We start from the raw sequence: 57296 nt of genomic DNA on the forward strand, positions 1-57296 counted from the left end.
CGGCGTACGGCACACCGCCGCCCAGCCTCCGCCCCCCGCGCCCGCCGCCCGCCTCTTCCCGGCGACGGCCGTCGTCGAAGGCAAGGACCCGCGGCACACCTTTGGACTCGTCCACGACCTCGCCGACTGGTTCGACGACCGCTGCGTACCCGCCTCCCACCCGGCAAACGCCCGACCCCTACGAGAAGAGACCCCATGACCGACGTCCCGCTCACCCACATCTCCCGGCCCGACGGGGTCGTACCGAGCAGCGGCTACACGCACCTGGTGACCGGGCCCGGCCAACTCGCCGCGCTGGCCGGTCAGATGCCCTTCGCTCCGGACGGCTCCCTGGTCGGCGAGGGCGACCCCGAGGCCCAGGCACGCCAGGTGTTCACCAACATGCGCGGTGTGCTCGCCGCGGCGGACGCCGGTTTCGACAACGTCATCAAGCTCACCTACTACGTCACCGACGCCGCGCACATCCCGGCGATCCTCGCGGTACGCGACGAGTTCATCGACACCGAGCGCCCGCCGGCCAGCACGGTCGTCCAGGTCGCCGCGCTCTACCGGCCCGAACTCCTGCTGGAGGTCGATGCGTTCGCCCTTGTTCCGCCGACCGCCCCCGCCATGACCCGGGAGACCCGATGACCCTCACCGAACCCGCGGCGTCCCGCGCCGTGCCGCACCCGCCCTTCGACCGCCAGCTCGACGGCCCGCTGCGGGAGATCCTGCGCACCCTGCCGACCCCGCTCACCCCCGACCTCATCCCGGCCCGCCGCGAGGTCGCCCGGCTCAACCGCCTCAGCGACGACGACATCCGGCGCGGCGGCGCGTTCACCGTGACCGAACGCGTCGTACCGGGCCCGGCCGGCGCCCCTGACATCTCACTGCTCGTCTGCCGCCCCACCGCCACTCCCGGCCCGCACCCGGTGATCTACAACACCCACGGCGGCGGCATGGTCGGCGGTCACAACCGGACCACCGAGCTGGCGGGCGAGCTGTCGCGCGCCGAGGCGCTCGGCATGGCCGTCGTCGCCGTGGAGTACCGGCTGGCCCCCGAACACCCCGACCCGGCACCGGTGGAGGACTGTTACGCCGGACTGCTGTGGACCGCCCGGCACGCGGCGGAACTGGGCCTGGACCCGGAGCGCATCGTGGTCAGCGGGAACAGCGCGGGCGGCGGACTGGCCGCCGCCATGGCCCTGCTCGCCCGCGACCGGGGCGGCCCCCGGCTGCTCGGCCAGATGCTCCAGTGCCCGATGCTCGACGACACCTGCGACACCCCGTCGGCGTACCAGATGGAGCGCGTCGGGCTGTGGGACCGGGTCTCCAACCTGACCGGCTGGGACGCCCTGCTCGGCGAGAGGCGCGGCACCGACGCCGTCTCCCGCTACGCCGCCCCCGCCCGTGCGGCGGACCTGCGGGGCCTCGCCCCGGCCTTCATCGACGTCGGCTCGGTGGAGTCGCTGCGCGACGAGGCCGTCACCTACGCGACCCGCATCTGGCAGCAGGGCGGCGAGGCCGAACTGCACGTGTGGTCGGGCGCCTTCCACAGCTTCGACGAATGGGTGCCGGACGCGATCGTCTCCCGGTCCGCCCAGGCGGCCCGCGTCGACTGGCTGCGGCGCCTGCTGCTCCCCTGAGCCCGAGGAGAACCACGATGAGCCCCCGTCCCGCCGCTCCCCGCCTGCTGCTCGTCGGCGGCGCCACCCCCCTGCCCTCCAGCGTGGACATCGTCGGGACGGCCCTGGCCCAGGCCCGCTCCCGCGGCATCCGCGTCGACCTCACCGGACGGCCCGACCACCTCGCGCGCACGGCGGAAGTGACGGCCCTGGCCGGCGAGGTCTTCGCCGTCGACCCCGACGACCCGGCCGCCACCCGCGCCTGGGCCCGCGACCGCGTGGCCCGGGGCGAGGGCTACGACCTCGTACTGGGCCTGCGCGACCCGGTCCAGGACGCGGTGGCCGCCTGCGCCGAGGTGTTCGGCACGCCCGGCAACTCCCCCGAGGCGGTGCGCCGCACCCGCGACAAGGACGTCTGCCGGGCCGCACTGGCCGCGGCCGGACTGCGTCAGCCGGGCGTCCGGCTCTGCGCCGACCGCGCGGACGCCCTCGCCTTCCTCGGCACCACACCGGGACCCTGGGTGGTCAAACCCCGCGCCGGGATGGGCAGTACGGGCGTCCGCAAGGTCACGGGACCGGCGGACCTGGACCTCGCCCTGGCCGAGCTGCCCACAGCCGACCCCTTCCTGCTGGAGGAGTACGTCACGGGCGAGGAGTACAGCGTCGAGGGCGTCCTGCTCGGCGACGGCCCGATGACGCTGGCCGTCACCGCCAAGGAGAAGCTCCCGCCGCCCCACTTCGTCGAGATCGGCCACGTCGTCCCGGCCGAACTGCCCGACGGGGCGTACGAGGAGATCAGCCGGGAGGTCGGCCGGGCGCTGCGCGCGCTCGGTCTGCGGGTGGGCGTCTTCCACGTCGAACTGTGGCGCACCGCCGCGGGAATCGTCCTCGGCGAGGTCCACGCCCGCCCCGGCGGCGACTGGCTGCATCAGCTCATGGCGTACGCCAGGCCCGGACTGGAGCTGTTCGGCCTGATCTACGACGACGCCTTCGGTCTGCCGGCCGCCCCGGTGCCCCCGGCCACCCGGGCCGCGGCCGTCCGTTTCCTCGCCCCGCCCGAGGGGCGCCTGGAGCGGATCGACGGCTGGGACCGGGTGACCGCGCACCCCGCGGTGCTCAGCGCCGCCCTGACCGTCGCCCCCGGCGACCTCGTCGGCCCGGTCCGCGACTCCGGCTCCCGCGCCGGCCATCTCGCGGTCGGCGCGGACACCCCGGCCGCCGCTCGCGCCCTCGCCCGCGAACTGGCCGAAACGGTCACCTTCGAGGTGACCTCCGCCACCACCCCCCTGTACCGGTAGAACCCTGCACCGGCAGAACCCTGCACCACCGACACCGGCCCGACACGAAGAGGACCACCGCATCCACATGAGCACGAGCAGGAAGATGCACGCGGGCGAGGCCCACACCGATCCCGGCCTCGTCCGGCGGCTGCTGCGCGGTCAGTTCCCCCAGTGGGCCGGCCTGCCCGTCTCCCGCCTTGAGTCCGGCGGCACGGTGAACGCCATCTACCGCCTGGGCACCGGCCTGACGGTCCGGCTGCCGCTCCTTCAGGGCGGTGCCGGGACGCTGGACCACGAGGCCCGCTGGCTGCCCCGGCTGGCGCCGCTGCTGCCGGTGCCGGTCCCCGAGGTCGTCGCGCTGGGGGAGCCCGCCGAGGGCTACCCGTGGCGGTGGGCCGTCCACCGGTGGCTGGAGGGCGAAGTCCTGGTCGAGGGCGCGGAGTACGGCACCGAGGCCGTGGCCCGCGACCTGGCGGCCTTCGTCACCGCCCTGCGCAAGGCCGGCCTGGAGGGTGGCCCTCCGGCCTACCGGGGCGGCCCGCTGAGCACGGCCGACACCGAGACCCGCTCCGCGATCGAGGCGCTGCGCCGTACCGACGAGCCCTTCGACGCCGACGCGATCACGGCCGCCTGGGAGAGGGCGCTTAAGGCACCCCACTGGACGGGAGCGCCGTGCTGGACCCACTCCGACCTGATGCCGAGCAACCTGCTGGGCGCCGACGGCCGGCTGGCGGCCGTCATCGACTTCGGCACCGCGGGCGTGGGCGACCCGGCGATCGACCTCATCCCCGCCTGGAACCTGCTGACCCCCGTCTCCCGCCCGGTCTTCCGGGCCGGGGCCGACGTGGACGACGCCACCTGGGAGCGCGGGCGCGGCTGGGCCCTGTCCATGGCGGTGATTCAACTTCCGTACTACCGGCACACCAACCCGGTCATCTCCGCGAACGCCCGCCATGTGATCGGCCAGATCCTGGCCGGCGGGTGAACACCGGGACCTGAGACCTTACTCACACGGCCGTGTCCGCCCGCCCCGGAGGGACACGGCCCTGGAAACGCCGAAGTGGGCGACATCGAAACGATGCCGCCCACTTGGGACTTGTGCGCGAGGGGGGAGTTGAACCCCCACGCCCTTTCGGGCACTGGAACCTGAATCCAGCGCGTCTGCCTATTCCGCCACCCGCGCATTGGGTGTGTCTTCCGGTTCGGCCCTTGCGGGCTGGCGCCTTCCGACATGCAGAACATTAGCACGGCCCACGGGGTGGAATCACATCCCTTCCGCACGCCCCCCACCTGGCCATCTGTCCCGCCGCGCCCGGAAACCCGCACCGCGCGGCGGCCCCCCGGGCGATCCCGCGACCGCCGCCGCTGTGGACAAAGCTGTTCACGTATCAACCTCGTACCGGTCCCGGCCATCTCATCCACAGGGGGACCGGACCGGCCGCCGGGTGCGGGACACTGGACCGGGGCCACCTCTACGATCCTCCTCCGAAGGAGTTCGAAGGGGGTCCGCTGGGGGAACCGGCTGATTGCCGGGCGCGTAGATACGATCAGTGAGCAGAACCGGCGAGGCTGCCGCGCCGAGCACGGCACGGCAGAACGGCAGCGACGGAGGAGGTGCCCCATGGGAGTCCTGAAGAAATTCGAGCAGCGTCTCGAAGGTCTGGTCAACGGCACCTTCGCCAAGGTGTTCAAGTCCGAGGTCCAGCCGGTGGAGATCGCCGGCGCGCTCCAGCGGGAGTGCGACAACAACGCGACGATCTGGAACCGCGACCGGACCGTCGTGCCCAACGACTTCATCGTGGAGCTGAGCACGCCCGACCACGAGCGGCTCAGCCCCTACTCCGGACAGCTCGGCGACGAACTGGCCGGAATGGTGCGCGACTACGCCAAGCAGCAGCGCTACACCTTCATGGGGCCGATCAAGGTCACCCTGGAGAAGGCCCCCGACCTGGACACCGGTCTGTACCGGGTGCGCAGCCGCACCCTCGCCTCCTCCAGCAGCCAGGAACCCCAGGCCCCGCACTCCGGCGGCCCGGGCCCCGCGGCCCCCCAGGCCCCCCAGGGCGGGTACGGCTACCCGCCCGCCGGAGCCCCCCCGATGCCGTCCGCGCCGCCCCCCGGCGCCCGGCCCGGCGGCTACGGCTACCCCCAGCCCGCCACCCAGCGCCCCGCGGCCGCCCCGATGGGCGGCGCCGCGACCCGGTACTGGATCGAGGTCAACGGCACCCGCCACCAGATCTCCCGCCCGACCCTGGTCATGGGCCGCAGCACCGAGGCGGACGTACGGATCGACGACCCCGGCGTCTCCCGCAGGCACTGCGAGATCCGCACCGGGACCCCCTCGACGATCCAGGACCTCGGGTCCACCAACGGCATCGTGGTGGACGGGCAGCACACCACCCGCGCTACGCTCCGCGACGGCTCGCGGATCGTCGTGGGCAGCACCACCGTTATCTATAGGCAAGCCGAAGGGTGAAGCGGGGGCAATGTCAGAGCTGACCCTCACGGTCATGCGGCTGGGTTTCCTGGCCGTACTGTGGCTGTTCGTGATCGTGGCCGTGCAGGTCATCCGCAGCGATCTGTTCGGTACGCGTGTCACACAGCGCGGAGCGCGCCGCGAGGCCCAGCGTCCGCAGGCCGCCGGCCGGCAGCAGTCCGCGCCCCCGTCCCAGCGCGGCCAGCGCGGACAGCGGGCCCAGCAGAGCGGCGGCGGCCGCCAGCGGCGCAACGCGCCCAGCAAGCTCGTCGTCACCGAGGGCACCCTCGCCGGGACCACCGTGGCGCTCCAGGGCCAGACCATCACCCTGGGCCGCGCGCACGACTCCACGATCGTGCTGGACGACGACTACGCCTCCAGCCGGCATGCCAGGATCTACCCCGACCGCGACGGCCAGTGGATCGTGGAGGACCTCGGCTCCACCAACGGCACCTACCTGGACCGGTCCCGGCTGACGACCCCGACACCGGTCCCGCTGGGCGGCGCGATCCGCATCGGCAAGACCGTCATCGAGCTGCGGAAGTAGTGCTACACCAATGAATGAGCGCGAGCGGAGCGAGCACGCGGCGGCGGACCGCAATCCGGTCCCCGGCGCGCTCCCGACCGGAGGGTGGGCAGTGTGGCTCGACACGACCGGCTGTACCCGGAGCCGACTGGCGAGGTGCGCATGAGCCTGTCACTGCGCTTCGCCGCCGGATCGCACAAGGGCATGATCCGGGAGGGCAACGAGGACTCCGGTTACGCCGGTCCGCGCCTGCTCGCCATCGCCGACGGCATGGGCGGCCAGGCCGCCGGTGAGGTCGCCTCCTCCGAGGTCATCTCCACCCTGGTCACGCTCGACGACGACGTGCCCGGCTCCGACATCCTCACCTCGCTCGGCACCGCCGTGCGCCGCGCCAACGAACAACTGCGCTCCATGGTCGAGGAAGACCCCCAGCTCGAAGGCATGGGGACCACCCTGACCGCGCTGCTGTGGACCGGCCAGCGGCTCGGCCTCGTGCACGTCGGCGACTCGCGCGCCTACCTGCTCCGCGACGGCATGCTCAGCCAGATCACCCAGGACCACACCTGGGTGCAGCGCCTGGTCGACGAGGGCCGGATCACCGAGGAGGAGGCCGGCGCCCACCCGCAGCGCGCCCTGCTGATGCGCGCCCTCGGCAGCGGCGACCACGTCGAGCCCGACCTCTCCATCCGCGAGGTCCGCGCCGGCGACCGCTACCTGATCTGCTCCGACGGACTCTCCGGCGTCGTCTCCCACCAGACGATGGAGGAGGCGCTCGCCAGCTACCAGGGCCCGCAGGAGACCGTGCAGGAGCTGATCCAGCTCGCGCTGCGCGGTGGCGGCCCCGACAACATCACGGTGATCGTCGCCGACGTGCTCGACCTGGAGACCGGCGACACCCTCGCCGGGCAGCTCTCCGACACCCCGGTCGTGGTCGGTGCCGTCGCCGAGAACCAGCACCACCTGAACCACGACAACGGCATCATGCAGACCCCGGCCGGCCGCGCCTCGCACCTCGGCCGCCAGGGCCGCAGGCAGTCCGGCGGCGGACGGCACGGCGGGCCCGCCGGTGACACCGAGGAATACGCGCCCGAGGGCAGCTTCGGCGAGTACTCCAAGGAGGACTTCACCAAGCCCCGCAAGGGCCGCCGCTGGCTGAAGCGTTCCCTCTGGAGCGCGCTGGCCCTCGCGGTGATCGGCGGAGCCGTCTACGGCGGCTGGCGCTGGACCCAGACCCAGTACTACGTCGGGGTCAACGGCGAGCACGTCGCGCTCTACCAGGGCATCAGCCAGGACCTCGCCTGGGTCTCGCTGTCCAAGGTGGAGCAGGACCACCCCGAGATCGAACTCAAGTACCTGCCCGCGTACCAGCAGAAGCAGGTCAAGAACACGATCGTGGTGGCGGGCGGCCTGTCCCAGGCCCGTTCCAAGGTGCAGGCCCTCTCCGTGCAGGCGTCCGCCTGCCGCAAGGAGGCCGAGCGCACCGCCGCCGAGCGGGAGCAGCAGAACTCCAAGACGGGCCAGGGCGCGACCGGCGGCACCACCGGTGCCACCAAGACCGCCTTCACCAAGGCCAGCCCCTCGCCGGACCCCTCGGCCTCCGGGTCGAAGTCGCAGGCGTCGCCCTCGAAGTCCCCGACCGCATCCGCCACTCCCCGGCCCGGCCCCAGCCTCTCCGAGGATGAGCAGAAGGTCGCCGATCAGTGCGGCAAGCAGTAGGCAAGCCGTGAGAGGCCCCGTCACACGATGAGCAGTACTACCAACACGCCGACGCACCACACGTCCACGATCGGCTCGATCGGTGCGCCGAGCCGCCGCAACACCGAGCTGGCCCTGCTGATCTTCGCCGTGGCCATCCCGGTGTTCGCCTACGCCAACGTGGGCCTGGCCCTCAACGACCAGGTCCCCGCGGGCCTGCTCGGCTACGGCCTGGGCCTCGGCCTGCTGGCGGGCGTCGCCCACCTCGCGGTGCGCAAGTTCGCCCCGTACGCCGATCCGCTGATGCTGCCGCTGGCCACCCTGCTCAACGGGCTCGGCCTGGTGTGCATCTGGCGCCTGGACCAGTCGAAGCTGCTGCAGTCCATCGGCCAGGCGGGCGGCAAGGCCACCAACCAGCTCGTCTACACCGCGCTGGGCATCATCCTGTTCGCCGTCGTGCTGATCTTCCTCAAGGAACACCGCACGCTGCAGCGGTACACATACATCTCCATGGTGGCCGCGCTCGTCCTGCTGCTGCTCCCGCTGGTGCCCGGCCTCGGTGCCGACCTGACCTACGGTGCCAAGATCTGGATCAAGATCGGCAGCTTCACCATCCAGCCCGGTGAGTTCGCCAAGATCGTGCTCGCGGTCTTCTTCGCCGGCTATCTGATGGTCAAGCGGGACGCGCTCGCGCTCGCCAGCCGCCGCTTCATGGGCCTCTACCTGCCGCGCGGCCGCGACCTGGGGCCGATCCTGGTGGTGTGGTTCACCTCGATCATCATCCTGGTGTTCGAGACGGACCTCGGCACCTCGCTGCTCTTCTTCGGCATGTTCGTGATCATGCTGTACGTGGCCACCGAGCGGACGAGCTGGATCGTCTTCGGTCTGCTGATGAGCGCTGTGGGCGCGGTCGGCGTCGCGAGCTTCGAGCCCCACGTGCAGCAGCGTGTCCAGGCTTGGCTCGACCCGATGAAGGAGTACACGCTCTCCCGGCAGGGCCAGGTCGGTCACTCCGACCAGCTCCAGCAGGCCCTGTGGGCGTTCGGCTCCGGCGGCACCCTCGGCACCGGATGGGGCCAGGGCCACTCCGAGCTGATCCGCTTCGCCGCCAACTCCGACTTCATCCTCGCCACCTTCGGTGAGGAGCTGGGCCTGGCCGGCATCATGGCGATCCTGCTGGTCTACGGCCTGATCGTCGAGCGCGGTGTGCGCACCGCCCTCGCCGCCCGCGACCCCTTCGGCAAGATGCTCGCGGTGGGCCTGTCCGGCGCCTTCGCCCTCCAGGTGTTCGTCGTCGCCGGCGGTGTGATGGGGCTCATCCCGCTGACCGGTATGACGATGCCCTTCCTCGCGTACGGCGGTTCGTCCGTCATCGCCAACTGGGCGCTCATCGGCATCCTGATCCGCATCAGCGACACCGCCCGGCGCCCGGCACCCAGCCCGGCCGGCAACCCCGACGCCGAGATGACGCAGATCGTGCGGCCCGGCACCACCGGGCCCGACCCGCAGTGAGCGCGGCGGGCGGCGGGACCGTACCTCTGGGCGGGTCCCGTCGCCGGGCCTCAGGAGCCTCCGCGCCCACAGGCACTGCCCCTAGACTGTGGGCGGCCAAGGACGGGGGCCAGCCCCAGCGACACCGAGAGACCGAAGCGACAGGCGTCCCTGTCAGCTCGTGGAAAGGCCGGACGTGAACAAGCCCCTGCGCCGCATCGCGCTCTTCTGCGGACTGCTCGTCCTGGCCCTGCTGATCCGCGACAACTGGCTCCAGTACGTCAAGGCCGACGAGCTCCGCACCGCGACCGACAACCGCCGCGTCGCCATCGAGCGCTACGCCTCCCCGCGCGGCGACATCGTCGTGGACGGCGAGCCGATAACCGGTTCCGTCGAGACCAAGGCCGGCGACTTCAAGTACAAGCGCACGTACAAGAACGGCCCCATGTGGGCGCCGGTCACCGGGTACTCCTCCCAGGCGTTCGACAGCACGCAGCTCGAGAAGATCAACGACGGCATCCTCACCGGCAACGACGACCGGCTGTTCTTCCGCAACACCCTGGACATGCTGACCGGCAAGCCAAAGCAGGGCGGCAACGTCGTCACCACGCTCAACTCGGCGGCGCAGAAGGCCGCGTACTCCGGGCTGAAGAACCAGGGCGGCAAGGGCGCGGTCGTCGCGCTGGAGCCCTCCACCGGCAAGATCCTCGCGCTGGCCTCGTACCCCTCGTACGACCCGTCGTCCTTCGCGGGTTCCCGTGACGCCGACGCCGCGGCCTGGGCGAAGCTCCAGAAGAAGAGCGACTCCTCCGACCCGATGCTCAACCGGGCGCTGCGCGAGACCTACCCGCCCGGCTCGACCTTCAAGGTGGTCACCGCCGCTGCGGCGCTGGAGAACGGCAAGTACTCCTCGGCCGACCAGCAGACCGACAGCCCGCTGCCCTGGGTGATGCCCGGCACGCAGACCGAGCTGAAGAACGAGGGCAACATCCCCTGCAAGGACGCGACGATGCGGGTCGCGCTCCAGTACTCCTGCAACACCGTCTTCGGCAAGATCGGCGCCGACCTCGGCAACGAGAAGATGCTGGAGGAGGCCAAGAAGTTCGGCTTCGACTCCGAGCAGTTCACGCCGATCCGCGCCAACGCCTCCGTGTTCTCGAAGGACATGAACGACTCGCAGACGGCGCTGTCCTCCATCGGCCAGTTCAACACCGCCGCCACCCCGCTGCAGATGGCCATGGTCGCCTCCGCGGTCGCCAACGACGGCAAGCTGATGAAGCCGTACATGGTCGACTCCCTCCAGTCCTCCAACCTGGACCCGGTGGAGAAGAACGAGCCGCAGGAGATGAGCCAGCCGCTCTCGCCGGGCAACGCGCAGATCCTGCAGTCGATGATGGAGACGGTCGTCAAGGACGGCACCGGTAAGAACGCGCAGATCAACGGCGTGACGGTGGGCGGCAAGACGGGTACCGCGCAGCACGGTGTGAAGAACAGCGAGAACCCCTACGCGTGGTTCCTCTCCTACGCCAAGCTGCCCGACCACAGCTCGCCGGTGGCCGTGGCCGTGGTCATCGAGGACGACAACGCCGTCCGCGACGACATCTCCGGTGGCGGCCTGGCCGCCCCGATCGCGAAGCAGGTCATGGAGGCGGTCATCAACTCCAAGAAGTGAACCCGCTCACGTGCCCTTCACATCGCCGCACGTTGCGATACCGGTCCGGTATCGGGTTACCGGCTTGGCCAGGTCACACAGAGCGAGCCGGGTACGGTAGGCCCGGACGGAAGCTCCGGCCGCGCACACCCGTGCCGGGCGGGACCGACGGAGAGGGCTGGTAAGTAGCTATGGAAGAGCCGCGTCGCCTAGGCGGCCGGTACGAGCTGGGCCACGTACTCGGCCGTGGTGGCATGGCAGAGGTCTACCTCGCGCATGACACCCGCCTCGGCCGCACCGTGGCGGTGAAGACGCTGCGCGCGGACCTCGCGCGTGATCCGTCCTTCCAGGCCCGGTTCCGCCGGGAGGCCCAGTCTGCCGCCTCGCTCAACCATCCCGCGATCGTCGCGGTCTACGACACGGGCGAGGACTACATCGACGGGGTCTCGATCCCGTACATCGTGATGGAGTACGTCGACGGCTCCACGCTCCGTGAGCTGCTGCACTCCGGGCGCAAGCTGCTGCCCGAGCGGTCGATGGAGATGACCATCGGCATCCTCCAGGGTCTGGAGTACGCCCACCGCAGCGGCATCGTCCACCGGGACATCAAGCCGGCCAACGTCATGCTGACCCGCAACGGCCAGGTCAAGGTGATGGACTTCGGCATCGCCCGCGCCATGGGCGACTCCGGGATGACGATGACGCAGACCGCGGCCGTGATCGGCACCGCCCAGTACCTCTCGCCGGAGCAGGCCAAGGGCGAGCAGGTCGACGCCCGGTCCGACCTGTACTCCACGGGCTGCCTGCTCTACGAGCTGCTGACCGTCCGTCCGCCGTTCGTGGGCGACTCCCCGGTGGCCGTGGCCTACCAGCACGTGCGCGAGGAGCCGCAGCCGCCGAGCGTGTTCGACCCCGAGATCACGCCGGAGATGGACGCGATCGTCCTCAAGGCGCTGACCAAGGACCCGAACTACCGCTACCAGTCGGCCGACGAGATGCGCGCCGACATCGAGGCGTGCCTCGACGGCCAGCCCGTCGGCGCGACCGCGGCCATGAGCACGGTCGGCTACGGCTACGCGGACGACCAGGCGACCACCGCGCTGCGGCAGGAGCCGGCCGGGGCGACGACGATGCTCCCGCCGATGAACCCGGACGACGGCGGCTACGGCTACGACGACCGGCCCGACCGGCGGCGCCAGCAGAAGAAGAACAGCAACAACACCTCGACGATCCTGCTCGCGGTCGCGGGTGCGCTCGTGCTGGTCGGCGCGATCCTCATCGGCATGTGGATGTTCCCCGGCAAGAGCGACAAGCCGTTCGCGGCGCCGAACTTCGTGGGCAACACCGTCGAGGACGCCCGGAAGATGGCGGAGGCGTCGGATCTGAAGCTGGGTGACATCACGCGCAAGCCGTGTGAGAACCAGCCCAAGAACAAGATCTGTTCGCAGACCCCCACGGAGGGCTCGGACGTCAAGAAGAACGACACCATCGACCTGGTCGTCTCCACGGGCGCGCCCAAGGTGACGATCCCGAGTGTCATCGGGCTCAGCTTCGACGAGGCGCGGGAGAAGCTGGAAGGCGACGACTACCAGCTCACGGTGAAGAAGGAGACCCGCGTCTCCAGCGACACCCCCGACAACGTCCTCGACCAGGACCCCACCGGCGGTAACCAGGTGCAGAAGGGGTCCACGATCACCCTGACGGTCGCCAAGGCCGAGGAGAAGGTCACCATCCCGGAGGTCAGGGGCAAGTCCTGCGACGAGGCCAAGGCCGACCTCCAGAACGCGGGTCTCGTCCCGACCTGCAACGACCAGCCCGTGGCCGACCCGGCCCAGAACGGCAAGGTCCAGGGCACCAACCCGGAGATCGGCCGCCAGGTCAAGAAGGGCACCCCGGTCTCCATCAGCGTCGGCAAGAACGACACCCCGCAGCAGGTCCAGGTGCCGAACGTGGTCCAGTCGTCCCTGAAGGACGCCCGCAAGACCCTCCAGGACCTCGGCCTCCAGGTCAACGCCCAGGGCCCGGGCGCCGGCGACGAGAAGGCCACCGTCCTCACGCAGAGCGTCCCGCCCGGCACCCCGGCCAACAAGGGCGACACCATCACCCTCGTCGTCGCCAGCCAGGGCAACGACGGCGGAGGCGGCCTCGGCGGAATCTTCGGCGGCCCCAACGGCTGACCCCCGCTCCGCACTGATCAACCCACAGGCCCCCAGCACCCCCAGGTGCCGGGGGCCTGTCCCGTTTTCCGATCGTGCCCTCATATGCCCACAGGTCGTTGACAGGGCATGATCGACGAAACCGTGCTCCTGGAATCCCAGACGCTGCGCACCAGCGTGCTGGACCGCACCGAGGTACTGGACCGGGTGAAGACCCTCTCCCTGCTTCCGGACGGCCTGCATGTGACGACCGCGATGGTGGCGACCTACTTCGGTGTCACCGTCGAGGCCGTGCGCCAACTGACCCGTCGGCACCGTGAGGAACTCACAGCCAATGGCATGGCCGTTCTGCGTGGCGCTGACCTGCGCGAATTCGAGAGTGACAACGTGTCACTCTCGCTGGGAAGTTATCCACAGGCCCGTCGGAGCCTCACGGTCTACTCCCGCCGAGCCGTCCTCAACATCGCCATGCTCCTCCGCGACAGCGAGGTCGCCCGGCGGGTGCGCACGTATCTCCTCGATGTGGAGCAGGCGTCCCGTGCCGGGCTCGACGGCCCCGCGCTGGACGACCGTATCGATCAGCGGATCGCGCACATCCTCGGCAAGACGGTCGTACCGATGTTCAACGCGTTGATCGAGACCTCGGGTGAGCATCAGCGGGAGCTGGTGGCGATGCGGGACGGGGTGGGGCGGATCGAGCAGCGGCTGCGGACGCATCACGCGCGGTTGCGGCGGCTGGAGGGCCGTAAGGGGTGATCAGCGGAGTTCCGCCGGAGGGGTGCGTTTGGCGTCTACCTTTTCCGTGCGGACCAGTTCTGCCCAGACGATGTAGCGGTAGCGGCTGGTGTAGACCGGGGTGCAGGTGGTCAGGGTGATGTAGTGGCCCGGCTTCGTCTTGCCGGACTCCTTCGGGACCTGGGCGAGGATGTCGACGTTGTACTTCGAGGTCTCCGGGAGGATCGAGTAGACCTTGTAGACGTACCACTTGTCCTTGGTCTCGAAGACGACCGGGTCGCCCTCGTGGACCTTGTCGATGTTGTGGAACTTGGCGCCGTGGCCGTCGCGGTGGGCGGCGAGGGTGAAGTTGCCCTTCTTGCCGGTCATCGGGAGCACGGCCTTGGCCGGGTCGGTGTAGTAGCCAGCCACGCCCTCGTCGAGCACGTCGGGGGAGGTGCCCTTCTCCACCAGGACCGCGCCGTTGCGCATCGCCGGGACGTGCAGGAAGCCGATGCCGTCCTTGGTGTCCAGCGCGCCGGGACCGGTCGCGGAGTTCGCCCAGTGCTCCCGGACCCGGTCCGCCTGCCGGTCGGCGTGCCGGTCGGCGACGACGTTGGTCCACCACAGCGAGTAGACGACGAACAGCCCGAGCACCACCCCGGCCGTGATGAGGAGTTCCCCGAGGAAGCTGACCGCGCGCGCGATGGGCCCCTGCCCGCGCGGCGGGCCGCCGCCCGTGCCGGACGCGGCCGTGTGCTCTTCGGTGCCGTCGGCGGTCGCTGCCACAGATCCCCTGCCCATGTTCGGCTCTTCGGCTGGTGAGACGGACCGCCGCTACTGGATGAGCGCGTCCGGCTTGCCCTTGCTGCGCGGGCGTTCCTCGACCATCTTGCCCCAGACGATCAGCCGGTACTTGCTGGTGAACTCCGGCGTGCAGGTGGTGAGGGTGATGTACCGCCCCTGCCGGGTGAACCCGGACCCGTTCGGCACCGGATTCAGCACGCTGGTGTTGGACGGCGGAGTCACCGGCAGCATCGACGCCACCTTGTACACGAAGTACTCGTCCTGCGTCTCGACCACCACGGCGTCGCCCGCCACCAGCCGGTTGATGTAACGGAACGGCTCCCCATGGGTGTTGCGGTGCGCCGCGAGCCCGAAGTTGCCGGTCTTGTCGTACGGCATCGCCGTCTTCAGCGGCGCCTCGCCGTAATGCCCGATCATCCCCTTGTCGAGCACCTTCTTGTTGCTGACGCCCTCCGCGATCGGCGCGACCACGTCCAGCTTGGGGATGTGCAGGATGGCGAAGCCCTGTCCCGGCTCGAACACCCCCGGCGCCCGCTTGCCGTTCGCCCAGTCGTCCTGGAGCTGGCTCGTCTCGCTGCCGGCCTCGGCGTGGGCCCGGACGTTGGTCCACCAGAGCTGGTAGGTGACGAACAGCAGCATGACCACACCGGTGGTGATGAAGAGTTCACCGACCGCCCGGCTCACCATGACGGCCGCCCCCGGCTTGCGCGCCCGCGCCTGCTGCCGGGCCTCGACCCGTGACAGCGGCCGCGACGGACCGTTCGCAGCGGCCGGAGCCTCGGCCCCACGCCGCCCGCCGCCCCGCTTGGCGGCCTTCCTGCGGGCCGCGCGCCCCCCGGTGGCTCCCCCGGCGCCCACAGCGCCCGCGGAGGCGCTCAGCGAGCCGTACGCGCCCTCCGCCGCACCGGGTACCCGGAGCGCCATCGTCCGGTCGTCCAGGGGGAGTTCGGGGCCGTCCGGGTACGCGTCGTAGCCGCTGTAGTCGTCGACGGCCGGCCTCCGCGCCGTCCCCGGATCGCCCGCGCCCACGAACGCCGGACCGTAGGACCCGTACGGCGCCCCGCCGTACGCGTCCTCGCGTTCCGGGCGCGGGGTGGTCACGCCGTGGCCCTGCCCACCACCGGGGCGAGCCCCGCCGACCTCGCCACCGCGTCCCGGTCGCCGCACTCGGCGAGCCAGTTGGCCAGCATCCGGTGGCCGTGCTCGGTCAGCACCGACTCGGGGTGGAACTGCACGCCCTCGACCGGGAGTTCACGGTGGCGCAGCCCCATGATGATCCCGTCCTCGGTGCGGGCGGTGACCTCCAGCTCGGCCGGCACGGTGGCCGGCTCGGCGGCCAGCGAGTGGTACCGGGTGGCGATGAACGGCGTCGGCAGTCCCGCGAAGACGCCCCGGCCCTCGTGGATCACCGGCGAGGTCTTGCCGTGCAGCAGCTCGGGCGCCCGGTCCACCACCCCGCCGTAGGCGACCTGCATCGACTGCATGCCGAGGCAGACGCCGAACACCGGGACGCCGGTCGCGGCGCAGTGCCGGACCATGTCCACGCAGACCCCGGCCTCCTCGGGGGTGCCCGGTCCGGGCGAGAGGAGGACGCCGTCGAAGCCGTCCTGGGCGTGCGCGGTGGTCACCTCGTCGTTGCGCAGCACCTCGCACTCGGCGCCGAGCTGGTACAGGTACTGGACGAGGTTGAAGACGAAGCTGTCGTAGTTGTCGACGACGAGAATCCGGGCGCTGCTCACTGGTTGTCCACCGTCACATCGTTGAAGGGCAGCAGCGGTTCCGCCCACGGGAACACGTACTGGAACAGGACGTAGACCGCGGCCACGACGAGCACGAGCGAGATCAGTGCCCTCACCAACGCGTTGCCCGGCAGATGCCGCCAGATCCAGCCGTACATGCCGTCCCTTCCGTTCCTCCACGGCCCCTGACTCACGCCGTACGGCACCAGACTAACGGCGCCGGGTCCGTCACCGGCCTGCCTGGAGCACACCTGGACATACGGCGCCGGGCGCCGATCACCTCAATGACCGGCGGAACGGTTTCCCACCGCGAACACGCGGTCGGCGGGTGAGGCGCGGCCGCTCGAGGCGCGCCTACTTCACGGGCGTCGCGTAGTGCAGGTCGACGGTGCCGGTGTAGCCGGGCAGGGTGACGGTGCCCTCGTCGGCGACGTCCCAGCCCAGGCCGTACACATTGACGTACACCATGTAGTTCTGGATCGCCTTGCTCGCGGCGAGCGCCTGCTTCAGCCGCTCCGGGTCCCCCACGGCGGTGATCTTGTACGGGGGTGAGTAGACGCGGCCCTGGAGGATCAGGGTGTTGCCGACGCAGCGGACCGCGCTGGTGGAGATCAGCCGCTGGTCCATGACCTTGATGCCCTGGGCGCCGCCGTGCCAGAGCGCGTTGACGACCGCCTGGAGGTCCTGCTGGTGGATGACCAGGTAGTCGGGCTGCGGCGGGGGATAGCCGGGGAGCTTGGCGGTGGCGTTCGGCGGGGCGTCGTTGAGGGTGACGGTGACGGCCTTGCCGGTGAGCCGCTCGGTGCCCGCGCTCTTCTCCAGCACGCCGAGCCGCCGGTCCTGGGCGCGGGTGCTGCCGTCGTCGCCCTCGGCGAGCGACTCGACGCTGTGCCGCAGTGTGGCGTTGGACTCGTCCAGGCCCTGGTTCTTCCGGCTGCGCTCCTGGACGAGGTCCGACAGCTTCAGCAGCGAGGTGTCGGTGCGCAGGTCGGTGCCCTTGGCAGTGTTGAAGCTGGTGACGAAGATGAGGCCGGCCAGCGCGAAGACACCGGCGGTGAGAATCCGCACCGGCCGGAAACGCGGGCGGCGGTCCGGGGCGGAACCCATTGCTCCCGTCCCCGGGGAGTCGGCAGAATTGCTCAACGTACCCTTATCTCCTTCGGCGCCACGGAAGCACTACGCTAACGGACGTCCGGGGGAGCACTCGGTGTGCCCCAGCCGTCCCCTTGTACGCTGCCCCGAGCTCGACCCAGACACCTGCGCGGTCACGCAGCGCATCGACAGGAGAGACCCTCGTGCCGAAGTCACGTATCCGCAAGAAGGCCGACTACACGCCGCCGCCCGTCAAGCAGGCGCAGGCCATCAAGCTCACCAACAGCGCCTGGGTCGCGCCCGTCATGCTGGCGATGTTCCTCATCGGCCTGGCGTGGATCGTGGTGTTCTACGTGACCGACGGCTCGCTGCCGATCGACAGCCTGGACAACTGGAACATCGTCGTCGGCTTCGGCTTCATCGCGGCGGGCTTCGGCGTCTCCACCCAGTGGAAGTGACCGGGCCCATAGCCCACCAGAGCCGGTTCCGGCTACCTCTGCCCACGGCCCTCCACTGAGTTATCCACAGGCCAACGAAGTATCCACACCCCCCTGGGGAAAAGGAATACGATCTGTGGATAACTCATCCCCGGTTGACGCCGGAAACACCATCCGACGACCGGCGCTCCGCTTAATGCCCCCTGTCTGACCTGCGGATTCTCATCCGAGCGACAGGGGGCACGGTTGTTCCCGCACAGTGTGCACAAGATCGGGCACAGACTGTGGACAACGGTTCGGGCTCAGGTGAGCTGGAGGGTTCTCACCAGGGTGAGAACGGCCACCACCAGGAGCACCAGCGCACAGGCCCCGTACTGGATCAACGCCCGTCGCTCGCGCGGCGCGTGGATCATCGCGTACCCCACGACGACGCCCGCGACCAGGCCGCCGATGTGCGCCTGCCAGGCGATGCCCGGCACCCCGAACGTGATGATCAGGTTGACCACCAGCAGCACGATGACCGGCCGCATGTCGTACTTCAGGCGGCGCAGCAGGACGGCGGTGGCGCCGAACAGGCCGAAGATCGCACCGGAGGCGCCCAGCGAGGGCTGGTTCGGCGCGGCCAGGAGGTAGGTCAGCGCACCGCCGGCCAGGCCGCAGACCAGGTACAGCGTGAGGTAGCGGGCGCGGCCGAGGGCACCTTCCAGCGGGCCGCCGATCCACCACAGGCTGAGCATGTTGAAGAGGATGTGCACATAGCCGCTGTGCAGGAACATCGAGGTCAGCAGGCGGTACCACTGCCCCTCGGCGACGCCCTGGATGCCGGTGAGGTGGGGGGCGTAGGCCCGGCCGATCAGATCGAGCTGGTTGGTGAAGACGTCACCCAGGGAGAGCTTGACCAGGAAGAGGGCCAGGTTCAGCCCGATGAGGACCTTGGTGACCAGGCGGGGGTCGCGGGTGAGGGTGCCGCCCGCGAGGGTGCGGGGGCGGTTGTCGGCGGGGGCCGGCGCATGGCCGGAGGCGGGGGTGCCGCCGCGCACGCAGTCGGGGCACTGGAAGCCCACGGAGGCGTCGACCATGCACTCGGGACAGATCGGCCGGTCGCAGCGGGTGCAGCGCACACCGGTCTCGCGGTCCGGGTGCCGGTAGCAGACGGGCACGCTGCGGGCGCCCGGGGCGTCGGCCGCTGCCTGGTCCATGAGATCCCCTTAGTCCCTCGCGTCGTCCGTCGTCACTGGCGGGGGCGCGGCGCCGCCCCCGCCCATCCCTACGGACGAGCGGGGCATTTGGTTCCCCGCGCCGGCTTCCCCCTCGCGGGTCAGCCTTCGGTCTTCTCCACCACGACGGACTCGATCACCACGTCCTCGAGAGGACGGTCGTTGCGGCCCGTGGGGACGGCGGCGATGGCGTCGACGACCTTCTGGCCGGCCGCGTCGGCGACCTCGCCGAAGATGGTGTGCTTGCGGTTCAGCCAGGTGGTCGGGGAGACCGTGATGAAGAACTGCGAGCCGTTGGTGCCCGGCCCGGCATTGGCCATGGCGAGCAGGTAGGGCTTGTTGAAGGACAGGTCGGGGTGGAACTCGTCCGGGAACTGGTAGCCGGGGCCGCCGATGCCGGTGCCGAGCGGGTCGCCGCCCTGGAGCATGAAGCCGCTGATCACCCGGTGGAAGGTGGTGCCGTCGTAGAGCCGGTCGGTGCTCTCGACGCCGGTCGCCGGGTGCTTCCAGGAGCGCTCGCCCCGGGCCAGCTCGACGAAGTTCTTGACCGTGGCCGGCGCGTGGTTCGGGAACAGCCTGATCTTGATGTCGCCGTGGTTGGTCTTCAGGGTGGCGTAAAGCTGCTCGGCCACGATCTGCCTTCCGTTGTCTTTCCGTTCGCCCCCGATCCTCGCACGCTCCAGGCGGCCCGGAACCGGGCGGGTGACGGCGAGTTCGGCCCGTTTGGGCGGCGACCGGCGGCGAATCGTGGCAGGGTCGTCGGCGGGGCCGGTTGCCCGTATTTCACCACTTCGCCAGAGATCGGCACCCGTATGCCCGTCCACACATGCTGTGTGGGCCACCGACAGGCATGATCCGTAACAGGGTGGACAGTCGAAATACCGTACCGCCACCGAGGAGGAGGTTCCCGTGACCCGCATCGACAGCGTGCGCGCCGCGACCGGTTCGGCCAAGGACAGCGTGCTGCACGCAGCGGACGTGGTGGCGCCCTATGCCGACACGGCCAAGGAGCGTGCCGCTCATTACACGCAGGAGGCACGTGTACGGCTGGCGCCCGTGGTCTCGCAGGCGGCCGACCAGGCCCGCCTTCAGTACGACGCCAAGCTCGCCCCGCAGGTGGAGCGAGCGCTCTCCCACGTGCCGCCGAAGGTCGATCAGGCAGCGCAGGACGCCGCCAAGCTGACCCGAAAGGCCGCCAAGCAGGCGGCGGAGTACTCCCGCCCCCGGATCGAGCAGGCCGTGGCCGCCGCCACCCCGGTGTACGACGAGGCCGCAGCGCGCAGCGCCGCCGCCCTGGTCGCGCTGCGGGGCAATGTGTCGGCCAAGGAGATCCAGAAGCTGGCCCGCCGCAACGAGCGTCGCGGCCGCACCGGCCGGGCGCTGAAGTACGTGGCACTGGCCAGCCTGCTCGCGGGCGGCGCCTACGCCGCCTGGCAGTGGTGGGACCGCCAGGCCAACCCGGACTGGCTGGTCGAGCCCCCGGCCGCCACCGAGATGCCGGACGCGGCCCGCCTCCACTCGGTCGACGGCACCGGCCCCTCCGTCCTGGACCCCGAGGTCCAGGCGAAGCAGGTCGAGGACGACATCGAGGGCGACGAGAACCGCTGACCCGCCCCCCCAAGTCACGCTCACCCCAAGCTGTTTCACGTGAAACAGCCCCCGCCACCCCCCGACCCCCCCGCCAGCACAACAAAAACCCCCTCCGCACTGCGCTTCCGCAGGTCGGAGGGGGTTTTTCTTGTGGAGCCTAGGGGAGTCGAACCCCTGACATCTGCCATGCAAAGACAGCGCTCTACCAACTGAGCTAAGGCCCCGGAAGGGGACAGCCGACGGGAGGACGGGCTCCTGGCGGGCGTCGCAGACCAGAGTACCGGTTCACCCCCCGTATCCCGCAAAAAGATTGGGGGTCCCCGCGAATCACCCCGCTCCGTAGGATGCTCGACGTGGTTCGCGTCAGCGAACCACGGTTTCTGGGGAAGCGATGGGGAGACGCAATGGATGCCGCACAGCAGGAAGCCACCGCGAGAGCGCGGGAGCTCCAGCGGAACTGGTACGGGGAGCCGTTGGGGGCGCTCTTCCGTAAGCTCATCGACGATCTCGGGCTCAATCAGGCCCGGCTCGCCGCCGCGCTGGGGCTGTCGGCTCCGATGCTGTCGCAGCTCATGAGCGGCCAGCGGGCCAAGATCGGCAACCCCGCGGTGGTGCAGCGGGTGCAGTTGCTGCAGGAGCTGGCCGCGCAGGTGGCCGACGGCAGTGTGAGCGCGGCTGAGGCGACCGACCGCATGGACGAGATCAAGAAGTCCCAAGGGGGCTCGGTGCTGAGCAACACCACCACGACGACGAGCAGTTCGGGCGCGCCCACGGTCAAGCGGGTCGTGCGCGAGATCCAGTCGCTGCTGCGCTCCGTCGCCGCCGCCGGGGACATCATCGACGCGGCGGACACCCTCGCCCCGACCCACCCCGAACTGGCAGAGTTCCTCCGGGTCTACGGCGCGGGCCGCACCGCCGACGCGGTCGCGCACTACCAGTCCCACCAGAGCTGACCCCCGGCCCGGTCCGGAGGGGGTCCGGCACCGGGCCCGGCCCTACGGCCGGGGCAGCGCACCAGGGGGAGGAGCCGCACGGTCATGGGCGAGGTCTTCGCGGGGCGGTACGAGCTGGCCGACCCGATCGGGCGTGGCGGTGTGGGCGCGGTATGGCGCGCCTGGGACCACCGCAGACGGCGCTATGTCGCCGCCAAGGTGCTTCAGCAGCGCGACGCCCACACCCTGCTGCGCTTCGTGCGCGAGCAGGCGCTGCGCATCGATCATCCGCATGTGCTCGCACCGGCGAGCTGGGCGGCCGACGACGACCAGGTCCTGTTCACCATGGACCTGGTGTCCGGTGGCTCCCTGGTCCATCTGATCAACGACTACGGCCCTCTTCCGCCGGTGTTCGTCTGCACCCTGCTGGACCAGTTGCTGTCCGGCCTGGACGCGGTGCACGCCGAGGGGGTCGTCCACCGGGACATCAAGCCCGCCAACGTGCTGCTGGAGGCCACCGGCACCGGCCGGCCCCGGCTGCGGCTGTCCGACTTCGGCATCGCCATGCGGTTCGGGGAGCCCCGGCTGACCGAGACCAACCTCGTGGTCGGCACGCCGGGTTATCTGGCGCCCGAGCAACTACTGGGGGCCGAACCCGACTACCCCGGTGACCTGTTCGCCGTGGGGCTGGTCGCCCTGTATCTGCTGGAGGGGGCCAAGCCGGACGGCAAGGAGATCGTCCGGTACTTCCTGGAGCACGGGACGCCGGGCGCGCCCACCCGGGTGCCCGAGCCGCTGTGGCAGGTGATCGCCACCATGCTCCAGCCCGACCCCGCCGCCCGCTTCCGCACCGCAACGGGCGCCCGCAAGGCCCTCGCCGCCGCCCGCGAACTCCTCCCGGAGCCCGGCCCCGACGACGAGCCGATCGAAATCTTCGACCAGCTCGGCCCGCTACCCCCCGGCTTCGGCCCCGACGGCCCCCACAAACCCGCTCCCGCCGTGGACGCCCGCTGGGGAAACCGTCCCGTCGGCGCACCGGACACCAGCGGCACGACGACCGACGCCCCGCTGCCCGTCTCCTCCCCGACCGCCGGCCTGGGCGCCCGGCCCCCGGCCGTCCCCACCCCGGCGATGTCCGACACCGGCAGCTTCCATCTCCCGCCCCCACCGCCACCCCGGCCCACGACCGACCCCCACACCGCCGCGTACACCACCCGCGACCCCCGAACCTCTGGCGACGAGACCCCCCGCACCCCCAGCCACCGCGCCCGCTCCCGCCCCCGCCCGGGTCCCTCCGCCAAGGTCGCCGTCCCGGTCCTGCTGCTGGCCCTGGTCTGCTACGCCGTCGGCTTCTGGGCACTGGCCCGCGTCTGAGACGGCCGGCCGCCCGGCACCCAGAGCCCGCGGCGACCTGCCGTACGGCTGCGTACCGCCACCGAGCCCGCCGGTGCGGCAGCGCCCGCGTCACCAGGGCTCGCGGCGGTAAGGCAGCCGCCCGCCTGCACTACGCCCTTCCGGCGCCCACCCGAGCCCGCCGAGCCAGCAGCGTCCACGCCCCCAGCCCCAGCACCAGCGCCGTACCGGCCCCCAGCCCGCCGTAGGCCAGCACCCGCATCGTCGGATCACCGCCCCCGGTGTTCCCGCTCGCAGCCGGGTCCCAGTCCCCCGTGCTCACCGTGAAGAGGCCCGTCGGCTCCGTGTGGCCCTGGTACTTCGGGCCGGCGTGGGCCGTGCCGTCCAGCCGGACCCGGAGGGTCACCTCGAAGGGGCCGTTGCCGAAGGAGCCGGCCAGGCGCTCGCTGAGGTGGAGGACCAGGTAGTAGTCGCCCGCGAAGCGGACCCCGCTCTCACCGCTCGGCACCGCGTAACGGTTGGCGTACTCGACCGGGGGGACCGGGGCCAGGGACACCGCGTGGCGGGTTCCCGTGTAGCCGAGGGCCGCGTCGTCGACCGGGCCGCGGGCCGGATTGAGGAGGGAGAGGGTGAGGGCGCCGCCGACGTAGCCGTGGCCAAAGGTGGCGGCGGCCAGTTCCGCACCCGCGTGCACCTGGCGCCCCCAGTCGACCGGCACCTTGTAGAAGAGGGTGTCGCCGGGGGCGAGACGGGTGCGCCAGACGCCCTGGCCGAGCAGGCGGGCGGAAGAGAAGCCCCCGCCTCCCCTTCTCTCGTGCGGGGCGTCACCGGGCGGCTGGGGCGTGGCGGAGTTCCAGAAGCCGGGCGGAGTGGTGGGAACGGCTGTGGCGAGGCCGGGCTCGGTGGCGGGGGCCAGCTCCAGGTCCCAGCGGCCGGGGTCGGAGTTCTTGGCGTCCAGCCGTTCCACCAGCAGGTAGTACACGGCGGCGCTCTGGCACAGCGACCTGCCGGTGTCCCGCTGGCCGACGGCCGTGACGGGCCGGGGGCTGAGTCCGGCGCCGAAGGAGGCGGAGGAGTAGAAGCAGGGGTTGCCGTCGGCGTCCTGGAGCGAGACCCGGATGCCGTCCGTGGCGGCGACGGTCGCGCCGCGCGGGGGTACGGCGGTGACGGGGACGTAGGCGTTCGCCGTGGCGGTGAGGGTGAGCCGGTAGTAGAGCCGGCCGCGCGCGGGGAGCGAGCTGCGGTAGGTGTGGCCGGGCTGGAGCGACTTCGCCCCGGCGGTGTCCGCAGACCCGGCGACGTTCTCGGCACCCGGCGTGAAGGCGAACCCGTCCGGCGCGGCCACCGCGGGCGTCCCGGCGAGGGCCCACACCACCGCCCCCGCGCACAGTGCCCGTACCGCGTTCCGCAACCCCCGCCGCATCAGCCGCCCCCTGCCCCTAGGTCACCGCGCCGGGGCCCATCCTGCCCGGTACCGCTTGCGCCATCAGGGTTTTCGCTCGGCCGTCCGAAACACCGGTGCTCTCCGGGACGAGGCGTACCTCACGTTCCGGGGTCCGGCAACACAGAACCCCGGCCGCTCGAGCGACCGGGGTTCGTTCAGAGAAGTGGTGCCGGGGTTTCAGGAACCGGTGGGCACGGAGTCGGTGGCCTCCGTCCACAGGTCCTGCTCGGCGCGATCCGCCTGGATCTGGCGGTACACAAGGAGACCGCCGATGGCGGCCAGTGCGACCAGGAGCAGCTTCTTCACCGCGCGACCTCGTCTTTCGTTGACGTAGGGGACCTCTGGCGCCCGACTATACACACCGGCCGAGACCGATCGGTGACCTGCGCCGGGCCCCCAACTCCCGTCTCCCGACGGCCCGGAGCCGTTGCGATCGGAGGGTGATCACACCCGCACAGAGGGTTGCGTTTCTCCCGTTAAGAGGCAGTTTCAGGGGTTTTCCACCTCCTTGCGCCCATCCGAGTGGTGTTCATCTGAACATCGACGCGCCACGGGCGTCGGTCCACCACTTCGCCGCCCACATACACATCATGAGGAAAGTACGCAAATCGCCCAACCTGAAAGTGAGGGGCCATGGCCAGGAACAAGGTCATGACGCTGTGGACCGCCATCGTCACCGCCTTCCTCGCGCTGTGCACGGCGCTCGGACTCGTCACCGCGACCGCCCCGGTCGCCTCCGCCAAGAGCGAGAGCCCGAGTCACGGCAGCACGGAGCACAGCACACCGGAGGCACCGGCGGCCGTCAGCCACCAGATCTGGCCACAGGCCAGGTCCCTGCCCCCCACGATGAAGCAGCGCATCCGGGCCGAGGCCCACGGAAAGTCCCCCAACTGCCGGCACCGCTCACTGGCCGGACGGGAAGCGGGCGCCCTCGCCCCGCACCGCGTCAACGCCCCGGACCGCACCGAGACCACGCACCGGCAGGAGAGCACCGAGCAGTACGCGTCCCACCTGGACTGCTGAGCCTGCCGAGCACCACGGCAGACCTGCTGAGACCGCCGAGCCCCCGGCAGGCATCCAGCACCGCGGACGTCTCGACACACTGGCGACTTGCGTACCCGACCGTCGACACGGAAAGCCCCCCGGCCACCGGCCTGGGGGCCCGCACCGCGTCCGCCCGCCCGCCTCATTCCCCCAGCAGCACGGCCTGCGAGGGACACTTCTCCACGATCTCGCGCACCAGCGGATCGTCCCCGGAATCCTCCCGGCCCGGCCTGACCACGCCGTACCCGTCGACGAAGTCGAATACCTCGGGAGCGCGGTACGCGCACTCGGCCGAGCCGTAACAGACCTCCCGGTCCACGGACACCTTCATCCGTCCTCCCCTGCCCGCCCGGGCGGCCCCGGACTCACCCACGACCCTGCCCGCGCGGAACCCGCCCGAACCGGCGGTGCCACCGCCCGTCCGGTACCGGTCCCTCCCCTCGTGGGGACCGGTACCGAACGGAGCGGGGGGTCTTCGTCCCGGGCCGTGCCGGTGCGCCCCTGGCTCTCGGGGCGTTCCGCCACGCCGTGACGGCGCTTCCGGCGAACTTTGACCGAGAACGTTCGGCGCCCGGCGAGGCCGGCCCGCCAACCGGGCCCGATGGCCTGTCCGAACGGTGTGTGACAGCTCCGCTACCGCGATGCGATCCTGCCATCTGTGGCAACCGGCGAGGAGATCCGGACCACCGAACCAGGGCTTTCCCGCAGGTCAGCCGTATAGGGTGAGTTTTCCGGTCCGGACGCATCAGATGGGGGAAGTGAGGGGTGGGACCTTGGGTTCCGACTCAGGGGCACGCACAGCCTTCGCCGAACGCCTCGCCCTGCTGTACAGGGAAGCCGGGAATCCGCCCCTGAAAAGCGTCTCGGAGGCGGTCGTCCGGCTCCAGCGGGTGGACGAGCGGGGCCGTCCGGTACGGGTCTCCGCGCAGCGCATCAGCGACTGGCGGCGGGCCAAGAACGCGCCCGCCCAGTTCGCCGCCCTGGCCGCCGTCCTCCAGATCCTCATCCCCGAGGCCCGCCGCGCCAGCCCCACCCCGGTCTCCAGCGGGCTGTACGACCTGGCCCAGTGGCAGCGGCTGTGGGAACGCGCCCTGGCCGACCCGGTGGGCGAACGCCCCGAGGGCCCGGCCGCCGAACCCCCTCCGGCCGAGACTCCCGTCTGCCCGTACCGTGGCCTCGCCTCCTACCGGCAGGAGGACGCCCGCTGGTTCTTCGGCCGGGAGCGGGGCACGAAGGCGCTGGTGGCCCAGATGCGGTCCGCCGAGCGCGGCGGGGGACTGGTGATGCTGGTCGGTGCCTCGGGCGCCGGGAAGTCCTCCCTCCTCAACGCCGGCCTGGTTCCCGCCCTGGAGGAGGGCGCGCACACGGTCCTCCAGCTCGTGCCGGGCGCCGACCCGCTGGGGGAACTGGCCCGCCTGGTCCCCGCCCTCGCCCCGCTCGCCGCCGAGGCGCGGGCCGCCGGGGAGGAGGAGCGGAGCCCGGCCGCCGGGGCGATACGGGAGGCGGTCGCCGAGTGGGCCCACGGCCGGCGGCCCCCGGGCACCGCCACCGTCCCCGGACCCCGCTCCTCACCCGAGGCCCCGGTGGCCGCCGCCCGCGGGACGGCCCGGCCGGTGCTGATCGTGGACCAGTTCGAGGAGACCTTCACCCTCTGCCCGAGCGAGGCCGACCGCCGGGCCTTCGTCCAGTTCCTGCACGCCGCCTGCACCCCCGGACCGACGGGCCCCGCCCCCGTCCAGGTCGTCCTCGGCATCCGCGCCGACTTCTACGAGGAGTGCCTCGGCTACCCCGAACTCGCCGACGCCCTCCAGCACCGGCACATGGTGCTCGGCCCGCTGACCACCGCCGAACTGCGCGAGGCGGTGAACGGACCGGCGCGGGCGGTGGGACTGGAGCTGGAGGCGGGCCTGACCGAGCTGATCGTCCGCGAGGTCAGCGCCGACGGCCCGCGCGGCGCCCATGACGCGGGCGTGCTCCCGCTGCTCTCCCACGCCCTGCTCGCCACCTGGCAGCGCCGCAAGGCCGGCCGGCTCACCGTCGCCGGATACCGTTCGGCCGGCGGCATCCAGGGCGCGGTCGCGGCCACCGCCGAGCGGGCCTGGTCCGGGCTCGACCCGGCCGCCCGCACCGCCGCCCGGCTGCTTCTGCTGCGCCTGGTCCGGCTCGGCGAGGACACCCAGGCCACCCGCAGGCGCGGCACCCGGCGTCAGTTGGCCCAGGAGTCCGCGGACCCGGACAAGACCGAGGAGTCGCTGGAGGCGCTGGTCCGCGCCCGGCTGGTCACCCTCGACGCGGAGACGGTGGAGATCACCCACGAGGCGCTGCTGCACGCCTGGCCCCGGCTGCGGCACTGGATCGACGACAACCGGGGCGACCATCTGCTGCGCCAGCGGCTGGAGGAGGACGGCCGGGCCTGGGAGGACTCCGAGCGTGACAGCTCCCTGCTGTACCGGGGCTCGCGCCTGGAGCAGGCGCGCGGCTGGGCGGAGTCGGCCGGGGACACCTATCTGACGCGGGGCGCGCTGGACTTCCTGGCCGCCTCGGTACGGCTGCGCAAGCGCACGGTGCTGATCAGCAGGGCGGCCGTGGCCGCGCTCACCGTGCTGGCGGTGCTGGCGGCGGGCGCCGCGGTGGTGGCCTGGCAGCAGCGGAACGACGCGGTGTTCGAGCAGGTGCTCGCGGAGGCCGACCGGGTCCAGCACACCGACCCCTCGCTCGCGGCGGGCCTGGACCTCGTGGCGCACCGGCTGCGCCCGGACGACGAGGGCGCCTACAGCAGGCTGATCTCCGTGGTGAACGCCCCGCTCGCCACCCCGCTGACCGGCCACACCGGCGCCGTCTACCTGACCTCCTTCAGCCCCGACGGCAAGACCCTCGCCACCGCCAGCTACGACCGCACCGTCCGCCTGTGGAACGTCGCCGACCGAGGTCGTCCGAGGCCGCTGGGCGCCCCGCTGCACGCGAACCGGTCCTGGGTGAGCAGCGCGGTGTTCAGCCCGGACGGGCACACCCTGGCCAGCGCGGGCGACGACGGCACGGTCCGCCTCTGGGACGTGACCGACCCCGCGCACCCCGAGTCCCTGGGGGCGCCGCTGGCGGGCCACCACGGCACGATCTACCTCGTCGCGTTCAGCCCGGACGGCCGCACCCTGGCCAGCGCGGGCGAGGACCGCACCGTACGGCTGTGGAACGTGGCCGATCCGCGCCGGGCGAAGCCGCTCGCGGCCCTTCGGGGGCACAGCGCGCCGGTGCGCTCGGTCGCCTTCAGCCCGGACGGGCACACCCTCGCCTCGGGGGGCGACGACGACACCGTACGGCTGTGGGACGTGGCCGATCCCCGGCATGCCAAGGCCCGGCGCGGGGTGTTGCGGGGGCACACCGATCTGGTGCATTCAGTGGCGTTCAGCCCCAATGGCAAGGTGCTGGCCAGCGGCAGCGCGGACGACACCATCCGGCTGTGGAACGTGGCCGACCCGGCCCGTCCGGCCCCGCTGGGCTCCCCGCTGACCGGGCACACCGGGCCCGTGTGGTCGGTGGCGTTCAGCCCGGACGGGGGCAGGCTCGCGGCGGCCAGCGCCGACTCCACGGCCAGCCTGTGGAACGTCACCGACCCCGCCTCGCCGTCCCAGGTGGGCGAGCCGCTCGCGGGAAGCAGCGGGGAGATGTACGCGCTGGGGTTCAGCCCGGACGGCCGTACCCTCGCCACCGGCAGCGGGGACGGCCGGGCCCGGCTGTGGGCGGTGCCGACCTCTGACATGACCGGGCGCAGCGCCGCGTTCCGCGGGGACGGGAAGGTGCTGGCCACGGCCGCGCGCGACGGCCGGGTCCGGCTGTGGCGGGTGACGGAGCCGGGGCGGCCGGTGGCGCTGGGCGCGCCGTTTATGCCGGCGGACGGCGGGCAGCGCACCCTGATGTTCGCCCCGGACGGCCGCACGCTGGCCGTGCTGACGGGGAACCGCTCGGTGTACCTGTGGAACGTGTCCGACCCCGCCCGTCCGGTGGTCGCCGGGCCGCCGCTCACGTTGATGACCCGCTTCATGGGCTCCGACGCGCTCGCCTTCAGCCCCGACGGCCGCATCCTGGCCACCGCCTACGACGACCACCGGTTCCGGCTGTGGAACGTCGCCGACCCCGCGCGTCCCGTCCCCTACGGACCACCCCTGGCCGGACACCGGGGGTACATCAACGCGCTGGAGTTCACCCCGGACGGGCACACCCTGGCCAGCGGCAGCGCGGACGGCACGATCCGGCTGTGGAAGGTGACCGATCCGGGCCGCCCGGTCCTGCGCGGCCGCCCGCTCACCGGCCACTCGGGCCCCGTCAACGCGCTGGAGTACAGCCCGGACGGCGGCACCCTGGTGAGCGGCGGGGACGACGACACGGTCCGCCTCTGGGACGTCACCGACCCCGGCTCGGCCGCGCCCATCGGCCGCACCCTCACCGGCCACACCGAGTCGGTGACCTCGCTGACCTTCAACGCCGACGGCCGCACCCTGGCCAGTGGCGGCAACGACAACACCGTACGGCTCTGGAACGTCACCCACCCCGGCTCGGCGGCGCCGATCGGCCAGTCGATGAGCCCCTACGCCAAGACGGGCAACTTCCTCGCCTTCAGCCCCGGCAGCCATGTCCTCGGCGTCTCCAGCGGCGCGGACACCGTACGGCTGTGGAGCCTGGACGCGGACGAGGCGGTCCGCCACATCTGCGCGGTCACCCGGAATGTCCTCACGCCCCAGAAGTGGCACGAGTACCTCCCCCGCCTCTCCTACGACCCCCCGTGCCCCCGCTGACCCACCAAGATCAGCCAACTCCCCCACCGATCAACCCCGTTGGCCCCGCAACGCCCCCAACCTTGTTACCCTTGGCCATAGCCCGATCGCTGGTGCATCCCCCGTCGCCAGCGATCGGGTCTTTTACGTGCGCCGGCCCTCGAACCTGCGCCTTGCGAACCTGGGCGAGCGAAACTTCCGGGAACGCCGAAGACCCCCAGTCGGTATCGACCGGGGGTCTTTCAGAATGTGGGGCTAACAGGATTTGAACCTGTGGCCTCATCCTTATCAGGGATGCGCTCTAACCAACTGAGCTATAGCCCCGCCCGCTTCGCGGGGTGTGTCCCGCGCGCTGACTCCTGAAGATTAGCGCACGACAGGGGCAGTCCCAAAATCGGTTGTCGGGGGATCGTCAACCGGGCCGGGAGGCACCCTCACTCGTCCTCCGCCAGGGTCAGCTCGACGCCGCCCACGAAGCCCGCGGAGAGGTTGTAGATGAAGGCACCGAGGGTCGCCAGGGCCGTGGCCAGCACGACGTCGATGACCGCGATGATCGTCGCGAACATCAGGACGTGCGGCAGCGAGAGATAGGACTGGAGGTCGAACCCGGTCGCCTCGGTGGCCCCCGTCGCCTCGGAGATCGTGCCGCCCACGGTGGAGAACACGCCCATCGCGTCCAGCACCATCCACAGCACCGCCGACGCCACGATCGTGCAGATGCCGAGCGCGATGGAGAGCAGGAAGCTGACCTTCATCACCGACCACGGGTCCGCCTTGGCCACCCGCAGCCGCGCCTTGCGGGTGCGCGGCGCCGTGCCCACCCCCGTGCGCGGACGCCGTACCGCACCGGCCGGCGGCTGGGCCGCGTACGCCTGCGGCGGGTGGTAGGGCCCGGCCGACTGTTCGGGGCCGCGCTCACCGGGCAGCGGGGAGGCCGCCATGCCCTCGGTCGCACCGGCCCTGGCCTGCGCGCCACGGGTGTCCGTCACGGTTCCCCCCTGGGAACTCGAAGAATCAGGAGTAGAGGCAGAAGGAGCATCGGCGGAGGCCGCCTGCGCGGCGGAGCCACGGCCGCCGCCGTCCGTCTTGGTACCCGTGGAGGTACCGGCCGATCCGGCGTCCGTGGCTCCGCTCACGTGATTCACTCCTCGTGCTACTCGGCCGAGGGCGCCTCACCCTCGTCCGTGGCGATCGTGGTGACCTCGACGGTCTCGTCGACGACGATCTCGCCGTCGACCTCCTCCGCCTCACGCCCCGCTTCGGCGTTGCGAGCGATACCGACCACGGCATCGCGCTTGCCCAGGTTGATCAGTTGGACGCCCATGGTGTCACGGCCCGTCTCCCTGACCCCGCTGACGCGCGTACGAATCACACCGCCGCCGAGGGTGATGGCGAGGATCTCGTCACTCTCCTCGACGATCAGCGCGCCGACGAGCGAGCCCCGGTCCTCCACGATCTTGGCAGCCTTGATGCCCAGACCGCCACGTCCCTGCACCCGGTACTCGTCCACGGGCGTCCGCTTGGCGTAACCGCCGTCGGTCGCGGTGAAGACGAAGGTACCCGGCCGCACCACGTTCATCGAGAGCAGCTCGTCGCCCTCGCGGAAGCTCATGCCCTTCACACCGGAGGTGGCACGGCCCATCGGGCGCAGCGTGTCGTCCGACGCGGTGAACCTGATCGACTGCGCCTTCCGGCTGACGAGGAGCAGGTCGTCGTCGGCGGAGACCAGCTCCGCGCCGATCAGCTCGTCGTCCGTGCCGTCCTCGCTCGCGCGCAGGTTGATGGCGATGACACCGCCGGAACGCGGCGAGTCGTAGTCCTTCAGCGGGGTCTTCTTGACCAGGCCCGCCTTCGTGGCCAGCACCAGGTACGGCGCCGCCTCGTAGTCACGGATCGCCAGGATCTCCGCGATCGCCTCGTCCGGCTGGAAGGCGAGCAGGTTGGCCACGTGCTGGCCGCGCGCGTCCCGGCCGGCGTCGGGCAGCTCGTACGCCTTGGCGCGGTAGACCCGGCCCTTGTTGGTGAAGAACAGCAGCCAGTGGTGCGTGGTGGAGACGAAGAAGTGGTCGACGATGTCGTCCTCCTTCAGCTTCGCGCCCCGCACCCCCTTCCCGCCGCGCTTCTGCGCCCGGTAGTCGTCCGTCTTGGTGCGCTTGATGTAGCCGCCGCGCGTGACGGTGACGACGATGTCCTCCTCGGCGATCAGGTCCTCGATGGACATGTCGCCGTCGTAGGGCACCAGCGTGCTGCGCCGGTCGTCGCCGAACCGCTCGACGATGGTCGCCAGCTCGTCGTGGACGATCTGCCGCTGCAGCTCCTCGGAGGCGAGGATGCGGTTGTACTCGTTGATCTTCGCCTGGAGCTCGTCGTGCTCCTGGACGATCTTCTGGCGCTCCAGCGCGGCCAGCCGGCGCAACTGCATCTCGAGGATGGCGTTGGCCTGGATCTCGTCGATCGCGAGGAGGTCCATCAGGCCGCCGCGGGCGATCTCGACGGTCTCACTGCGCCGGATCAGCGCGATGACCTCGTCGATGGCGTCCAGGGCCTTCAGCAGACCGCGCAGGATGTGCGCGCGCTCCTCGGCCTTGCGCAGCCGGAACCGGGTCCGGCGGACGATGACCTCGATCTGGTGCGTCACCCAGTGGCGGATGAACGCGTCCAGCGACAGCGTGCGCGGCACCCCGTCGACCAGGGCCAGCATGTTGGCGCCGAAGTTCGTCTGCAGCTCGGTGTGCTTGTACAGGTTGTTCAGCACGACCTTGGCGACCGCGTCCCGCTTGAGGACGATCACCAGACGCTGACCGGTGCGGGACGACGTCTCGTCGCGGACGTCGGCGATGCCGCCGATCTTGCCGTCCTTCACCAGGTCGGCGATCTTCTGCGCCAGGTTGTCGGGGTTCACCTGGTACGGCAGCTCGGTGACGACCAGGCACTGCCGGTTCTGGATCTCCTCGACCTCGACCACCGCGCGCATCGTGATGGAGCCGCGCCCGGTGCGGTACGCCTCCTCGATGCCCTTGCGGCCCACGACCAGCGCGCCGGTCGGGAAGTCCGGGCCCTTGATGCGCTCGATGAGGGCGTCCAGCAGCTCCTCCTGCGACGCCTCCGGGTGCTCCAGGTGCCACTGGGCGCCGGCCGCGACCTCACGGAGGTTGTGCGGCGGGATGTTGGTCGCCATGCCGACCGCGATACCGGCCGAGCCGTTGATCAGCAGGTTGGGGAAGCGGGCGGGCAGGACGGTCGGCTCCTGGGAGCGGCCGTCGTAGTTGTCCTTGAAATCGACGGTGTCCTCGTCGATGTCGCGGACCATCTCCATCGACAGGTGCGCCAGCTTGCACTCGGTGTAGCGCATGGCCGCCGCGGGGTCGTTGCCCGGCGAGCCGAAGTTGCCGTTGGAGTCGACGAGCGGCATCCGCATCGCCCACGGCTGGGCGAGGCGGACCAGGGCGTCGTAGATCGAGCTGTCGCCGTGGGGGTGGTAGTTACCCATGACGTCGCCGACGACGCGCGCGCACTTGTAGAAGCCGCGGTCGGGACGGTAGCCGCCGTCGTACATCGCGTACAGCACACGGCGGTGGACGGGCTTGAGGCCGTCCCTGACGTCGGGCAGCGCACGCGACACGATGACGGACATCGCGTAGTCGAGGTAGGAGCGCTGCATCTCGGCGTCGAGGCCCACCGGCTCGATCCGGAGGGTGACGGTCTCGCCCGTCTCCTCCTCCGGGGTCACCGGTTCGGGCATGAACTCGGGGGTTTCGTCGGTCATTGCTGGTGAAGATCCTTCCCTGGTGCGGTCAGCCGGGACCGACTCAGATGTCGAGGAAGCGGACGTCCTTGGCGTTGCGCTGGATGAAGAGGCGGCGCGCCTCGACGTCCTCGCCCATCAGGACCGAGAACAGGTCGTCGGCCTGGGCGGCGTCGTCGAGGGTGACCTGGCCGAGGACGCGGTGCTCCGGGTCCATCGTGGTCACGCGCAGCTCCTCCGCGTTCATCTCACCCAGACCCTTGAAGCGCTGGATGGAGTCCTCGCGGATGCGCTTGCCACGCTGGCGGCCCATCTCGATCAGCGCGTCGCGCTCGCGGTCGGAGTACGCGTACTCCACGTCGTCCCGGCCCCACTTGATCTTGTAGAGCGGGGGACGGGAGAGGTACACGAAACCGGCCTCGACCAGCGGCCGCATGAAGCGGAACAGGAAGGTCAGCAGCAGGGTGTTGATGTGCTGGCCGTCGACGTCGGCGTCCGCCATCAGGATGATCTTGTGATAGCGCAGCTTCTCGATGTCGAAGTCCTCGTGCACACCCGTGCCGAAGGCCGAGATCAGCGCCTGGATCTCCTGGTTCTGCAGGATCTTGTCGATCCGCGCCTTCTCGACGTTGAGGATCTTGCCGCGGATCGGGAGGATCGCCTGGTACTGCGGGTTGCGGCCGGACTTGGCCGAACCGCCGGCGGAGTCGCCCTCGACGATGAAGATCTCGCACTTGGACGGGTCGTTCGACTGGCAGTCGGACAGCTTGCCCGGCAGCGCGCCGGACTCCAGCAGACCCTTGCGCCGGGTGAGGTCACGGGCCTTGCGGGCCGCCACACGCGCGGTGGCCGCCTGGATGCCCTTGCGGATGATGTCCGCCGCCTCGACCGGGTTGCGGTCCAGCCAGTCGTTGAGGTGCTCGTAGACCGCGCGCTGCACGAAGGTCTTGGCCTCGGTGTTGCCCAGCTTGGTCTTGGTCTGGCCCTCGAACTGCGGCTCGCTCAGCTTGACCGAGATGATCGCGGTCAGGCCCTCGCGGATGTCGTCACCGGTGAGGTTGTCGTCCCGCTCGCGCAGCAGCTTCTTGTCGCGCGCGTACTTGTTGATCAGCGAGGTCAGCGCGGCCCGGAAGCCCTCCTCGTGGGTGCCGCCCTCGTGGGTGTGGATGATGTTGGCGAAGGAGTAGACACCCTCGCTGTATCCGCCGTTCCACTGCATGGCGACCTCGAGGGACAGGCTCTTGTCCTTGTCCTCCGCCTCCAGCGAGACGACGGTCGGGTGCACGACGTCGCCCTTGCGGGAGTTCAGGTACGTCACGAAGTCGACGATGCCGCCGTCGTAGCGGTACGTGACCGACTTGACCTCGGCCTTCTCGTCCGCGCCCGCCTCGTCCGCGCCGCTCGTGGCCTTCGCCGACTCGCGCTCGTCGGTGAGCCTGATCGTCAGGCCCTTGTTGAGGAACGCCATCTCCTGGAAACGCCGGGACAGCGTCTCGAAGGAGTACTCCGTGGTCTCGAAGATCTCCGGGTCGGCCCAGAAGGTGACCGACGTGCCGGTCTCCTCGGTCGCCTCGTTCTTCACCAGCGGCGCCGTGGGGACGCCCATCTTGTAGTCCTGCGTCCAGCGGTAGCCGTCCGTCTTCACCTCGACGGCGACCTTCATGGACAGCGCGTTCACCACGGACACGCCCACACCGTGCAGACCGCCGGAGACGGCGTAGCCGCCGCCGCCGAACTTGCCGCCCGCGTGCAGCACGGTCAGCACGACCTCCAGGGCCGGCTTGCCCTCGGAGGCCACGATGCCGACCGGGATGCCTCGGCCGTTGTCCACCACACGGACCCCGCCGTCGGGCAGGATCGTCACGTCGATGGTGTCCGCGTGCCCGGCCAGCGCCTCGTCGACGGAGTTGTCGACGACCTCGTACACCAGGTGGTGCAGACCGCGCTCACCGGTGGAACCGATGTACATGCCGGGGCGCTTGCGGACCGCGTCCAGCCCTTCGAGCACGGTGATGGCGCTGGCGTCGTACGAGGCGACGACTGCCTCGCCGATGACGCCGGCGTCGGTGGAAGGAATGTTCTCGTTGGGGTTGCCGGAATCGGCCACGAAGCGCCCTTTCTGGCACAGCACGAGCGCTCCTTGCGGGTGCGCGCCCTCCGGAAGGAGGGTTGCCGGAGCGGCTGCGGCATGTTGCGTTGGTAAGCCCTGAATCAGCGTTGCTCAGCTTTTCCCGGACGGTCCCCACGATTGGGGCGGGATCGCCTTCCAGTCTACCGGTAGCGCCGACAATGATGGGGGCTTGCGGGCACCTGAGTCCGCATGTGCCGCCCTGAACCGGCCCCGACCGGGTCCCGATATGGGGAAGGGGGCTGGGAGGGGCTCACAGCGGCGCTCAGGGCTTCGGGCCGTCAGCCCTTGTCCATCGGGGGGTCGACCCATGATCGGCCGGTGATCCGCACACCCGTACGGCCGGGGAGTGCCCGTACGCCGCACTGGTCAGACGTGAGGTACGTCACCCGTAGGTGTCGCCCGGACCGGCGCTTCCAGGGGCCCTGAGGGGCCCGTAACGGCGCACCGGGGCGCCCGGTCCGCTCACCTTGATCATCCGGACCGTGCCGTGCCCGAGGTCCTCGTTCAGCCGGGCCACGAGCGTCGGCGCCAGCAGCCGGAGCTGCGTCGCCCACGCCGTGGAGTCGCAGGCGACCGACAGCACCCGCTCGTCCTCGTCGTACCGCTGCGGCACACAGTGCTTCGCCAGGTCCTCGCCGACGATCTGCGGCCAGCGGCCCATCACACCGCCGACCGCCGCCGGGGCCTCCCAGCCGCGCTCGTTCAGCAGCCGGTTGATCGCGGCGCCCAGCGCCATCGGGTCGCGGCCGTCCGCCCGCGCGCCCGAGCGCAGGCCGCCACCGCGCCGCGCCTGCTTCTTCTGCCGCGCCGCGTCCCCCCGCGCGCGTGCCTGCTCCTTCGCCGCGCGCAGCGCCACGCGCGCGAGGTCGACACCGGACGGCTCCGGCGCCTTGCGGTCCCGCTCGCCGCTCTCGCTCATGCCGGCTCCACCGTGCCGTCGGACACCGCGTACCGGGCGCCCGCCAGGACGTGCGGCACGTCGTCGTCGACCGCCGCCGTCACCAGCACCTGCTCGCCGGGCGCCACCAGCTCGGCCAGCCGCTCCCGGCGGCGGGCGTCCAGCTCGGCGAAGACGTCGTCCAGGATCAGCACCGGCTCGTTGCCCTCGGCCCGCAGCAGGTCGTAGGAGGCCAGGCGCAGCGCGAGCGCGTAGGACCAGGACTCGCCGTGCGAGGCGTAGCCCTTGGCGGGCAGACGGCCCAAGCGCAGCACCAGGTCGTCGCGGTGCGGGCCGACCAGGGTCACGCCCCGCTCGATCTCCTGCTTGCGCGCCTCGGCGAGCGCGGCCAGCAGTTGCCCGGCCAGCTCCTCGCGGGTGTGCGCGGTGCCGGGCGCGGAGGACTTGTACTCCAGCGCGACGGGCCCGCCGCCGGGGGCGAGCTGCTCGTACGCCTTGTCGGCGAGCGGCTGGAGCACCGCGATCAGGTCCAGGCGCTGCGCCAGCAGCTCGGCGCCCGCGTGCGCGAGGTGCTGGTCCCACACGTCGAGGGTGGAGAGGTCCATGGATCGGCCGCCGTGCCGGCGCGCGAGGGCGGCCGACTTCAGCAGGGTGTTGCGCTGCTTGAGCACCCGCTCGTAGTCGGAGCGGACGCCCGCCATGCGCGGGGAGCGCGCGGTGATCAGCTCGTCCAGGAAGCGGCGGCGTTCACCGGGGTCGCCCTTGATCAGCGCGAGGTCCTCGGGCGCGAACAGCACGGTCCGCACGATGCCCAGCACGTCACGCGGCCTGACCTGCGAGGACCGGTTGATCCGGGCCCGGTTGGCGCGGCCGGGGTTCAGCTCCAGCTCCACCAACTGCTGCCGCTCGCCCTGGCGGACCTGCGCCCGGACCACGGCACGCTCGGCGCCCATGCGGACCAGGGGGGCGTCGGCGGAGACCCGGTGGCTGCCGAGGGTGGCCAGGTAGCCGACGGCCTCGACGAGGTTGGTCTTGCCCTGACCGTTGGGGCCCACGAAGGCGGTGACGCCCGAGCCGAGCGGAACCTCGGCCCGGGCGTACGAGCGGAAGTCGGCCAGCGAAAGATGCGTGACGTGCATGGTCGTGCGCCGACCTCCCTCAACAGCCTGTGGATCGCCGGGGCGACCCTGTGGACCACTTCTTCTGCCTGGTTACGACTTCTTCTCCACCGCGTGGCCGCCGAACTGGTTGCGCAGGGCGGCGATCATCTTCATCTGCGGCGAGTCGTCCTGCCGCGAGGCGAACCGCGCGAACAGCGACGCGGTGATCGCGGGCAGCGGCACCGCGTTGTCGATCGCGGCCTCCACCGTCCAGCGTCCCTCACCGGAGTCCTGCGCGTAGCCCCGCAGGCCCTCCAGGTGCTCGTCGTCGTCCAGCGCGTTGACCGCGAGGTCGAGCAGCCAGGAGCGGATGACCGTGCCCTCCTGCCAGGAGCGGAAGATCTCGCGGACGTTCTCCACGGAGTCGACCTTCTCCAGCAGCTCCCAGCCCTCGGCGTACGCCTGCATCATGGCGTACTCGATGCCGTTGTGGACCATCTTGGCGAAGTGGCCCGCGCCGACCTTGCCGGCGTGCACGGAGCCGAAGTCGCCCTCGGGCTTCAGCGCGTCGAAGACGGGCCGCACCTTGGCGACGTTCTCCTCGTCACCGCCGTACATCAGGGCGTAGCCGTTGGCCAGGCCGTGGACGCCGCCGGAGACGCCGCAGTCGACGAAGCCTATGCCCTTGGCCGCCAGCTCCTCGGCGTGCTTCTCGTCGTCCGTCCAGCGGGAGTTGCCGCCGTCCACGACCACGTCGCCGGGCTCCAGCAGCTCGCCGAGCCGGTCGACGACTCCCTGCGTCGCCTCGCCCGCCGGGACCATCACCCAGACCACGCGCGGGGCGCTGAGCTTGCCCACAAGCTCTTCGAGGCTGTGGACGTCCGCGAGGTCCGCGTTGCGGTCGTATCCGATGACGGTGTGGCCTGCGCGGCGGATGCGCTCGCGCATGTTGCCGCCCATCTTGCCGAGGCCGACGAGACCGAGCTCCATCAGTTGTTCCTTAGGTCGCTGTGTGGCGTGCCGGGCACGTGGGTGCCCGGCACCGAGCCTAACGGCGCCCCGTCATGCACAACTGTGGGTATCGGCGCTCATTCGTACGCTCCCACCTGGGCTTTTGTCACCTGGGCCGGCAGCGGGGCCCGGCTCAGCCGCTCAGGCGCACCGGCATGATCAGGTACTTGTAGGCGTCGTCCGCCTCCGCGTCCAGCGCGGGCTTGCCGCTGAGCAGCGCCGGCTTGGTCGAGGTGGTGAACGAGAGCTGGGCCACGGGGGAGTCGATCGCGCTCAGACCGTCCAGCAGGAAGGTCGGGTTGAAGGCGATCGAGATGTCGTCGCCGTCGAGCTGGGCGTCGACCCTTTCCACAGCCTGTGCGTCGTCGCTGGAGCCGGCCTCCAGGATCAGCACGCCCTGCTCGAAGCTGAGGCGCACCGGGGTGTTCCGCTCGGCGACCAGGGCGACGCGCTTGACGGCCTCCACGAAGGGGGCGGTCTCGATCACGGCGACCGAGTTGAACTCCGTCGGGAACAGGGTGCGGTACTTCGGCAGGTCGCCCTCGAGCAGCCGCGTGGTGGTGCGGCGGCCGGCGCCCTCGAAGCCGATCAGGCCCTCGCCCGAGCCGGAGCCGGAGAGCGCCAGGGTGACGCTGTCACCGGCGCCGAGCGACTTGGCGGTGTCCAGGAGCGTCTTGGCGGGGACCAGCGCGACCGCGGAGGCGTCCGGGTTCTCCGGCTTCCACAGGAACTCGCGGACCGCGAAGCGGTAGCGGTCGGTGGAGGCCAGGGTGACGGTGTCGCCCTCGATCTCGATGCGCACACCGGTGAGGACGGGCAGCGTGTCGTCGCGCCCGGCGGCGATGGCCACCTGGGACGCGGCGGCCGCGAAGACCTCGCCGGGGACGGTGCCCGTGGCGGTCGGCATCTGCGGCAGCGCCGGGTACTCCTCCACCGGCAGGGTGTGGAGGGTGAACCGCGAGGAGCCGCAGGCCACGGTGGCCCGCACACCGTCGGTGGAGATCTCCACCGGGCGGTTGGGCAGCGCGCGGCAGATGTCGGCGAGCAGCCGGCCGGAGACCAGGACCGTGCCCTCCTCCTCGACCTCGGCCTCGACGCCCACCCGGGCGGAGACCTCGTAGTCGAAGCCCGACAGGCTGAGCTGGCCCTCCTCGGCCTTCAGCAGCAGGCCGGCGAGGACAGGCGCCGGCGGACGGGCCGGGAGGCTGCGTGCCGCCCACGCCACTGCCTCCGCGAGTACGTCGCGTTCCACCCGGATCTTCACCGTAAGCCGCCTCCTGCTGTTGCCTTCTGAGTCCTCCGACTCGGTGTCGCCTCCCGTTGCGAGGGGAAGGACACCGGTGACCAGTCTGACGCACCGCACTGACAGCAGGTGCCGGTCGGGGTCAAGTCGGGCCGAGCGGCAGCCGAGGGCGAAACAGCGAGTTGTGCACAGGCCCCGCTTCGAAACGGATTCCTAGCTCTCTCTAGTCGGGAGTAGTAGTAGGGCCTGTGGATACCGTGGATAACCCCGTTTTCGCAGGTCAGGCCCCAAATTTTATCCACTGCCCCTGTGGGTGGAGCCGGTGGACAACTCGGCCCTTCTGTGGAGAACAGAAAGTTCTGCACACACCGTCCCCAGGACAGGGCGAGTTCTCCCCAGATGCGTCCCCAGGTTTGGCGCCGTTTCCCACAGGAGCTGTTGGCAGTTTCGTGTGACGGCTTTCACTCGACGCAGTGACCGGCCCCGTGATGTTGCCGAACAGTGGACAGTGATGTGGAGAAGCTGGCTTCTGCTGGGGACAACCGCCCCCAACCTGTGGGCCGAGCCGTGGACAACGTTACGCACAGGGTGTGGACGGAGTCTCTGTCCACACCCTGTGGAGATCGTTCGTCCACGAATCCACAGCCCTCTGAGCTGCGCAGATGCCCAACCCCCAGCCTCCCTGTGGACGCAGCTTGGGACAACTTCACAGTCCCCAGCCTGTGGGCGGAAGAAAGTCGGCAAATCTGTGGAGGGAGGCCGTAACCCGAGGGGGAATCGAACACAAGGTTGCTGGTGGGACACGGGGGTTGGGGACGGGGCGGGGGCTCTGGCCCGTGAACGCTTCCCCGTAGGAACGGCGAAGGGCGCCCCGGAGACCTCCCGGAGCGCCCTCAGGGCCCGTACGCGGCTGGGTCAGCCGTTCTTGATGCGGTTCGTCAGCTCGGTCACCTGGTTGTAGATCGAGCGCCGCTCGGCCATCAGCGCCCGGATCTTGCGGTCCGCGTGCATGACGGTGGTGTGGTCGCGGCCGCCGAACTGCGCGCCGATCTTCGGCAGCGACAGGTCGGTCAGCTCGCGGCACAGATACATGGCGATCTGCCGGGCGGTGACCAGCGCGCGGCCGCGCGAGGTGCCGCACAGGTCGTCCACCGTGAGACCGAAGTAGTCCGCGGTCGCCCCCATGATGGCCGGCGCCGTGATCTCGGGGGCGGAGTCCTCGCCGCCGGGGATCAGGTCCTTGAGGACGATCTCGGTGAGTCCCAGGTCCACCGGCTGCCGGTTGAGCGAGGCGAAGGCCGTCACCCGGATCAGGGCGCCCTCCAGCTCACGGATGTTCCGCGAGATCCGGGAGGCGATGAACTCCAGCACCTCCGGCGGGGCGTTGAGCTGCTCCTGCACCGCCTTCTTGCGCAGGATCGCGATCCGCGTCTCCAGCTCGGGCGGCTGGACGTCGGTGATCAGGCCCCACTCGAAGCGGTTGCGCAGCCGGTCCTCCAGGGTGACGAGCTGCTTGGGCGGCCGGTCGGAGGACAGCACGATCTGCTTGTTGGCGTTGTGCAGGGTGTTGAAGGTGTGGAAGAACTCCTCCTGCGTCGACTCCTTGTCCGCGAGGAACTGGATGTCGTCGACGAGCAGGATGTCCATCTCCCGGTACCGCTTGCGGAAGCTGTCGCCCTTGCCGTCGCGGATGGAGTTGATGAACTCGTTGGTGAACTCCTCCGAGCTGACGTACCGCACCCGCGTGCCGGGGTACAGGCTGCGCGCATAGTGCCCGATCGCGTGCAGCAGGTGCGTCTTGCCGAGCCCCGACTCCCCATAGATGAAGAGGGGGTTGTACGCCTTGGCCGGCGCCTCGGCGACGGCCACCGCCGCCGCGTGCGCGAAGCGGTTGGAGGCACCGATGACGAAGGTGTCGAAGAGGTACTTCGGGTTCAGCCGCGCGGTCGGCTCGCCCGGGCCACCGGTGCTCGGCGAACTCGGCGAAGGGGAGGACGACGAGCCGGAGCCGCCGCGGCCGGTGGACGGCAGCTCGGGACGCCCGGTCCCGCCGCCGCGCCGCCCGGCACCGCTGTCGGAGGGCGGCGCGGGCCGCTCGCGCCGGACCGGGTCGCGCTGGTCGTACTCGGCACGCGGCGCCCCGTACTCCGGGCGCGGGGCGTCGTAGTCGGAACGCTGCTGCTCGTATCCCTGGCGCTCGCGGCCGGGCGCGCGGTAGTCCGGCGCGCCGCCGTAGGAGTCCTGGGACGGGGAGGCGTAGGGGTCGCGCTCGGGGTAGCCGAGGCGGGGCTGCTGCCAGCCGTAGTCGTCCTGGCCGGAGCGCGGCCAGGCGCCCGGCTCGGGGCGCTGGTACTCGGCCGGGTAGGTGGGGCGGGCCGTCGGCATCCGCTCCTCGCGCGCAGCCGGCGGGCGCTCGCCGCGGCCGGCCGGGCCGTCGTCCGGGCGCAGCTGGTCGTCGGCGCGGTGGCGGCCGTAGCCCTCGTAGGGGCCGGAGGGCAGTTCCGGCTCCTCGTAGCGCGGCGGGCCGCTCTGTTCGCGCTCGCGCTGGTCACGTTCGCGCTGGTCACGGGGGTCCGGCGGCTCGTGGCCGCCGGCGGGCTGGGGGGCCGGGGGGCCGCCGACGGAGTCGTCCACCGTGATGGCGATCCTGATGGGCCGGCCGCACTCACGGCTGAGGGTCTCGCTGACGACCGGCGCCAGGCGGCCCTCCAGTACGCCCTTGGCGAATTCGTTCGGCACCGCCAGCAGGGCGGTGTCCGCGACCAGGGCCAGCGGCTGGCAGCGCCTGATCCAGTGCTCGTCCTTGGTCTCGACACCCTGGCCCCGGCCCTCGCCCAGGAGTTCCTCCAGTACGCGTGGCCACACTGCGGCAAGATCGGCAGGTACGTCAGCCACAGGGCACGCTCTCTCGCAGGTCCCACGAACGTGTGGTTGTGGGATGGGTCGGGATGAAAATCGGTGGACGGGCCGGACTGGGCCGGGCAATCCCGGTCGTGCGGGGACAAGGGAACGAATCGGAGTCCAGCCACGGTAGTCAGGGCAGCCGGTAGGGTTCAAGTTGTTGTCCCCAGCCTGTGGACAGTCTCCCCCGACGGGCGCCGGTTTGACCGGATGGCGTAGCCGCGCGTACCGTAACCAGGTCGAGTTGTCGATGGCTGCTGCCGCCTGCCTCCGATGGGCACAGATCGCTTCAGGTGATCGGGAAGCGGTGCACTCGGGCGTGACGCGAGCTACTCGTGGGCGCACGGTGACAGCCAGGACGGCACCCCGCCACTACCGATTTTCTGGAGCCCCCGAGTGAGCAAGCGCACCTTCCAGCCGAACAACCGTCGTCGCGCGAAGACCCACGGCTTCCGGCTGCGTATGCGTACCCGTGCCGGCCGCGCCATCCTGGCGACCCGCCGCAGCAAGGGTCGCGCCCGTCTGTCCGCCTGATCCCGATCAGGTCATGACATCGTGCTGCCCCGCGAAAACCGGCTGAGGCGGCGCGAGGACTTCGCATCCGCGGTACGACGAGGACGCCGGGCCGGTCGTCCGACTCTCGTCGTCCACCTTCGTAGCGGTGCCACGGACCCGCACGCGCCTGGGGAGAGCGCTCCCCCGACGCGTGCGGGTTTCGTCGTGAGCAAGGCCGTGGGCAACGCGGTCGTCCGCAATACCGTCAAGCGCAGACTGCGTCACCTGATGCGTGACCGAGTCGCCCTGTTTCCCCCCGGTAGCCTGGTAGTCGTACGCGCGCTGCCCGGATCGGGCGACGCGGACCACGCACGGCTGGCCCAAGACCTGGACGCCGCTCTTCAGCGGCTACTGGGAGGGGGCACGCGATGAAGTACCCGCTACTGGCTCTGATCAAGTTGTACCAGTGGACGATCAGTCCGCTGCTGGGGCCGGTGTGCAAGTACTACCCGTCGTGCTCCCATTACGGCTACACGGCCATCGACCGGCACGGTGCCATCAAGGGAACAGCTCTCACGGCCTGGCGCATTCTCCGCTGCAATCCGTGGTCGCTGGGCGGTGTGGACCATGTCCCGCCGCGCAAGCGCCCGCGGTGGCACGAAATGCTGCGCAACGCCTGGGGCGCACGCAAGGGCGGGAACTCCGCCGAACCGGCCACCGAGGCGAAGCTTTCTTCCGAGCCACCTTCGGGCCCGGCCGCAGAGAACTCGTCCCATGCCCAAGGAGCATGATTAGTGGACACGATTGCCAGCTTCTTCAGCTTCATCACGACACCCGTCTCCTGGGTCATCGTCCAGTTCCACACGGTGTACGGGGCCATCTTCGGCCCGGACACGGGTTGGGCCTGGGGCCTGTCCATCGTGTCCCTGGTGGTACTGATCCGCATCTGCCTGATCCCGCTCTTCGTGAAGCAGATCAAGGCGACGCGCGCGATGCAGACGCTCCAGCCGGAGATGAAGAAGATCCAGGAGCGCTACAAGAACGACAAGCAGCGCCAGTCCGAAGAGATGATGAAGCTGTACAAGGAGTCGGGTACCAACCCGCTCTCCTCGTGCCTTCCCATCCTGGCGCAGTCGCCGTTCTTCTTCGCCCTGTACCACGTGCTCAACGGCATCGCGTCGGGCAAGACCATCGGCGTCATCAACGACTCGCTGCTGGAGAGCGCCCGTAAGGCCCACATCTTCGGTGCCCCGCTCGCGGCGAAGTTCAAGGACAACGCCGACACGCTGGCCGCGCTGCACGCCACCGTCACCGATGTGCGGGTCGTCACCGCCATCATGATCGTCCTCATGTCGGCGTCGCAGTTCTACACGCAGCGCCAGCTTATGACGAAGAACGTCGACACCTCGGTGAAGACCCCGTTCATGCAGCAGCAGAAGATGCTGATGTACGTCTTCCCGATCATGTTCGCCGTCTTCGGCATCAACTTCCCGGTCGGTGTCCTCGTCTACTGGCTGACCACCAACGTGTGGACCATGGGCCAGCAGATGTACGTCATCCGCAACAACCCGACTCCGGGCTCCAAGGCGCAGGCCGCCTACCTGGAGCGTCTGACCGGTCACGTCACGCACCACGGCAAGGTCCGCAGCCGCAGCGCTCGGGTGATCGTCAAGGCGATCGTCGCCAAGGGCCGCGACCGCAACGAAGCCGAGCGGAAGTTCATCAACTCCCTCACCAAGGCCGGTCTCACCGCCCAGGCCGACGGCAACGTGGTCAAGAGCGACAGCCAGGCCGTCGCCCAGACCGAGGACGGCACGCCCATCGCGGCCGCCGGCGCCCCGCGCCGTCAGCAGCCCAAGCGGCAGAGCAAGTCCCAGCGCCAGTCGGGACCGAAGCAGTCGCACGAGGACGAGCCGGCCGATGAACCCACCTCCTCGCCCTCGCTGACCAAGTCCGAGGAGCCGCAGGACGCCAAGCCCGCGCCTCCCAAGCAGACTCCGAAGCCCGGTTCCGGCACCCGCAGCAAGGCCCAGTCCGGGCAGCGCAAGGGTGGCCAGCGGCCCAAGTCCCCGTCCAAGAAGTAAGAAGGAGCCCATCCCGTGACGGAAGGCACCACCACCGCCGCCGCCGAGGGTGCAGACACCCTCACCCGCCTGGAGCAGGAGGGTGAGATCGCTGCGGACTACCTCGAGGGTCTGCTGGACATCGCCGATCTCGACGGCGACATCGACATGGACGTGGAGGCCGACCGCGCCTCCGTCTCGATCATCAGCGACGCGCCGGGCCGCGACCTGCAGAAGCTGGTCGGCCGGGACGGCGAGGTGCTGGAGGCCCTCCAGGAGCTGACGCGCCTGGCCGTGCACCGCGAGACCGGTGACCGCAGCCGGCTGATGCTGGACATCGCGGGCTACCGGGCGCAGAAGCGCACCGAGCTGGCCGAGCTGGGCGCCAAGGCGGCGGCCGAGGTCAAGAGCTCCGGTGAGCCGGTCAAGCTCAAGCCGATGACCCCGTTCGAGCGTAAGGTCGTCCACGACGCGATCAAGGGCGCGGGACTGCGCAGCGAGTCCGAGGGCGAGGAGCCCCAGCGGTTCGTCGTCGTGCTGCCCGCCTGATCGGCCCCATGGTTCCATCGGCCCCGTCTGACCAACAGACGGGGCCGAACTTTGTCAGCCTGGTAGTTCTGAGGGCCGGTGCGTGAAGCACCGGCGCGGTACGGAAGGACGGTCCCCGTGACGGAGGCAGCGGAGCTTCCCCCCGCGCCCGAACAGGCGCGGGAAGTGTTTGGCGATCGCTTCGACGATGCGGTCCGCTATGCGGAGCTGCTGGCCGAGGCAGGCGTTCAGCGTGGCCTGATCGGTCCGCGGGAGGTGCCCCGGCTGTGGGAGCGGCACCTGCTGAACTGCGCGGTACTCTCCGAGGCCGTTCCCGAGGGGGTGACGGTGTGCGATGTCGGCTCGGGTGCGGGACTGCCGGGCATTCCGCTGGCCCTGGTCCGGGACGACCTGAACATCACCCTGCTGGAGCCGCTGCTGCGGCGCACCACGTTCCTCACCGAGGTCGTGGAGCTGCTGGGCCTGGATCACGTCACCGTGGTCCGTGGGCGCGCGGAGGAGATGCTGGGCAAGGTGCCGCCGGTCCATGTGGTGACCGCGCGCGCCGTGGCCCCGCTCGACCGCCTGGCCACCTGGGGCATCCCGCTGCTGCGGCCCTACGGCGAGATGCTGGCGCTCAAGGGTGACACCGCGGAGGAGGAGCTGAAGGCGGCGTCCACCGCGCTCAGCAAGCTCGGCGCGGTCGCCACCTCCGTGCTCCACGTGGGCGAGGGGGTGGTGGACCCGCTGTCCACCGTGGTCCGGGTGGAGGTCGGCGAGAGCCCCGGCGGCGTCCGCTTCGCCGCCAAGCGAGCCAAGGCGGCCCGGACGAGCCGGACGCGGCGGCGTCGCTGAGTTGTGGAGGGTGCGCCTTCGGCTGACGCCGGGGGCGCATTTTTCTTGCCCTGGTGTGCTGGGGGCTTCAGCAAGCCGCCTCGGCCGGGCTAGTCGGCGGTTCGGGTCGGAGTGTCGCGGAGCACCCGTCCTCGTGGCTGTGCATCGTGTTTCACGTGAAACGTCGCTCCTTGCTGCACGGCATCATCAGTCGCGGTCGCGCCGCGGCAGAACCCCTCGACCGGCGCCCTCTGGGTTCACTCGGAGGGGTACCGAAGTTGTCCACAGAGGTGGACTTCTCCACAGAAGGACAGGGCTCACTGGTTCACGCCCCCGAAGGCATGGGAGGCTCTGTTCATTGCGAGCCTGTAGTCGAGGAGAGTGAATCCTTGCGGTCCGACGCCAACATCGCGGGACCGATGACCGATCCGGTCCCCGGTCCCCGTACCGAATCGAGGGGGACGGATGTTTCACGTGAAACACCGCCTCCGATGGACGACACTCCCATCGGTCGTGCGGCCCAAGTGGCGGTCGACGCCCTGGGCCGTGCCGCAGAAGGCATGCCGAGGCCGGAGGAGACCCGAGTCATCGTGGTCGCCAACCAGAAGGGCGGCGTCGGCAAGACCACGACGACCGTCAATCTGGCCGCCTCCCTCGCGCTGCACGGCGGCCGGGTCCTGGTGATCGACCTGGACCCGCAGGGAAACGCCTCCACGGCACTGGGGATCGACCACCACGCGGAAGTTCCCTCCATCTACGACGTGCTGGTGGACAGTCGGCCCCTGGCCGAGGTCGTCCAGCCCGTGCCCGATGTCGAGGGTCTCTTCTGCGCTCCCGCCACGATCGACCTCGCCGGCGCGGAGATCGAGCTGGTCTCCCTGGTGGCTCGCGAGAGCCGGCTGGAGCGCGCCATCCAGGCGTATGAGCAGCCGTTGGACTACATCCTCATCGACTGCCCGCCGTCGCTGGGCCTGCTGACGGTCAACGCGCTCGTGGCCGGCCAGGAAGTCCTCATCCCGATCCAGTGCGAGTACTACGCGCTGGAGGGCCTGGGCCAACTCCTGCGCAACGTCGACCTGGTGCGGGGCCACCTCAACCAGTCCCTGCATGTGTCGACGATCCTGCTCACCATGTACGACGGCCGGACCCGCCTCGCCTCCCAGGTCGCGGAAGAGGTGCGCACCCACTTCGGCGACGAGGTGCTGCGGACGAGCATTCCCCGCTCGGTCCGTATCTCCGAGGCGCCGAGCTACGGGCAGACGGTGCTGACCTACGATCCAGGATCGAGCGGGGCGCTCTCCTACCTTGAGGCCGCCCGAGAGATCGCGCTGAGGGGCGTGGGGGTCAGCTATGACCCGACCCAGGCCCACCTCGGCACCCAGAACGACCCGAACATGGTGGAGGGGATGCAGTGAGTGAACGACGAAGGGGGCTGGGCCGAGGACTTGGCGCACTGATCCCCGCAGCACCGACCGAGAAGATCCCGGCTTCGGCCGTGCTGGGTGGCGGTTCGTCCGCCGCCTCGGCATCGGGTCCGGCTCTGTCGCCCGACCGCAGGCCCACCGGCATCGGCCGGGGCGGCGCCCTGCCGTCGGCGGCTCCGGAGCCTGAGGAAGCCCCGGCGAGTTCGGCCGACGAGCGGCCCGCATCGCCCGCCGGTGCCTACTTCGCCGAGCTGCCGCTCGACTCCATCACGCCGAACCCCCGCCAGCCGCGCGAGGTCTTCGACGAGGACGCGCTCAACGAACTGGTCATCTCCATCAAGGAGGTCGGCCTGCTCCAGCCCGTGGTCGTACGGGAACTGGGCGACGATCGCTATGAACTGATCATGGGTGAGCGCCGTCTGCGCGCCAGCCGTGAGGCGGAGCTGGAGTCCATTCCGGCGATCGTCCGTGCCACGGACGACGAGAAGCTGCTGCTGGACGCCCTGCTGGAGAACCTGCACCGCGCGCAGTTGAACCCGCTGGAAGAGGCGCACGCCTACGACCAGTTGCTCAAGGACTTCAACTGCACCCACGACCAGTTGGCCGACCGGATCGGGCGCTCTCGGCCGCAGATCTCCAACACCCTGCGGCTGTTGAAGCTTTCGGCGACCGTGCAGAAGAGGGTCGCCGCGGGCGTGCTCTCGGCCGGTCACGCGCGGGCGTTGCTGTCCGTGGAGGACTCCGAGGAGCAGGACCGGCTGGCGCACCGCATCGTGGCCGAGGGGCTGTCGGTGCGGGCGGTCGAGGAGATCGTGACCCTGATGGGCTCCCGCCCCCAGCGGACCCAGCGCGCCAAGGGTCCTCGGGCCGGCGCCCTGGTCTCCCCGGCGCTGAGTGATCTGGCGACCCGGCTCTCCGACCGGTTCGAGACCCGGGTGAAGGTCGACCTCGGTCAGAAGAAGGGCAAGATCACCGTCGAGTTCGCCTCGGTGGACGATCTGGAGCGCATCCTCGGCACCCTGGCTCCGGGGGAGGGGCCGATCCTGCCGAAGGGGCTCCAGGAGGACGACTCCGAGGAGTAGGGCTACGCCAGGAGGCCGACAGCGAGGCCGCCCGCAGCGAGGCCGCACGAGCGGGCCGTGTCCGGTGTGTACCGGAACACGGTCCGCTCTTTGCTTTGCGCCGGTATCTAGGCAATCCCATCGTGGATACGATGCGAGCGGATGTGACCCGGCGAAGGAAGCGAGGAACGTCTTTCATGGGGCGTCGGCTCGTACCGCTCACGCTGGACAATCTCAAGGATCTCCCCCAGCGGTGTCGTTCCTGCGTGTTCTGGGAACTGGACCCGGTCACCGGGGAGGCCGCGGTGCGCGAGGGCACTGCGGAGGTGGAGAAGGAGTCCTGGATCTCCGCCGTCCTGCTGGACTGGGGCTCCTGCGGCCGGGTCGCCTATGTGGACGACGTACCGGTCGGCTTCGTGCTCTACGCCCCGGCGGCCTATGTGCCGCGTGCCACGGCGTTCCCCACGAGCCCGGTCTCGCCGGACGCCGTTCAGCTCATCACGTCGTTCATCATGCCCGGCTACCAGGGGCAGGGACTGGGGCGGATGCTGGTGCAGGCGGTTGCCAAGGATCTGCTGCGCCGGAACTTCAAGGCCATCGAGGCGTTCGGCGACACCCGCTGGAAAGAGCCCGCCTGTCTGCTGCCGGCCGACCATCTTCTGGCTGTCGGCTTCAAGACGGTGCGCCAGCACTCCCGGCACCCCCGGCTCCGTCTGGAACTGCGTTCCACGCTGTCCTGGAAGGAAGACGTCGAGATGGCCCTCGACCGACTGCTGGGCGCCGTGCACAAGGAGCCGGCGCTACGGCCGCTGTGACGGTCCGGGCAGGCTCAGGATCACGGACATGACGAAGGGGCCGACCCTGATGGGCCGGCCCCTTCGTGAGCCATGTTTCACGTGAAACGTCAGCCGGAGATGAAGTCGTCCAGGTCGCGGACGAGCGCCGCCTTCGGCTTGGCGCCGACGATCGTCTTGACGACCTCGCCGCCCTGGTAGACGTTCAGCGTCGGGATGGACATGACGCCGTACTTGGCGGCCGTGGCCGGGTTCTCGTCAATGTTCAGCTTGACGATCTGGATCTTGTCGCCGTGCTCGGCGGCGATGGCCTCCAGGGACGGGGCGATCTGGCGGCACGGACCGCACCACTCGGCCCAGAAGTCCACCAGGACGGGCTTGTCGCTCTTGAGGACATCCTCGTCGAAGGAGTCGTCAGTCGTTTTCTTCACGGTGCCGGCCACAGCGGGCTCCTCACTTGATCATTCGGTGGGGGAAGGGGGTAAGTCAGACGGCGGTCTTCTCGGGCTCGGCGTGGCCGCCCTCGTCCAGCAGGGACGCGAGGTAGCGCTCGGCGTCCAGGGCCGAGGCACAGCCGGTGCCGGCCGCGGTGATCGCCTGGCGGTAGGTGTGGTCGACCACGTCACCCGCGGCGAAGACGCCGGGCAGGTTGGTCCGGGTGGAGGGCGCCTCGACCTTGAGGTAGCCCTCCGCATCCAGGTCGAGCTGGCCCTTGAACAGCTCGGTGCGCGGGTCGTGGCCGATGGCGATGAACAGACCCGTGACGGGCAGGTCGGACAGTTCGCCGGTCTTGAGGTTGCGCAGCTTCAGCCCGGTGAGCTTCTGCTCGCCCAGGATCTCGACGACCTCGCTGTCCCAGGCGAACTTGATCTTCGGGTCGTTGAAGGCGCGCTCCTGCATCGCCTTGGAGGCGCGCAGGGTGTCCCGACGGTGGATGATGGTCACCGACTTGGCGAACCGGGAGAGGAAGGTCGCCTCCTCCATCGCGGTGTCGCCGCCGCCGATCACGGCGATGTCCTGGTCCCGGAAGAAGAAGCCGTCACAGGTGGCGCACCACGAGACGCCACGTCCGGACAACGCGTCCTCGTTGGGCAGCGCGAGCTTGCGGTGCTGGGAGCCGGTGGCGACGATGACCGCCTTGGCCCGGTGGACCGTGCCCGCGGTGTCGGTGACGGTCTTCACGTCGCCGGTCAGGTCGACGGAGACGATGTCGTCCGGCAGCAGTTCGGCGCCGAAGCGCTCGGCCTGCGCCCGCATGTTGTCCATCAGCTCGGGGCCCATGATGCCGTTGGGGAAGCCCGGAAAGTTCTCCACCTCGGTGGTGTTCATCAGCGCGCCACCGGCGGTGACGGCACCCTCGAACACCAGGGGCTTCAGGGACGCACGCGCGGTGTACAGCGCCGCCGTGTAGCCCGCGGGCCCGGAGCCGATGATGATCACATTACGGACGTCGCTCACGGCTTGGTTCCTCGTCTCTGGTCTGTGTCGGCCGACCGGTGGGAGCCCCTGCCGGGACTCTCACACCACCCAACCGATCCTAAGGGGCGCACATTCCCCTGATGTCCGGCCACGCGACGGGTCACACCGTGCGGGCGGGGACAGGCGGGCGGAGACGACGCCCGCGCCATATCAAGAACGGACGAGAGTCTGCTTCAGGAGCACACTTCCGGCGGCCGCGGTCCGCTTGGACGTACAGGAGGCGTCGACCACATAGGCCGTGACGCGCTTGCTGTCGGCCTTGTCGGGCACTACGAGGAGGTAGGCGCTCTTGTCTGCGTAGGTGCCGCTCTTCGCTCCCAGAACCGTTTCACCGGAGCGGAGCGCTCGCCGGACGCAGTCGGGCACCGGCACCTCGGACTGGATCAGCGTGTTCGCGCTCTGCGCAGGCCCCGAGGGCGCCAGGTCCGTCTCCGCGTCCTGCTGCGGGCGCTGACTGCCCCGCTGTAGCCCCTCCCTGGCGGTGAGCAGGTCCGACACCTGGCTCTTCACACTCGCCCCGGAGAACATGCCGACGGCGGACGCGGCCGTGCTCTGCGCCGCCTTGTCGGACGCGTTGTTGCCGCCGAGGGACTGCACGAGCAGGGAGCCGGCTCCGAGGACGGCGGCGGTGAGCACGGCGCCCAGCGCGGCTGTCCGGCGACGACTCCTAGAGCGCTCTTTCCGGCCGGGGCCGGTGGTGGCGCGAGAGAGCTTGGCGGGGCGGTCCGGTGCGGTCGGTGTTTCACGTGAAACATGACGGCCGGGGCTTCCCGGGTCCGCCTGCTCGGTCCTCCCCGCTGCCTCGGCGGCGAGGGCGGCGTCTATCCGGTCCGCGATGTCGGCGGGCATCGGGGGCACGTCCGGGACGTCACCCAGCAACCCCTGGATCTCCGTCAGCGCCGCGTGGACCTCGGCGCACGTCTCGCAGCCCTCCAGGTGGCGCCGCAGTTCCGCGCTGCGGGGCGGCGGGAGGAGCCCCTCGGCCAGGTCGGAGATCTCGGCGACGTCCGGGTGTCCGGTCGTGTCCGTCGAGGACGTCATGCTCGCCCACCTCCGCCCTTCACGACGGCTGAACCATTCGGCCCGGAGTCTTCGGTTCCCTCGCCCGCAGATCCTGTCGGAGGTGGGACGGATGCCCCGTGCACCCGGTTCCGTCCCGCCACGGGTTCTTTTCCACCGTCGCCGGCGGCGCCCGGCCGCAGATGGGTGAGCAGGGGGAGGAGTCTGGCCCGCCCCCGTGCGCAGCGGCTCTTCACCGTCCCTGTGGGCACGTCCAGGACCCGGGCGGCCTCGGCGACGGGGTAGCCCTGCATGTCCACCAGGACCAGCGCGGCCCGCTGTTCGGCGGGAAGGGTACCGAGAGCCTCCAGGAGCTGGCGGTGGAGGTCGTTGCGCTCCGCCGGGGCGGAGGCGGACTCGTGCGGCTCCAGGAGTTGTTCCAGGCGCTCGGGGTCGTCGACGGGCGCGGTCTTCCGCGAGGCGGCCTTGCGGATGCGGTCCAGACAGGCGTTCACCGTGATCCGGTGCAGCCAGGTCGTGACGGCCGACTGCCCCCGGAAGGTGTGCGCGGCCCGGTACGCCGACACCAGCGCGTCCTGCACCGCGTCGGCGGCCTCCTCCCGGTCCCCCAGCGTCCGCAGCGCGACCGCCCACAGCCGGTCCCGGTGCCTCCGCACGATCTCCGCGAAGGCATCCGGGTCACCCTGCACATGCCGGGCGAGCAGATCCTCGTCCCGAACCTCGCCGTACCGACTGGCGCCTGCCATCGTCCCCCTCCGTGTCGGACGGGACGTCAGCCCGTGAAATGGACTTCGGTGATGGCCTGCTTGTAGCCAGCGCCCGAGTAGGTGGCCGCGTCGGGGCCGGACATGGGAACGGCCGTCAGCCAGACCAGGACGTACCGCGCCTTCACCGGCTTGCTCGGCTTCACCGTGGCGGTGGTGCCCGTGGTGGTGCTGCTGCCGGCCTTGTGCATCGAGTCCAGCGACACGGGTGCCGAGTCGGAGGTGTAGAGGTCGACCGTGGTGTGGTCGCCGGAGTAGCGCAGTCCGACCGTGGCGGCGTCGACGTCCGTTGCCGAGCCGAGGTCGTAGACGATGCCCACGCCCGGCTTCAGGGGGGCGATCTCGGGACCGCTGTTGAAGGTCTTGGTCCGCCAGGCCGTCGACGTGTCCCCGTCGTAGGTCTTGGCGACGTCGGCCGGGTGCTGGGCGCCACCCGCGGCGACGAACTCCTGGGCACTCTGGATCTTCACCGGCTGCGGTGCCGCCTTGGCCGCGCCCTTGTCGCCGTCGTCCTGCGTCTGCGTGGTGTTGGTGTCGTCGGAGTTCTTGCCGCGGTCCATCAGGGCGTCCGCGAGCTGCCAGCTTCCGAGGCCGAGCGCGGCGATGAGGAGGGCGGAGACCGCCCACTTCAGGGCCTTGCCGGTGCGGCTCTGGAGCGGGGCCGGCGGGGGCACGACGGGCTGGGCGCCGCCCGCGTGCGCCGAGGGACGGCCGTAGGTGCCCTGCTGGTAGGTCGTCCGCTGGTACTCCGGGGGACCACTGAACGCGGGCTCCGGCGGCCGCACACGCGGCATCTCACTGATTGCTTTGACCAGCTCCTCCGGCGTCGTGCACGCGGCCTCGTGCCGGGAGGCGGTCGCGCCGTCGTTGACGAGCGCGCGCATCGCCAGCTCGGACAGCCCCCGGTGGATTCCGGCTCGCACCTGGTCGGGCGCGATGAGGCCGATGTCCTTGGGCAGGCCGGCCAGCCCGTAGGCGTCGCTCTCGTAGGGCCAGCGCTGCGTCAGCGCCGCGTACAGCAGGGCGCCGATCGCCTCGGTGTCCGTGCGCTGCGGTGTGTCGGAGCCGACCCCGCGCAGGGCGGCGTTCACGGCGAGGCCGCGGATGCGCCACTGTCCGGAGGACGTGCGCAGCACCGCGTTCGGGTTCAGCCGCAGATGGGAGAGGCCCTCGCGGTGGGCGGCGGCCATGGCGGCCGCGACCTGACTGACCATCTGGTAGGCGTCGTGCGGCTCCAGCGGCCCGGACGCGAGCAGGGCGGTCAGCTCGGTGGCGTCGGGCAGCCACTCATGGACGACGTAGACGAGGTCGTTCTCCTCGACCGCGTCGAGGACCTGGACGAAGCGCGGGTCACCGAGCAGCGCCGCCGAACGGGCGGCTGCCAGCACGGCACGGGCGCGTACATGGTCGGCGGGCAGGATGTGCACACCGACGGCACGGCGAAGTTTCTCGTCGACCGCACGCCAACTGCTGAATCCGTCCAGACGGGTGACGCACTCCTCCAGGCGGTAGCGCCTGGCGAGCTTGTGACCGCTGTGCAACTCGGTGGACGAGGACGCCCTGCCGGACTCCTCCGCGCCGCCTCTCCCCTGCGTCTGGTCGATGTCCGTGTCCCGCTCCGGGTTTTTGGCCACCCCGTCGGCCGTGGCCTGATCCGCCTTGGCGGTCAGCGGCTCGTCACCGCTGTTGTCTGCCACGTCGACGGCAGCCGTGCTGCGTTCCGCCACCGTCGTCCCTGCCTCCCCATCCGTTGCACGCTGTCCGACGCCGAAACCAATTGTGCCCACAGTCCGCCGCTATGCACGACACGCAGAGGGGGACGATGGTTGTGCGACTACCCCCGCCTCAGCGCCCCAGACGCCCGCGCACCATGCCCACGAGCGAGTTGAGCTCGTCGATCCGCATGCGGCGCGCGGCCACGAAGAAGACTCCGAGCAGTACCGCCCCACCTGCCACCAGGGCCACGAGAGAGCCGAAGACGCCCTGTCCCAGGGAGTGTCCGATGCCGTAGCAGGCCGCGCCGCTGAGCAGTGCCGCCGGGATCGAGGCGATCGCCAGGCGGGCGTACGTCCGCAGCACCCGGGAGCCGTCCAGGTCGCCGCCCAGCCGCTTGCGCAACCGGCGCCACGCGACACCGACGCCGATGGCGTAGGAGAGGCCGTACACGGCCGCCATGCCCGCGACCGCCCAGCGGGACGGGAGCAGGAAGTAGCAGAGCGCGGAGGCGCCGGCGTTGACCGCCGCCACGATGACCGTGTTGTAGAAGGGGGTCCGGGTGTCTTCGTACGCGTAGAAGGCGCGCAGGACGACGTACTGCACCGAGTACGGGATCAGGCCGAGGCCGAAGGCCATCAGCATGAAGCCCATATTGGTGGCCGAGCTGGTGCCGGAGGAGCCGAAGATCAGCGTGCACATCGGGATGCCGAGCGAGACGAAACCGAAGGCGATGGGCACGATGGCCACCGCCGTGGTGCGCAGGCCCTGCGAGATGTCGTCGCGGACGGCGCCGCCGTCGCCCTCGGCGGCCGAGCGCGACAGACGCGGCAGCAGCGCGGCCATGAGGGACACGGTGATGATGGCCTGCGGCAGACCCCAGATGAGCTGGGCGTTGGCGTAGGCGGCGAAGCCGGTGCCCTTGACCCCGGAGTCCTTGCCGGCTGCGGTGGAGAGCTGGGTGACGACCATGGCGCCCGCCTGGTTGGCGAGCACGAACAGTACCGTCCACTTGGCGAGCATCGCGGCCTTGCCCAGGCCGTGCCCCCGCCAGTCGAACCGGAGCCGGATACGGAAGCCGGTCTCGCGCAGGTACGGGATCATCGCCAGGGCCTGCACCACGAGGCCGAGCAGGATGCCGATGCCGAGGAGCCGCTGGCCCTCCGGCGGGATGTTGTCGACGGTCATGTGGGAGTCGGCCGCGGAGCCGTAGACCCACAGGAACATGCCGAGCGTCACGATGATGACGATGTTGTTCAGGACCGGGGTCCACATCATCGCGCCGAACTTGCCTCGCGCGTTGAGGATCTGACCCATCACCACGTGGATGCCCATGAAGAAGATCGAGGGCAGGAAGTAGCGGGTGAAGGTGACCGCCACCTGGTTGGCCGCCGCGTCGGAGGCGATCGGGTCGGACAGCACCCGCACCAGGTACGGCGCGCCGAGCATCGTCAGCGCGGTCAGCGCGGCGAGCGCGACCATGACGACGGTCAGCAGCCGGTTGGCGAAGGATTCGCCGCCGTCCTCGTCCTCCTTCATCGACCGGACGAGCTGGGGCACGAAGACCGAGTTGAGGCCGCCGCCGACGGTCAGGATGTAGATCATCGTCGGCAACTGGTAGGCGACCTGGAAGGAGTCGCCGAGGACGCCGAGGCCCAGCGCCGCGACGATCATCGCGGAGCGCACGAAGCCGGTGAGGCGCGACACCATCGTGCCCGCGGCCATGACGGCACTGGAGCTGAGCAGCCCGGAGGCGCGCCCCTTCGCCGGGGCCGGAGCCGGTGGCGCAGAGGTCTCCACGGGACCGGAGGGGCCGGCCGGGGCGGGTACGGGTGGCTGCACGGCGTTCCCGGAGGCTGCCTGGTACGGGTTTCCGCCGCCGTGCGCGGCGCTCTGGACCTGGGGCGGCGGGAAGGAGCCTCCGGCGCCCTGGCCCGCGCGGGCGGAGCCGGTGGCGCCGCTGTGCTGCTGGTCCCGCAGCAGGTGCGCGAACGCGTCCGGCTCGTGGTACTCCTCACCGGAGTGCGAGACCAGGTCGTCCACGCCCACGAACTGGGTCGTGCGCGGGTGGTCGC

At 70.6% G+C, this 57296-nt stretch carries 51 protein-coding genes and 3 tRNA genes (2 of these 54 cut by a window edge); 27 read left to right on the plus strand and 27 right to left on the minus strand.

The window, feature by feature from the left end:
- The 5 genes from ACZ3HQ_RS10915 to ACZ3HQ_RS10935 form a co-directional block, all read left to right on the plus strand.
- A protein-coding gene (locus ACZ3HQ_RS10915; RefSeq protein WP_467509511.1) for an ATP-grasp domain-containing protein crosses the window boundary here: on the plus strand, positions 1-199 show its 3' portion. 1031 nt of this gene lie to the left of the window's left edge; 199 of the gene's 1230 nt are visible here — the last part of the coding sequence; the start codon falls outside the window, past its left edge; it ends in the stop codon at positions 197-199.
- On the plus strand, positions 196-630 hold the full coding sequence (locus ACZ3HQ_RS10920; protein ID WP_467509513.1) for a RidA family protein: 435 nt from the start codon (positions 196-198) through the stop codon (positions 628-630). The genes ACZ3HQ_RS10915 and ACZ3HQ_RS10920 overlap by 4 nt, the downstream gene beginning before the upstream one ends.
- Entirely contained in the window at positions 627-1625 is a 999-nt protein-coding gene (locus tag ACZ3HQ_RS10925) for an alpha/beta hydrolase (RefSeq protein WP_467509515.1), read from the plus strand. The genes ACZ3HQ_RS10920 and ACZ3HQ_RS10925 overlap by 4 nt, the downstream gene beginning before the upstream one ends.
- A 17-nt stretch (positions 1626-1642) precedes the next feature.
- Complete coding sequence (locus ACZ3HQ_RS10930; RefSeq protein ID WP_467509517.1) at positions 1643-2902, plus strand: ATP-grasp domain-containing protein; 1260 nt, start codon at positions 1643-1645, stop codon at positions 2900-2902.
- 67 nt (positions 2903-2969) lie between these two features.
- A complete protein-coding gene (locus tag ACZ3HQ_RS10935; RefSeq protein WP_467509518.1) occupies positions 2970-3869 on the plus strand; it encodes an aminoglycoside phosphotransferase family protein in 900 nt (299 codons plus the stop codon).
- A 114-nt stretch (positions 3870-3983) separates the two neighbouring features.
- On the opposite strand, the gene ACZ3HQ_RS10940 is transcribed toward ACZ3HQ_RS10935, so the two are convergent.
- Positions 3984-4067 (minus strand) — tRNA-Leu (locus tag ACZ3HQ_RS10940).
- Positions 4068-4505: 438 nt separating this feature from the next.
- On the opposite strand from ACZ3HQ_RS10940, the gene ACZ3HQ_RS10945 reads away from it, so the two are divergent.
- From ACZ3HQ_RS10945 to ACZ3HQ_RS10975, 7 genes are all read left to right on the plus strand, one after another.
- Entirely contained in the window at positions 4506-5360 is an 855-nt protein-coding gene (locus ACZ3HQ_RS10945; protein ID WP_164186981.1) for an FhaA domain-containing protein, read from the plus strand.
- 10 nt (positions 5361-5370) lie between these two features.
- On the plus strand, positions 5371-5907 hold the full coding sequence (locus tag ACZ3HQ_RS10950; protein ID WP_467509521.1) for an FHA domain-containing protein FhaB/FipA: 537 nt from the start codon (positions 5371-5373) through the stop codon (positions 5905-5907).
- Positions 5908-6048: 141 nt separating this feature from the next.
- A complete protein-coding gene (locus ACZ3HQ_RS10955; protein ID WP_467509523.1) occupies positions 6049-7602 on the plus strand; it encodes a Stp1/IreP family PP2C-type Ser/Thr phosphatase in 1554 nt (517 codons plus the stop codon).
- A 27-nt stretch (positions 7603-7629) separates the two neighbouring features.
- Complete coding sequence (locus ACZ3HQ_RS10960; RefSeq protein ID WP_467509525.1) at positions 7630-9093, plus strand: FtsW/RodA/SpoVE family cell cycle protein; 1464 nt, start codon at positions 7630-7632, stop codon at positions 9091-9093.
- A 175-nt stretch (positions 9094-9268) separates the two neighbouring features.
- Entirely contained in the window at positions 9269-10744 is a 1476-nt protein-coding gene (locus ACZ3HQ_RS10965) for a peptidoglycan D,D-transpeptidase FtsI family protein (RefSeq protein WP_467509527.1), read from the plus strand.
- A gap of 170 nt (positions 10745-10914) precedes the next feature.
- Positions 10915-12900, plus strand: a complete 1986-nt coding sequence (pknB, locus tag ACZ3HQ_RS10970) for a Stk1 family PASTA domain-containing Ser/Thr kinase (protein WP_467509529.1) — start codon at positions 10915-10917, stop codon at positions 12898-12900.
- Positions 12901-13008: 108 nt separating this feature from the next.
- On the plus strand, positions 13009-13635 hold the full coding sequence (locus tag ACZ3HQ_RS10975) for a restriction endonuclease (RefSeq protein WP_467509531.1): 627 nt from the start codon (positions 13009-13011) through the stop codon (positions 13633-13635).
- Here ACZ3HQ_RS10975 and ACZ3HQ_RS10980 read toward each other — a convergent pair whose 3' ends face one another.
- From ACZ3HQ_RS10980 to ACZ3HQ_RS11000, 5 genes are all read right to left on the minus strand, one after another.
- Positions 13636-14382 (minus strand): class E sortase, encoded by a 747-nt coding sequence (locus ACZ3HQ_RS10980; protein WP_467510009.1) that lies wholly within the window; start codon positions 14380-14382, stop codon positions 13636-13638. It lies immediately after the preceding gene.
- A 48-nt stretch (positions 14383-14430) separates the two neighbouring features.
- Positions 14431-15501: a class E sortase gene (locus tag ACZ3HQ_RS10985; RefSeq protein WP_467509533.1), complete on the minus strand. Its 1071-nt coding sequence runs from the start codon at positions 15499-15501 to the stop codon at positions 14431-14433.
- Positions 15498-16139 (minus strand): aminodeoxychorismate/anthranilate synthase component II, encoded by a 642-nt coding sequence (locus ACZ3HQ_RS10990; RefSeq protein WP_031179054.1) that lies wholly within the window; start codon positions 16137-16139, stop codon positions 15498-15500. The genes ACZ3HQ_RS10985 and ACZ3HQ_RS10990 overlap by 4 nt, the downstream gene beginning before the upstream one ends.
- Complete coding sequence (locus ACZ3HQ_RS10995) at positions 16136-16297, minus strand: hypothetical protein (protein WP_030805941.1); 162 nt, start codon at positions 16295-16297, stop codon at positions 16136-16138. Before ACZ3HQ_RS10995 ends, ACZ3HQ_RS10990 begins: the two co-directional genes overlap by 4 nt.
- Positions 16298-16493: 196 nt before the next feature.
- Positions 16494-17282 (minus strand): DUF881 domain-containing protein, encoded by a 789-nt coding sequence (locus tag ACZ3HQ_RS11000; RefSeq protein ID WP_467509535.1) that lies wholly within the window; start codon positions 17280-17282, stop codon positions 16494-16496.
- Between the two features lie 152 nt (positions 17283-17434).
- On the opposite strand from ACZ3HQ_RS11000, the gene crgA reads away from it, so the two are divergent.
- Complete coding sequence (crgA, locus tag ACZ3HQ_RS11005; RefSeq protein WP_030805947.1) at positions 17435-17689, plus strand: cell division protein CrgA; 255 nt, start codon at positions 17435-17437, stop codon at positions 17687-17689.
- Between the two features lie 281 nt (positions 17690-17970).
- Here the strand turns inward: crgA and ACZ3HQ_RS11010 are convergent, their stop codons facing one another.
- Entirely contained in the window at positions 17971-18867 is an 897-nt protein-coding gene (locus ACZ3HQ_RS11010) for a rhomboid family intramembrane serine protease (protein ID WP_467509537.1), read from the minus strand.
- Positions 18868-18986: 119 nt separating this feature from the next.
- Complete coding sequence (locus ACZ3HQ_RS11015; protein ID WP_467509539.1) at positions 18987-19517, minus strand: peptidylprolyl isomerase; 531 nt, start codon at positions 19515-19517, stop codon at positions 18987-18989.
- Between the two features lie 277 nt (positions 19518-19794).
- On the opposite strand from ACZ3HQ_RS11015, the gene ACZ3HQ_RS11020 reads away from it, so the two are divergent.
- A complete protein-coding gene (locus ACZ3HQ_RS11020) occupies positions 19795-20493 on the plus strand; it encodes a DUF5324 family protein (protein ID WP_467509541.1) in 699 nt (232 codons plus the stop codon).
- Between the two features lie 133 nt (positions 20494-20626).
- On the opposite strand, the gene ACZ3HQ_RS11025 is transcribed toward ACZ3HQ_RS11020, so the two are convergent.
- Positions 20627-20699: transfer RNA gene (locus tag ACZ3HQ_RS11025), tRNA-Ala, on the minus strand.
- A gap of 180 nt (positions 20700-20879) precedes the next feature.
- On the opposite strand from ACZ3HQ_RS11025, the gene ACZ3HQ_RS11030 reads away from it, so the two are divergent.
- Together ACZ3HQ_RS11030 and ACZ3HQ_RS11035 are read left to right on the plus strand one after the other, a co-directional pair.
- The gene (locus ACZ3HQ_RS11030; protein ID WP_086695219.1) at positions 20880-21428 is read left to right on the plus strand and encodes a helix-turn-helix domain-containing protein; all 549 of its coding nucleotides are present in this window, start codon (positions 20880-20882) and stop codon (positions 21426-21428) included.
- Between the two features lie 84 nt (positions 21429-21512).
- Complete coding sequence (locus ACZ3HQ_RS11035) at positions 21513-22781, plus strand: serine/threonine-protein kinase (RefSeq protein ID WP_467509543.1); 1269 nt, start codon at positions 21513-21515, stop codon at positions 22779-22781.
- A gap of 130 nt (positions 22782-22911) precedes the next feature.
- Here the strand turns inward: ACZ3HQ_RS11035 and ACZ3HQ_RS11040 are convergent, their stop codons facing one another.
- Both ACZ3HQ_RS11040 and ACZ3HQ_RS11045 read right to left on the minus strand, forming a co-directional pair.
- Complete coding sequence (locus tag ACZ3HQ_RS11040; protein WP_467509545.1) at positions 22912-24183, minus strand: hypothetical protein; 1272 nt, start codon at positions 24181-24183, stop codon at positions 22912-22914.
- A 198-nt stretch (positions 24184-24381) separates the two neighbouring features.
- Positions 24382-24510, minus strand: coding sequence for a DLW-39 family protein (locus tag ACZ3HQ_RS11045; protein ID WP_003999697.1), 129 nt, complete (start codon positions 24508-24510; stop codon positions 24382-24384).
- A gap of 327 nt (positions 24511-24837) precedes the next feature.
- Between ACZ3HQ_RS11045 and ACZ3HQ_RS11050 the strand changes: the two genes are divergently transcribed.
- Positions 24838-25227 carry a DUF6344 domain-containing protein gene (locus tag ACZ3HQ_RS11050; RefSeq protein ID WP_467509547.1) on the plus strand — a complete coding sequence of 130 codons (390 nt, stop codon included), beginning with the start codon at positions 24838-24840 and terminating at the stop codon, positions 25225-25227.
- A gap of 163 nt (positions 25228-25390) precedes the next feature.
- Here ACZ3HQ_RS11050 and ACZ3HQ_RS11055 read toward each other — a convergent pair whose 3' ends face one another.
- Positions 25391-25579 carry a ferredoxin gene (locus tag ACZ3HQ_RS11055; RefSeq protein ID WP_366566742.1) on the minus strand — a complete coding sequence of 63 codons (189 nt, stop codon included), beginning with the start codon at positions 25577-25579 and terminating at the stop codon, positions 25391-25393.
- A gap of 418 nt (positions 25580-25997) precedes the next feature.
- Here ACZ3HQ_RS11055 and ACZ3HQ_RS11060 point away from each other — a divergent pair, with 418 nt between their 5' ends.
- Complete coding sequence (locus tag ACZ3HQ_RS11060) at positions 25998-30038, plus strand: nSTAND1 domain-containing NTPase (protein ID WP_467509549.1); 4041 nt, start codon at positions 25998-26000, stop codon at positions 30036-30038.
- A gap of 229 nt (positions 30039-30267) precedes the next feature.
- Here the strand turns inward: ACZ3HQ_RS11060 and ACZ3HQ_RS11065 are convergent.
- The 9 genes from ACZ3HQ_RS11065 to dnaA all read right to left on the minus strand — a co-directional run bounded on the left by ACZ3HQ_RS11065 (position 30268) and on the right by dnaA (position 43040).
- Positions 30268-30341, minus strand: a tRNA-Ile gene (locus ACZ3HQ_RS11065).
- A 110-nt stretch (positions 30342-30451) separates the two neighbouring features.
- The gene (locus ACZ3HQ_RS11070; RefSeq protein WP_467509551.1) at positions 30452-31153 is read right to left on the minus strand and encodes a DUF3566 domain-containing protein; all 702 of its coding nucleotides are present in this window, start codon (positions 31151-31153) and stop codon (positions 30452-30454) included.
- A 17-nt stretch (positions 31154-31170) separates the two neighbouring features.
- Positions 31171-33783, minus strand: a complete 2613-nt coding sequence (gyrA, locus tag ACZ3HQ_RS11075; RefSeq protein ID WP_030805993.1) for a DNA gyrase subunit A — start codon at positions 33781-33783, stop codon at positions 31171-31173.
- Between the two features lie 43 nt (positions 33784-33826).
- Complete coding sequence (gene gyrB / locus ACZ3HQ_RS11080; protein WP_467509553.1) at positions 33827-35893, minus strand: DNA topoisomerase (ATP-hydrolyzing) subunit B; 2067 nt, start codon at positions 35891-35893, stop codon at positions 33827-33829.
- A 382-nt stretch (positions 35894-36275) separates the two neighbouring features.
- Complete coding sequence (locus tag ACZ3HQ_RS11085; protein ID WP_467509555.1) at positions 36276-36812, minus strand: DciA family protein; 537 nt, start codon at positions 36810-36812, stop codon at positions 36276-36278.
- Positions 36809-37930, minus strand: coding sequence for a DNA replication/repair protein RecF (gene recF, locus ACZ3HQ_RS11090; RefSeq protein ID WP_467509556.1), 1122 nt, complete (start codon positions 37928-37930; stop codon positions 36809-36811). The genes ACZ3HQ_RS11085 and recF overlap by 4 nt, the downstream gene beginning before the upstream one ends.
- 72 nt (positions 37931-38002) lie before the next feature.
- Positions 38003-38881 (minus strand): phosphogluconate dehydrogenase (NAD(+)-dependent, decarboxylating), encoded by an 879-nt coding sequence (gene gnd / locus ACZ3HQ_RS11095; RefSeq protein ID WP_467509558.1) that lies wholly within the window; start codon positions 38879-38881, stop codon positions 38003-38005.
- Between the two features lie 154 nt (positions 38882-39035).
- The gene (gene dnaN, locus ACZ3HQ_RS11100; protein WP_467509560.1) at positions 39036-40166 is read right to left on the minus strand and encodes a DNA polymerase III subunit beta; all 1131 of its coding nucleotides are present in this window, start codon (positions 40164-40166) and stop codon (positions 39036-39038) included.
- Positions 40167-41060: 894 nt separating this feature from the next.
- Positions 41061-43040: a chromosomal replication initiator protein DnaA gene (dnaA, locus tag ACZ3HQ_RS11105; protein WP_467509562.1), complete on the minus strand. Its 1980-nt coding sequence runs from the start codon at positions 43038-43040 to the stop codon at positions 41061-41063.
- A 402-nt stretch (positions 43041-43442) separates the two neighbouring features.
- On the opposite strand from dnaA, the gene rpmH reads away from it, so the two are divergent.
- From rpmH to ACZ3HQ_RS11150, 9 genes are all read left to right on the plus strand, one after another.
- Positions 43443-43580 carry a 50S ribosomal protein L34 gene (rpmH, locus tag ACZ3HQ_RS11110; RefSeq protein ID WP_003975051.1) on the plus strand — a complete coding sequence of 46 codons (138 nt, stop codon included), beginning with the start codon at positions 43443-43445 and terminating at the stop codon, positions 43578-43580.
- 21 nt (positions 43581-43601) lie between these two features.
- A complete protein-coding gene (rnpA, locus tag ACZ3HQ_RS11115; protein ID WP_467509564.1) occupies positions 43602-43973 on the plus strand; it encodes a ribonuclease P protein component in 372 nt (123 codons plus the stop codon).
- Positions 43970-44332, plus strand: coding sequence for a membrane protein insertion efficiency factor YidD (gene yidD, locus ACZ3HQ_RS11120; protein WP_398076817.1), 363 nt, complete (start codon positions 43970-43972; stop codon positions 44330-44332). The genes rnpA and yidD overlap by 4 nt, the downstream gene beginning before the upstream one ends.
- Before the next feature lie 3 nt (positions 44333-44335).
- Entirely contained in the window at positions 44336-45625 is a 1290-nt protein-coding gene (gene yidC / locus ACZ3HQ_RS11125; RefSeq protein ID WP_467509566.1) for a membrane protein insertase YidC, read from the plus strand.
- Positions 45626-45640: 15 nt separating this feature from the next.
- Positions 45641-46153: a Jag family protein gene (locus ACZ3HQ_RS11130; RefSeq protein WP_350900818.1), complete on the plus strand. Its 513-nt coding sequence runs from the start codon at positions 45641-45643 to the stop codon at positions 46151-46153.
- Positions 46154-46270: 117 nt separating this feature from the next.
- Entirely contained in the window at positions 46271-46987 is a 717-nt protein-coding gene (gene rsmG, locus ACZ3HQ_RS11135; protein ID WP_467509568.1) for a 16S rRNA (guanine(527)-N(7))-methyltransferase RsmG, read from the plus strand.
- Positions 46988-47307: 320 nt separating this feature from the next.
- Positions 47308-48381, plus strand: a complete 1074-nt coding sequence (locus ACZ3HQ_RS11140) for a ParA family protein (protein ID WP_161187262.1) — start codon at positions 47308-47310, stop codon at positions 48379-48381.
- Positions 48378-49472 carry a ParB/RepB/Spo0J family partition protein gene (locus tag ACZ3HQ_RS11145; RefSeq protein WP_467509570.1) on the plus strand — a complete coding sequence of 365 codons (1095 nt, stop codon included), beginning with the start codon at positions 48378-48380 and terminating at the stop codon, positions 49470-49472. Before ACZ3HQ_RS11140 ends, ACZ3HQ_RS11145 begins: the two co-directional genes overlap by 4 nt.
- A gap of 176 nt (positions 49473-49648) precedes the next feature.
- On the plus strand, positions 49649-50266 hold the full coding sequence (locus tag ACZ3HQ_RS11150) for a GNAT family N-acetyltransferase (RefSeq protein ID WP_467509572.1): 618 nt from the start codon (positions 49649-49651) through the stop codon (positions 50264-50266).
- Between the two features lie 89 nt (positions 50267-50355).
- Here the strand turns inward: ACZ3HQ_RS11150 and trxA are convergent, their stop codons facing one another.
- The 6 genes from trxA to murJ all read right to left on the minus strand — a co-directional run.
- The gene (gene trxA / locus ACZ3HQ_RS11155; RefSeq protein WP_161187265.1) at positions 50356-50688 is read right to left on the minus strand and encodes a thioredoxin; all 333 of its coding nucleotides are present in this window, start codon (positions 50686-50688) and stop codon (positions 50356-50358) included.
- A 43-nt stretch (positions 50689-50731) separates the two neighbouring features.
- On the minus strand, positions 50732-51703 hold the full coding sequence (gene trxB, locus ACZ3HQ_RS11160) for a thioredoxin-disulfide reductase (RefSeq protein WP_030806039.1): 972 nt from the start codon (positions 51701-51703) through the stop codon (positions 50732-50734).
- Positions 51704-51874: 171 nt separating this feature from the next.
- A complete protein-coding gene (locus ACZ3HQ_RS11165; protein WP_467509574.1) occupies positions 51875-52765 on the minus strand; it encodes an anti-sigma factor family protein in 891 nt (296 codons plus the stop codon).
- Positions 52762-53490 carry an RNA polymerase sigma factor SigM gene (sigM, locus tag ACZ3HQ_RS11170; protein ID WP_467509576.1) on the minus strand — a complete coding sequence of 243 codons (729 nt, stop codon included), beginning with the start codon at positions 53488-53490 and terminating at the stop codon, positions 52762-52764. The genes ACZ3HQ_RS11165 and sigM overlap by 4 nt, the downstream gene beginning before the upstream one ends.
- Positions 53491-53516: 26 nt before the next feature.
- Positions 53517-55235, minus strand: coding sequence for a protein kinase family protein (locus ACZ3HQ_RS11175; protein ID WP_467509578.1), 1719 nt, complete (start codon positions 55233-55235; stop codon positions 53517-53519).
- Positions 55236-55353: 118 nt separating this feature from the next.
- On the minus strand, positions 55354-57296 hold the 3' portion of the coding sequence (gene murJ / locus ACZ3HQ_RS11180) for a murein biosynthesis integral membrane protein MurJ (RefSeq protein WP_467509580.1). Its footprint extends 352 nt past the window's final position; only the last 1943 of its 2295 coding nucleotides appear in the window; the start codon falls outside the window, past its right edge; it ends in the stop codon at positions 55354-55356.

Source organism: Streptomyces sp. NPDC018263 (assembly GCF_055562575.1).

What these genes read in the sequence shown, in the direction of transcription:
- ACZ3HQ_RS10950 (WP_467509521.1), top strand. Translation starts at nt 5,371, where the DNA reads ATGTCAGAGCTGACCCTCACGGTCATGCGGCTGGGTTTCCTGGCCGTA.
- ACZ3HQ_RS11050 (WP_467509547.1), top strand. Translation starts at nt 24,838, where the DNA reads ATGGCCAGGAACAAGGTCATGACGCTGTGGACCGCCATCGTCACCGCC.
- ACZ3HQ_RS10925 (WP_467509515.1), top strand. Translation starts at nt 627, where the DNA reads ATGACCCTCACCGAACCCGCGGCGTCCCGCGCCGTGCCGCACCCGCCC.
- recF (WP_467509556.1), bottom strand. Translation starts at nt 37,930, where the DNA reads ATGCACGTCACGCATCTTTCGCTGGCCGACTTCCGCTCGTACGCCCGG.
- ACZ3HQ_RS10955 (WP_467509523.1), top strand. Translation starts at nt 6,049, where the DNA reads ATGAGCCTGTCACTGCGCTTCGCCGCCGGATCGCACAAGGGCATGATC.
- ACZ3HQ_RS10945 (WP_164186981.1), top strand. Translation starts at nt 4,506, where the DNA reads ATGGGAGTCCTGAAGAAATTCGAGCAGCGTCTCGAAGGTCTGGTCAAC.
- ACZ3HQ_RS11055 (WP_366566742.1), bottom strand. Translation starts at nt 25,579, where the DNA reads ATGAAGGTGTCCGTGGACCGGGAGGTCTGTTACGGCTCGGCCGAGTGC.
- gnd (WP_467509558.1), bottom strand. Translation starts at nt 38,881, where the DNA reads ATGGAGCTCGGTCTCGTCGGCCTCGGCAAGATGGGCGGCAACATGCGC.
- ACZ3HQ_RS10935 (WP_467509518.1), top strand. Translation starts at nt 2,970, where the DNA reads ATGAGCACGAGCAGGAAGATGCACGCGGGCGAGGCCCACACCGATCCC.
- ACZ3HQ_RS11165 (WP_467509574.1), bottom strand. Translation starts at nt 52,765, where the DNA reads ATGACGTCCTCGACGGACACGACCGGACACCCGGACGTCGCCGAGATC.
- sigM (WP_467509576.1), bottom strand. Translation starts at nt 53,490, where the DNA reads ATGGCAGGCGCCAGTCGGTACGGCGAGGTTCGGGACGAGGATCTGCTC.
- ACZ3HQ_RS11010 (WP_467509537.1), bottom strand. Translation starts at nt 18,867, where the DNA reads ATGGACCAGGCAGCGGCCGACGCCCCGGGCGCCCGCAGCGTGCCCGTC.
- gyrA (WP_030805993.1), bottom strand. Translation starts at nt 33,783, where the DNA reads ATGACCGACGAAACCCCCGAGTTCATGCCCGAACCGGTGACCCCGGAG.
- ACZ3HQ_RS10995 (WP_030805941.1), bottom strand. Translation starts at nt 16,297, where the DNA reads ATGTACGGCTGGATCTGGCGGCATCTGCCGGGCAACGCGTTGGTGAGG.
- ACZ3HQ_RS11030 (WP_086695219.1), top strand. Translation starts at nt 20,880, where the DNA reads ATGGATGCCGCACAGCAGGAAGCCACCGCGAGAGCGCGGGAGCTCCAG.
- yidD (WP_398076817.1), top strand. Translation starts at nt 43,970, where the DNA reads ATGAAGTACCCGCTACTGGCTCTGATCAAGTTGTACCAGTGGACGATC.
- ACZ3HQ_RS11040 (WP_467509545.1), bottom strand. Translation starts at nt 24,183, where the DNA reads ATGCGGCGGGGGTTGCGGAACGCGGTACGGGCACTGTGCGCGGGGGCG.
- ACZ3HQ_RS11060 (WP_467509549.1), top strand. Translation starts at nt 25,998, where the DNA reads ATGGGGGAAGTGAGGGGTGGGACCTTGGGTTCCGACTCAGGGGCACGC.
- ACZ3HQ_RS10975 (WP_467509531.1), top strand. Translation starts at nt 13,009, where the DNA reads ATGATCGACGAAACCGTGCTCCTGGAATCCCAGACGCTGCGCACCAGC.
- ACZ3HQ_RS10930 (WP_467509517.1), top strand. Translation starts at nt 1,643, where the DNA reads ATGAGCCCCCGTCCCGCCGCTCCCCGCCTGCTGCTCGTCGGCGGCGCC.
- ACZ3HQ_RS11085 (WP_467509555.1), bottom strand. Translation starts at nt 36,812, where the DNA reads ATGAGCGAGAGCGGCGAGCGGGACCGCAAGGCGCCGGAGCCGTCCGGT.
- ACZ3HQ_RS11140 (WP_161187262.1), top strand. Translation starts at nt 47,308, where the DNA reads ATGGGAGGCTCTGTTCATTGCGAGCCTGTAGTCGAGGAGAGTGAATCC.
- pknB (WP_467509529.1), top strand. Translation starts at nt 10,915, where the DNA reads ATGGAAGAGCCGCGTCGCCTAGGCGGCCGGTACGAGCTGGGCCACGTA.
- ACZ3HQ_RS11150 (WP_467509572.1), top strand. Translation starts at nt 49,649, where the DNA reads ATGGGGCGTCGGCTCGTACCGCTCACGCTGGACAATCTCAAGGATCTC.
- ACZ3HQ_RS10920 (WP_467509513.1), top strand. Translation starts at nt 196, where the DNA reads ATGACCGACGTCCCGCTCACCCACATCTCCCGGCCCGACGGGGTCGTA.
- ACZ3HQ_RS11035 (WP_467509543.1), top strand. Translation starts at nt 21,513, where the DNA reads ATGGGCGAGGTCTTCGCGGGGCGGTACGAGCTGGCCGACCCGATCGGG.
- ACZ3HQ_RS10960 (WP_467509525.1), top strand. Translation starts at nt 7,630, where the DNA reads ATGAGCAGTACTACCAACACGCCGACGCACCACACGTCCACGATCGGC.